This is a genomic window from Streptomyces sp. MBT53 (assembly GCF_016654115.1).
In the GTDB taxonomy this organism is placed as follows: Bacteria; Actinomycetota; Actinomycetes; order Streptomycetales; family Streptomycetaceae; genus Streptomyces.
Map to the genome: position 1 here is coordinate 1 of NZ_JAEQAZ010000061.1, position 41,097 is coordinate 41,097.

Sequence of the window (41,097 nt, forward strand, 5' to 3'; positions counted from 1 at the left end):
GCTCATCCGGCGCGCGGCCTCCCGTGAGCCGAGGAAGACGCCGCGGGTGTTGACGGCGAACACCTCGTCGAAGGCATCGGCGGACAGGTCCAGCGCGGCGATGCTGGGGAAGATCCCGGCGTTGTTCACCCAGATGTCGACTGCACCCAGCTCCTGGACCGCGAGGTCGGCGACCGCCGCGACGCTGTCCGGGTCCGTGACGTCCACATGGGCGGCCAGAGCACGGCCCCGGCCCCGGGCGCCGATTTCCTCGGCGGCGGTGGTGGCGAGTCCGTCCTGGATGTCGGCGACGAGCACGTCCGCTCCGGCTTCGGCCAGCCGCTCGGCGATGGCCCGGCCGAGGCCCTGGCCCGCGCCGGTCACGACGGCACGCCGCCCGTTCAGCGAGACGAGTTCGGCCAGCGACCTGGCCGAGACGTCGGGTACGGATATCTGCACAGCGTGTCCTCCGTTTGGCGGTGTGGTCAGATCCGGCCGCGGCGGGCGGTCTCCCCGAGCCAGTAGAGAGAAGGCTTGGGGCTGCGCACGAACGTTTCGCGGTCGACCGCGACCAGGCCGAACGTCGGCGCCCAGTGGCCCCACTCGTAGTTGTCGAGCAGGCTCCAGTGGAGATAGCCGCGTACGTCCACGCCGTCGGAGATCGCCTTGCCGAGGTGCTCAAGGGCTTCGTCCGTGTAGGCGATGCGGCGGGTGTCGTCGCCGGTGGCGATGCCGTTCTCGGTGACCAGGATCGGCAGGCCGTCGGTGACCTCGGCGGTGTGCCGTACCGCGATGCTCAGCGCGTCGGGCCGGTAGGCGGTGCCCACCAGCGTGTTGTCCGGGTGCGGCGGGTAGGGCTCGATGCCGTCCAGATCCACCCACTGGCTGGAGTACGACTGCACGCCCACGAAGTCGTCGCCGCGTGATCCGGCCAGGTAGAGGTCCTCCCAGACGTATTCCAGATCCCGCTTGTTGTTCTCCGCTCCGGGACGGGCCACGAAGGCGCGGTTGGCAACCGTCCAGCCGACCTTGGCCTCGGTCCGCTCGTGCAGCACCTTCCGCGCGGCCTGGTGTGCCTCGACGAGGCGCTCGCCGATCACCACGTCGGGGGCGGGCAGTTGCGGGCGCGGGCCCTCGTTGTCGAGTGTGGGACTCTGCCATTCCCCGTCGGCCTGCGCGTTCTGGAAGGCCCGCGCCATGCCGACCATGATGGCCAGCATGTTCGGCTCGTTCATGGTGACGACCCACTCGACGCCGTCCAGGATCGGCGCGACCGTCTCGACGTAGGTCCGGAACCGGTCCACCGCACGGTCGCCCAGCCAGCCGCCTTCCTCCGCGAACCAGAGCGGGCCGGTGAAGTGGTGCAGGGTGACGACCGGCGTCAGGCCGAGTTCGAAGGCCGTGTCGATCATGCGGCGGTAGTGGGCGAGTTCGGCGCGCGAGACCAGGCCGGGGAGCGGTTCGATCCGTGCCCATTCGATGCCGAAGCGGTAGGCGTTCAGCCCGGCGTCCGCGAGCAACTGCATGTCCTCGCGGTAGCGGTGGTAGCTGTCGCAGGCGTCGCCGCTGCGCTCCATGCCCGGGATGCGCCCCTCGTTCGCCCAGAAGTCGCTGTTGAGGTTGTTGCCCTCGATCTGGTGCGGTGCCGTGGATGCGCCCCAGAGGAACGCGGGCGGGAATTCGGTCATCGTCGACTGCTTTCCTGAGTGTCGGTGGTTCGGATCTCGTGGCACCTGGGCCACGGTCCGGCCGTTCGGGCGCGGTGGGCAACGGCCTGAGCACGGAGGGGCGTTGAGGGTTGGCGAGCTCTCCGGCAGGGCGGGGTGCGGCCTTGCCGGTTCGTCGGTTCGTGAGTGCGAGGTGCGCGACGAACGAACTCTTACCGTATGGTTAGTTTTCGTTGGGACGGTAGACCGGGATCGCAGGGGTGGGAAGGCCGCCGCTCGGCTTCGTGATCGGAACGTTACGTGGCGACGCCTCGATCGGTGAGGGCTCGGCGTGCGGTGGGCGAGGCCGGTGAGGTCTGCCGCCGACCTGGGTGGGATGGACGGAAGCGGTACACGTCCAACCCGGCGCGGCACCGCCGCTCCCGCGAGGGGCGCGGTTCGTGGCCGCCGGTCGTGAGTGAGGTCCCTCGGGCCGCCCGCTCGGTCGTGCGCGGGCGTGCCTTCAGAGGGTGGGGGATGCGTTGCTCGGCGACACGCTCACTGGTCGGCGCGGTCGCTCGTGAAGAGCAGGCGTACGAAGTCGGTGACAGGCCCGGCGATGTCGAGGTCCTGGTCCAGCACCCACTGCAGCTGGAGCCCATTGAGCACGGCGTGGAAGAGGACCGCCGCGCTCTCCGGAGTGACGCCTTCGCGCAGTCTGCTGTGCGCGGCCTCGCTGTCGAGTCCCTCGGCGAACTGGGTGCGCCCGCGTTCGTAGCGTTCGACGAAGTAGGCGTGGGCGGGATGGTCCGGCCGTGCGGCTGCGGCGGCGAGCTCGATCCACAGGCGCATCAGTTCGGGGGCCTTCTGGTGATGGCGGACGAGCTGGCTGAGATAAGGGGCGAGCTGGTCCGGGCTGTCCACTGCTTCCAGGCCCTGCTGCCATTCCTCCGCGTCGCGTTCGGCGAGCACCTCGGCGAGGAGTTCGTCCTTGTTCCGGAAGTGGTGCAGGAGGCCGGCGTGGGTGATGCCGGCTCGTTCCGCGATGTCGCGCAGGGAGGCCTTGGCGTAGCCGTTCTCGGCGAAGCTGTCGCGTGCCGCTCGTACGATCTCCGTCCTGCGGGCAGGGGTCTTGGCGTACGGTCCACGCGCTTTGGCCTGGCCCACGGTGCGTTCACTCTCCTCGACGAAGCCCGGTGCGGGACGGTCCTGCGCAGCTGCTGAGAACTCAAAGCTTCCCACATGGTCAAGATTCGCGTCTGCGCACCCTTCCCTGTCTGCCGCGCGGGTCTAACGTCTCAACAGAAACCAACCGTGCGGTAGGAGTTGGCCGCCGGCCCGGTCGGTGGGTCGGCCGCGCCCTTCAGCCGTCGGCGGGGGTGTTTTCGTGGCGTCGGAGGAACTGTTCCACGAAATCGAGGGCCTCGGCGTGCCGGGTGGTCATGCCCATCGTGTTCTCCATCATGAGGATCCGGCCGAGGGCGTTGGCCAGCATGAGCAGCACGGTGGGGGACACCCCCGGCGGCAGTTCGACGCCTGTCTCCGCGAGCCGTCGCGTCAGTGCCTCCAGCTGTACCTCGCGGTAGTGCTCGGCGCGGGCGGAGAGTTCGGCGCGGATCGCCTTGCGGTGATTGGCCAGCGCGGTGAACTCCGTGGTCAGCGCGTTCCCCGGATGGCTGGCGACCTGCCACAGGGCGCGTATCGGCTGGGGGCCGTCCAGTCGGCGGGCCGCCCGTTCCAACTCCTCGTCGCCCCGTCGTCGCAGCACCGCGAGGAACAGGTCGTCGAGGGTGCGGAAGTAGTACAGCACCAGCGCCGGGGCGACCTCGGCCTCGCGGGCCACCCGGCGCACGCCGACGGAGGCATACCCCTCCTTGAGCATCAGCCGCTCGGTGACGTCGAGCAGGACCTGGCGCGTCTTCGAGTTCTCGGTGCCCATACGGCGAGGCGCAGTCATGCCGCTCATTGTCCTTGACGGCTCCGCGAGGCGCTGTTAAACAGTTGTTCAGCGCTCGTGTTAAACACTCGTTCAACATGAACGGAGGGCACGGCTGATGGCTCGTACGGGCACCCGCACTCTGCGCGTCGAGGATCCGCGGCTGCTGACCGGCACCGGCACCTACGTCGACGACGTCGTACGGCCCGGAATGCCGCACGCCTGTTTCGTCCGCAGACCCGTCACACGGGCCCGCATCGCCGCGATCGACGCGTCGGAGGCGCTCCGACTGGACGGCGTACACGCCGTGTTCGTCCGGCACGTCCCTCCGATCCCGCCGTCGCCGAACCCATCGACCTCATCGACGCAGCCGGCATGAGCGCCCTCAGGCGCATCGCACCGCCGGCCGCTGCGCTCGCCGTGCTGCTCCTTCTCGCACTCCTGGAACGCGCCCGCCGACGCACCGACCGGTGATCAGGCCTCCCGGCTGTTGCCACCCCGTCCCGACCCATCCCATCTGTCACGCAGGAAACGAGGTCACTCATGCCCGGAAGAGTGGAAGGCAAGGTCGCCTTCGTCACCGGCGCCGCCCGAGGCCAGGGCCGCAGTCATGCCGTACGGCTGGCGGAGGAAGGCGCCGACATCATCGCCGTCGATGTGTGCAAGCAGCTCGACGGCGTCACGTTCCCGATGTCGACCCCCGAAGATCTGGAGGAGACGGTCGACCAGGTCCAGAAGCTGGGCCGCCGTATCCACGCCGTACAGGCCGACGTCCGCGACCACGACGCGCTCAAGGCCGCCGTGGACGACGGCGTCGCCGAATTCGGCCGGCTGGACATCGTCGCGGCCAACGCCGGCCTCGGCAGCGACGGCGCCACGCTCGACGCCATGGAGGAGAAGACCTGGCGCGACATGATCGACGTCAACCTGACCGGCGTCTGGTTGTCCGCCAAGGTCTCCATCCCGCACATCGTCGCGGGCGGACGGGGCGGCTCCATCATCCTGACCAGCTCCGTCGGCGGCCTCAAGGGCTACGCGAACATCGGCCACTACATCGCCGCCAAGCACGGCGTGGTGGGTCTGATGCGCACGATGGCAGGAGAGCTGGGGGCACACAGCATCCGCGTCAACACCGTGCACCCCACCCAGGTGAACACCCCGATGGTGATGCACGAGGGCACCTACCGGATGTTCCGCCCCGACCTGGAGAACCCCACCGCCGACGACTTCGCGGCGGTGTCCCAGGGCATGCACACGCTCCCGACGCCCTGGGTGGAGGCGGTGGACATCAGCAACGCCGTCCTCTTCCTCGCCTCCGACGAAGCCCGCTTCGTCACCGGCGTCACCCTGCCGATCGACGCCGGCGCCCTGCTCAAGTGAGCCGCACGGCAAAGGAGTTGTGCCCATGACCACCACCGAAACGATCTACTGGGACCCCTACGACCCGGCCTTGGCCCGCGACCCCTACCCCCTGTACGCACGACTGCGCGAGGAGGCGCCGCTCTACTACAACGACCAGCACAAGTTCTACGCCGTCAGCCGCCACGCCGATGTCCAGCGCGGCCTCGCGGACTGGCAGACCTACTCCTCGTCCCGCGGCGACATCCTCGAAATCATCCAGGCGGACATCGAACTCCCGCCCGGCACCCTCATCTTCGAGGACCCGCCCGTCCACGACATCCACCGCAAGCTCCTCGCCCGGGTGTTCACACCCCGCCGGATCGCGACCCTGGAGCCGCGCGTACGGGCCTTCTGCCGGCGTGCCCTCGAACCGGTGGCGGGCGCCGAGCGGTTCGACCTCGTCGAGGCCGTCGGCGCCGAGATGCCGATGCGGGTGATCGGGATGCTCCTGGGCATCCCGGAGGCGGACCAGCCCGCCATCCGCGACCTCACCGACGAGACGCTGGGCACCGAGGGCGGCGGAAAGATCAATCACGAGGACATCCTCAGTACGGATGCCTTCAAGGACTACATCGAGTGGCGCAAGCGGCATCCCTCCGACGACCTCATGACCGAGCTGATGACCGCCGAGTTCGAGGACGAGAACGGCGTCACGCGCACCCTCACGGACGAGGAGGTCCTGACCTACTGCTCCGTGGTCGCCGGCGCGGGCAACGAGACCACGGGCCGGCTCATCGGCTGGTTCGGCGCGCTGATGGCCCGATACCCGCAAGCCCGCCGGGAGTTGGCGGCCGACCCCTCCCTCATCCCCAACGCCATCGAGGAGATCCTGCGCTTCGAGCCGACCGGTCCGTTCACCGGGCGGTACGTCACCAAGGACGTGGAGCTGTACGACCGCACGGTGCCGGCCGGCAGCGCCATCCTCTTCATCCAGGCCGCCGCCAACCGCGACCCCCGCCGCTTCGAGGACCCCGACCGCTTCGACATCCACCGCGTCACCCAGCACATGAGCTTCGGCGTCGGCGCCCACTACTGCCTGGGCGCCGCCCTGGCCCGGCTGGAGGGCCGGATCGCGGCGGAGGAGATCCTCGAGCGGTTCCCCGGCTGGGACGTCGACTGGGACCACGCCGAGCTGGCGCAGACCTCGACCGTGCGCGGCTGGAAGACCCTGCCGCTGGTCGTCGAAGGAGCCCGATGACGACCGAGCCGTGGAACGTCGCCGTCGACACACGGATGTGCGTCCGCACGGGGCTGTGCGCCGCCTCCGCGCCCGAGCACTTCGAACTCGACGAGAACGGCCAGGGGCGTGCGAGGTCCGCCACCCTTCCGGCATCCGAAGAGGTGCTGGAGGTGGCCGAGTCGTGCCCGATCGAGGCCATCGGTATCAGGGGCGCGGACACCGGTGAACGGGTCTTCCCGCCGCCGGGCTCCTGAACATCTCTCCAACTGACTGACTGCTAAGGCAGTTGACTTCACGCCATGACGAAACTAGATTCCTGTCATACGGAAATGATGTTCTCGAATCTGCGCAACACTGCTCTTCAAGGGGTCTGGTGTCGTGGTTCAACCGTCCGTGAAGGAACAGATCGTCCTGGCCGCCGAGCGGCTCTTCGCCGAGCACGGCCTCGACGGGGTGTCTCTGCGTCAGATCAGCGCGGCGGCCGGGAACGGCAACAACACGGCGGTGCAGTACCACTTCGGCACGAAGGAACACCTCGTCCAGGAGATCTTCGAGTACCGGCTGCCGGAGCTGAACGAACGGCGCAGGCTGCTGGTCGCGCGTCGGCGCCCGGACGATCTCAGGACCTGGGTGGAGTGCCACCTGCTGCCCGTCCTGGAACAGGGCGAACAGGAGGGCAGCCACTACCTCAGCTTCGTCGCGATGCTCCAGCAGCACGGCCGCCGGGACGTCTTCGAACGCCTTCCGGCCGAACTGAGCAAGCCCACCGACGACTTCGTCGAGCGGATCGGCACCCTGCTGCCGCACCTCCCCGAGCCGTTGCGCGGCCACCGCATCTCGCAGGCCCTGGCCTTCGGCGTACATGCCGCCTCCGAACGTGAACGCACCCGCGCCCGCGGCGGGCACGTGCTGTCCTTCGCCGTCCATGTCGGGGACCTGCTGGACGGCCTGGTCGGCTTCCTCCAGGCCCCGGTGTCCTCGACGACCTCGTCCGCGCTCGGCGAGACCGAGACCGAGACCGAGACTGCGACTGCGACCGGAGCGAGTGAACCGGTCCTGCCGCATCATCCCTGAACAGCCGCCCTCCCACCCACGAGCGGAGGAACGACGTCCCGATGAGTATCGATCTGCGCAACGCCGTGGCGGTGATCACCGGCGCCGGCAGCGGGATCGGCCGTGCCGCCGCCCACGCCTTCGTCCGGCGCGGCGCACGTGTCGTGGTCACCGACCTCGTCGGCGAGCGGGCGCACACCGTGGCCGGTGAACTCGGAGACCGGGGCGCCGCCCTGGAGTGCGACGTCACCAGCCTCGACGACCTGCGAGCGGTACGGAAACTGGCCGTCGACCGCTTCGGCCGCATCGACCTGGTCATGAACAACGCCGGCATCCTGGCCGTCGGCCCCGTCGAGGACATTCCCCTGGACGCGTGGCAACGCGTCGTGGACGTCAACCTGTTGGGCGTCGTCCGCAGCAACCTCGTGTTCCTGCCCGTGTTGTTGGAGCAGGGATCCGGTCACGTCGTCAACACCGCTTCCACGGCAGGCCTGTTGCCCTACGGCTTCGACCGCCTGCCGTACACCGCGACCAAGCACGCGGTGGTCGGCCTGTCGGAGGCACTCGCGCTCTACCTGCGCCCGCGCGGCATCGGCGTCTCCTGCCTGTGCCCGGCCGGCGTCGCCACCAACATCGTCGAGCAGATCAGTTTCTACGGCGAACCGGCACCGCCCCAAGGCCCCGACTTCCCGGTCCTGGACGCCGACTCGGTCGGCGAACTCGTCGCCGAGGGCGTCACCCACGACCGCTTCCTCATCCTCACGGCACCGCAGGCCGCCGACGAACTGCGCGAGCACGGTGCCGATGTCGACGCCTACCTGTCCCGTCTGACGAAGGAAGCCCCATGAGCAGCACACTCGACCGGCTCCGCCTGGACGGCAAGGTCGCCGTCGTCACCGGGGGCGCCGGCGCCATCGGCCAGATCTACGGCCGGGCACTCGCGGAGGCCGGTGCCGCCGTCGTCCTCGCGGACCTCAACGGCGAAGGCGCCGAGCAGGCCGCCAAGACACTGGCCGCCGACGGACCGCGTGCGCTCGGCGTACAGGTCGACATCACCGACCGTGCCTCCGCGGCCGACCTGGCAGCGAAGACCACCGACGCCTTCGGCGGCATCGACATCCTGGTGAACAACGCCGCGTTGATGGCCGAGATCCCCCAGGTCGACATCCTGGACCTGCCCACGGACTGGTTCGACCGCGTCATGCGCGTCAACGTCCTCGGCGCCGTCATCTGCGCGGGCGCTGTGAAGGCCTCCATGGTCGAGCGAGGCGGCGGACGCATCATCAACCAGGTCTCCGCGGGCGCCTTCATGGGCGGCGGCATCTACGGCGTCAGCAAACTCGCCCTGGTCAACATCACCGTCGGCCTCGCCCGCTCACTCGGCCCGCTCGGCATCAACGTCAACGCCATCGCCCCCGGCCTGGTCGAGAACGAACCGGGCCTGCGCAGCCTGCCCGCCGACCACCCCGCACGCGCCGCGCTCACGGCCGCCATCCCGGGCAAGAAGTCCGCACCCGCCGAAGACCTGCTCGGCACGCTGCTGCTGCTCGCCTCCCCGGCCGGCGAGTGGATCAACGGCCAGGCCATCAGCGTCGACGGCGGCTGGGTCACCCGGCTGTGACCGGCACTGGTACCCCCGGGACACGGGTCGGTTTCATCGGACTGGGCAGCCAGGGCGCGCCGATGGCCCGCCGCATCGCCGAGGAGTCGTTCCCCCTGACGCTGTGGGCGCGGCGAAGCGCGTCGACGGACACGTTCGCCGACACGGCTGCCACCGTGGCGGCCACACCGGCGGACCTGGGAGCGGCGAGCGACATCGTCTGCCTGTGTGTCGTGGCGGACGCCGACGTCGAGGACGTGCTGTTACGGCCCGACGGCGTGCTGAACGGCATGGCTCCCGGCGGAGTGGTCGCCATCCACTCCACCATCCATCCGGACACCTGCCGACGTGTCGCCGACCAGGCCGCCGAGCGGGAGGTCACGGTGGTCGACGCTCCGGTCAGCGGCGGAGGCGCCGCAGCGGCACAACGCAGGCTCCTCGTCATGGCCGGCGGACGACTGACGGATGTCGCCCGCTGCTCCCCGGTGTTCGACACCTTCGCCGATCCGGTGATCCACCTCGGACCACTGGGCAGCGGCCAACTCGCCAAACTGCTCAACAACTTCGTCTTCACCGCCCAGGTCGGCCTGGCCCTGGACACCTACGCCCTCGCCGACGGACTCGGCATGGACCGCGCGGCGGTCGCACAGGTACTGGCGCACGGCACCGGTGGCAGCCGAGCGGCGGCCGTCCTCGCCATCTCCGGCTTCGACACCACCGGGCTGCGCCGGGCGGTGCCGCTGCTGCGCAAGGACGTCGGCCACCTGCTCGACGTAACGGACACGGCCCAGGTTCCACGGCCCCGCACCCTCGTGGACCTCACCTCGTACACCCTGTCGACGCTGGGCCAGGTTCCGGCTTCCTGACACCGCCCCACCCGGACGACCCCAAGGCGGCACCGACATGACCACGTCCCTGTCCCACGACCTCGGCACGACCGGCCCCCTCGTCGACGGCACCTGGCTCGACACCACGTCCGCCGGCCGACAGGACCACATCAACCCCGCGACCGCCCGCGCCAACGGCACCGTCCTGCTCGCCGGACCGCAGGAGGTCGACGCGGCCGTCGCCTCGGCGAAGAACGCCTTCCCCGAGTGGCGGGCGATGTCCCCGGATCGGCGCCGCCGCATCCTCCAGCGCGTCGAGGAGCTGATGCTGGAGCGCGTGCCCGAACTCGGCCGGCTCAACACCCTCGAACTCGGCGTGCCCTTCCGTACGTCGGCGGGGCTGGCCCATCTGTCCGCCGGCTGGTTCGGCTATTACGCCGGCTGGGCCGACAAGCTGGAGGGCGCCACCATCCCGCCCAGCCCGCGCATGGTGCCGGGCCTCGACTACACCGTCCCCGAGCCGTACGGCGTCATCGGCGTCATCCTGACCTGGAACGGTCCGATCATGTCGGTCGGCATGAAGATCGCCCCCGCACTCGCCGCCGGTAACTGCGTCGTCGTCAAGTCCCCCGACCTCGCGCCGTTCACCGTGGCCCGGTTCGCCGAGATCACCCTGGAGGCCGGGCTGCCCGCGGGCGTGCTGCACGTCCTGCCCGGCGGCCTGGAGGCCGGCGAGCGGCTGGTCCGCCACCCCGACGTCGCGAAGATCTCCTTCACCGGCGGCATCCCGACCGCGAAGAAGATCCTCGACGCGGCCCGCCACACCCTCAAGCCCGTCCTGCTCGAACTCGGCGGCAAGACAGCCGACATCGTCTTCCCCGACGCCGACCTCGACGAGGCCGTCGCCGAGACCGTCCGGTCCTGCTTCACCCTCTCCGGACAGGGCTGCAACCTCACCACCCGCATGCTGGTACACCGTCAGATCTACGACCAGGTGGTCACCGCCGCCGCAGAGGCGGCCGCCGCGCTGCGCGTCGGAGACCCCTTCGACCAGTCGACCGCCCTCGGCCCGGTCGTCGGCAAGGCGGCCCACGAACGCATCCTCGGCATGATCGAACGCGCCGCCAAGGACAGCCGTGTCATCGCCGGCGGCCACGCCACCGACCCGTCCACGCTGCCCCCGGACAACCGCGACGGCTACTTCATCGACCCGACGGTCCTCGCCGACGTCGACCCGCACAGCGAGGTAGGCCAACACGAGGTCTTCGGCCCGGTGCTGTCGCTGATCCCCTTCGAGACCGAGGACGAGGCGGTCGAACTGGCCAACTCCACGCCCTACGGCCTGGGCACCGCCGTACACACCCACGACGTGTCCCGCGTCCAGCGCATCGTCCCGCACCTCCAGTCGGGCACCGTCCTCGTCAACGGCGCCTCGGGCCAGCCGCCGGGCGCCCCGTTCGGGGGCTACAAGCAGAGCGGCTACGGGCGTGAAGGCGGCAAGGAGGGCCTCTACGAGTTCCTCCAGACCAAGAACGTCTTCATCCGCGCGTAAGGCGGCGCACCATTCGGCCGCAGGAGGCCGGGATCGCCGACTCGCCGTTCCGGCAACGGCCTCTCAGCGACGCGCTCGCCCCTCCTCGTTCCGCACAGCGTGCCGTGTTCCCGGGGACCAGCCCCGGACGGTCGCCGAAGGCAGGATCCCGTCAGCCACTCCCGGAGCCGCATCCGGTCCGCCAGGGCCACCTCACAACCCACGGAGGCCTCATGGACGACACCCAGGCGGACCGCACCCTGGCAGAGATCCTGCCTACCCACGAACCATCCTCGGCTGCCACCCCGTTCGCCCGCGCCGCACGGGACTTCCTCTATGGCGAGGTCTGGTCACGCCCCGGCCTGAGCCGCCGGGACCGCCGCTGGGTCACCCTCACGTGCGTCGCCGCCGCCGACTCGCCCCAGCCCATCGAGGACCACGTCCACGCGGCACTCGCGAGCGGCGACATCGGCCTCGAGGCCATGCTGGAGTTCGTCCTGCACTTCGCGGTGTACTGCGGCTGGCCCAAGGCGTCCCACGTGGAGGGGGCCATCGCCCGGCAGTGGGACCGCATCCACCGCGAACGCGGCGAACAGACCCCTCCCTGGCCGCAGTTGGGCGACGACACCCTCGGCCCCGCCGCCTGGGACGAACGGCTCGCCCGCGGCGTGGAGGAGTTCATCGACGTCAACCTCACGCCCGCGCCGCCCCCGAACTCGCCGTACCGGCACGCCGGCATTCTCAATTTCGTGTTCGGGCACGTCTGGCAGCGCCCCGGGCTGACCCGGCGCGAGCGCCGGATCGTCACGGTCGCCAGTGTCGCCCTCGACGACTCGCCCGTCCCCCTCCAGACGCATGTCAGGGCCGCGCTCCACTCCGGAGACCTCGGCAAGGAGGAGATGGACGAGATCGTGCTGCAGTTCGCCGCGTACTACGGCTTCGCCAAGGGGGAGGCCCTCGCGGACGCGGTGGAGACGGCGTGGGCGTCCAAGGCCGAGGCCGACATGGCCCGGCAGACGCTCTGACGGGCTTCCGCGCCGTGAGCCGTCGCTCCAGACCATTGTGTTTTGTCCGAACCTGTTCGTAAGCTTTCCACATGGAAGGTATTGAAACGTTTCAATGCCTTCGGGGGAGGGACACCCCTGCTTCCAGCGCTGTGTGCTTACGAAGGGAATCTGAGCCGTGACCGAGGAGAACAGACGCGCGCTGAGCCGCCGACACATGCTCGGCATCATGACGGCCGCGGCGGCCGGGGCCTCGCTCCCGCTTGCCGCCGCGCCCGACGCCGAGGCGGCGAGCACGGCGGCGGCCCGCGGGCACCGTGCCGCACCGGCGGACTTGCAGGTCAACTCGCGGGTCGCCCCCGTGGGAACGGAGACCCCACCGGCGTTCAGCTGGCTGCCTCCGGTGGCCGGGCAATCGGCGTACGAGATCCAGGTCGGTACCGGGCCGGGCAGGGCCGACGTCTGGCGCAGCGGCAAGGTGGCGAGTTCGAACAGCGTCGAGGTGGCCTACCAGGGGGGCCCGCTGCACTCGGGGCGGGCCTACTTCTGGCGGGTGCGGGCCTGGGACGAGAAGGGCGCCGCCGGCCCGTGGAGTGAGCCGGCGCAGTGGGAGACCGGCCTGCTGAACGGCGAGAAGGACTGGTCCGGCGCGCGATGGATCGGCGGACGCGAGACACAGGACAACGACTGGACGGACCTCGCGGCGACCGTCGTCTTCCGCGGCGGCCCCGACACCGCAGGCGGGCTGGCCCTGCTCCTGCGCGCCGAACCCATCGGCAAGACCTGGGGCGAGGGCCTCAACTGGACCGTCCGGCAGAGCGGCGACGACATGCAGCTGGTCATGAGGACCAGCCACTACGCCGGCAACACCTGGGTGGACGACGGCACCTCCGAGCCCAACTGGGGCGTGGACCACTACGACCCGCAGAGCGAGACCAACCCCACCACCGCGGGCACCCGCACTGTCCCGGTCGGCACGGTCGCCCTCCCCGCCTCCACCGGACTGACCAAGGACACCTGGGCCACGCGTGACCACACGGTGGTGGTCGCCGTGACCGGCCTCACCGTGACCACCACCGTGAACGGCGTCGAGGTCGACAGCCGGACCCTCACCGGCGACCAGATCCGCCGTCACGGAAGCTTCGGCTTCGCCGGCGGCACCAGCGCCACCGTCCGCAGCGTCGAGGTGACCGGTACCGGAGCCGCCGACCTCTCCGTCGATCTCACCACGGGCGCGAACCCGTTCGAGAACGGCATCGGCACTCTCGCCGGCCTCACCTTCCCCCCGAAGAACCCGTACATCCCGTCCAAGAACAGCGTGCTGCCCATCGCCAACCCGGCACCCGTCCTGCGCCGGGCGTTCGCCCTTCCCCAAGGCCGCCGCATAGCCAAGGCCCGTCTGCACCTGAGCGCGGCGGGCAACGTCACGTTCACCGTCAACGGCGACCCGATCACCGTCGACGGCGAGCGGGCGACCACGGGCCGGACCAACGTGCCCAGACTGCTCACCGACCAGAGCACCTACGACCGCACGGTCCTCTACGACACCTTCGACGTGACCCAACTGCTCCACGCCGGACGGGAGAACGTCGTCGCCGCGGAACTCGGGCGCGGCTGGTACGGCGTGACGACGCCACAGGAGTGGTACTGGCAGCTCGCCCCCTACGCCGGCCAGCCGCGCCTGCGCGCGAAGCTCGTCGTGACCTACACCGACGGTTCCGCCACCACGCTGATCACGGACAAGGACTGGCTCGGCACGGACGGGCCCACGACGTACGACTCCGTCTACTCGGGCGAGAAGTACGACGCCCGGCGCGCGGAGGAACTGGGGGAGTGGCGCTCGGCCGGCCACCGCACCGGCCGCGAGTGGCGCCCGGCCACCGTGCTGATCCCGCCGGGCAGTTGCTCGGGCCCCTCGCCCAAGTACCACGGCGCGCTGCCCGCCACGACGATCCCCGACGGCTTCAGACCCGCCGTCGTGAGGGCGCACGAGGCGGAGCCGGTGCTGGTCGGCCAGACGCTGCACCCGGTCTCCCTCACCGAGACGGCCCCCGGATCGGGGACCTGGGTCCTGGACTACGGCCAGATCCTCACCGGCCTCGTCCGTCTCCGGCTCACTGGCATACGCCAGGACAAGGAGGGCCTCACCCTGCGCATCCGCGGCGGCAACCGGATCAGCGCGGGCGACGGCACGGCCGCCTCCCCGCTCTCCGTCGAGGAGGAGAACTTCCAGCACGACGCCAACCTCCAGACGCACTACTACACCCTCGGCAAGCGGCCGACGCAGACCTGGGAGCAGCAGTTCAGCCACTTCGGCTTCCGCTACCTGGAAGTGATGAACCTGGAGGCGGTCCTCGGACGGGTCCCCGACCTGAAGCGGGACGCGGACCTGCTGACCGTAGGCGTCGCCCGTACCGGTTTCGCCCGCACCGGCACCTTCACCACGGACAACGCGCTGCTCAACCGCCTTCAGCGCAACCTGGAGTGGGCCGAGCAGAACAACCTCGTCCAGAAGCCCACCGACACCCCGTCCCGTGAGAAGAACGGCTGGACCGGCGACGCCATGGCCAGCTCCGAGTCCGAGTCCCTCACCTGGGACGTCAACGCCGTCCTCACCAACTACCTGCGCCACTTCCCCGACACACAGATCTCCACCGGCCAGCTGCCCATGTTCGTCCCCGTCGCCAAGGGCGGCTACGGCTACGACCACACCCCCGGCTGGAACGCAGCGTGGAAGGCGGTGCCCGCCTGGGACTCGGCCTACTTCGTCATCCCGAGGGAGCTGTACACGTACTACGGCAACAGCAGCCTCTTCGCCGAGCTGTACGACCACCAGGACACGCTCCTGACGTACTACGAGACGCTGTTCACCGCCGCCAACGACTACAAGTTCGAGGCCTCGCTCGGCGCCTACTCGGGTGCCGAGGCCCCCGGTAGCAACGCCGTCATCAGCCTCGCCTTCTACATCCACTTCTGCGACTACATGGACGAGGTGGGCCGCAGGCTCGGCCGCACCGAACGCGCCACGTACTACGCGAAGTTGGCGCGCACACTCCGCAAGGCGTTCATCGCCAACTACTGGGACCCGTCGCTGGGTTGCTTCACCCAGGGCAGCATCTCCAGCGAGAACGCGCTGGCCATAGCCTTCGACCTGGTCCCCGGTTCGGACCTGGACCTGGACGACCCCCGCCGCCTTGCGGGAGCGAAGACGCTCGCCGAGAACAAGAAGGCCCTCGCCAAGCTGCTCGCCGACCGCATCGTGGCGGCGAACCAGCACATCCAGAACGACATGTACGGCTCGCGCTACGAGTTCAACATCCTCAGCGAGTACGGCTACACGGACGTGGCGTTGAAGGCGGTCACCCAGACCGGCATTCCCGGCTACGTCTACCAGATAGCCAAGGGCGCCACCTCGCTGTGGGAACAGTGGACCGACCGGCTCTCGGTCGACCACCACTACCGCTCCAACGTGGCCACCTGGTTCTACCAGAGCCTGGCCGGCATCCAGCCGACCGCGACCGCCTACGAGACGTTGCGCATCCGCCCGTACATCCCCACGGCCACGGTCAACAGCCGGGTCCCGGCAGACGTACAGGACACCGATCTGGCCCCGGCGACGCTCGACCATGTCAGTGCCTCGATCGACACCGTGCGCGGCAAGGTGTCCTCACAGTGGTACCGCCGCCCGGACGGCAGGATCGACCTGACGGTCACCGTCCCGTACAACACCGGGGCCGAGATATGGGTCCCCACACAGGGCAAGCCCGTCAGCGCGCCCGGGGGCACCGCCTTCGTCCGTGACGACACCTCGGGCGGCGCGCCCTACAAGGTCTACCGGGTCCGGGCGGGCTCGTACCGTTTCAACGCCGTGTGAGTTGTCTGCGGACCGCCGCACCGTGCCGAGTCGTCACCTCGGCACGGTGCGGCTCCACGCGGTGGGAGCCGCCTCCCTGAGGACAGCCGACTTCTCGGAGTCCACGGCCGTACGGCGAATCGAGGGCGGGAAGGACAGGACACGGTCCGAACGCATCCGGCCCACAGCTCAACAGGCAGGCCCGCGAGCAGAAAGGCCGGCTCCGACCGAATCAGCCCTGCCGCCGAACCGGACATGACGGTCGCGTATCGCCTCGTACACGCGGACAGAGAGGATCAGGCCGGGCCCACGCCAGTATTGGCGGGTCGGCCAGGGTGGGGCGGCGTCAGCTCCGTGGCGTGACCGCCGGAGGCACGCGGCAGGGTGAGCACGGTCAGTCGTGTGCGCTCAGTGGTCTCGGGTCGAGTCTGACGACCTGCCTGTTGAGTTCCCGGGGGAGCCTGGCGGGGAGCGTCTCGTGACGCGGGGCTCTGGCGGTCACGGCGGGTCACGGCCAGGGTGACGGGGGCGTGCACGGGACGGCGTACGAGGTGGTCGGGCAGCTCCGGTGATGCCGGGTCGTCGAGGTCAGGAGCGGTTCGCCTGCCGGCCGACCGTTGGCAGCCATGTGTCGATGACGGCCGCGAGTTCTTCCTGGCCGTCGAAGACGTGACCGTTCATGCCGGCGGCCTGCGCCGCGCGGACGTTCTCCTCGCGGTCGTCGACGAAGAGGAAGTCGGCGGGTGCGGCGTGCAGAGCGATGACGCAGTGCCGGAAGGCGGCCGGGTCGGGCTTGGCGGCACCGATCTTTCCGGAGAAGGCGATGTCGTCGAGGTCGTGCAGCCAGGGCTGGGCGGCGAGGAAGGCGTCCGCGTGGTCCGCGGGGATGTTGGACAGCAGGGCGACCCGGGCGCGCTCCCGCAGGGTCTGGACGTAGGTGACCATGCTGTTGTCGACGCGCGACCAGCTGTCGATGTCGGTGAGCCGCAGCTCTTCGATCGTGTCGGCGTCGGCGTCGCGGAACAGCGTGTGCAGTACGTCCGTCCAGTACACGGACGCGGTGTGCCGGCCGGCGTCGTAGGGGGGCCGGTGGGCCCAGTAGGCCGCGCTGAAGGCGTCGGGGGAGGTGCCGCAGAGGGCGGCCATCTTCTCCAGGGCGCCCGGGTGTTGGTGGCGGGCGATGACCCCGAAGAGGTCGAAGAGCACGACGGGGCGGCGGTCGGTGGGCATGGGGATCCTTTCCTCAGGGTCCGGGAGTGTTCGGTTCAGTGCCGGTCGGGCAGGGCGCGGGCGAGTGAGTCGAGTGCGGCCAGCGGGTCGGGGCCCGCCGGGGCGAGGACGACGCTGGTCGCGCCGGCCGCGTGGCGGGCGTCGATCGCCGCGCGGGCCTGGGCGGGGGTCCCGGAGATGCTCATCCCGCGGACCCATTCGGCGGGCATCGTCCGCGCGAAGTGCCGGGCGTCCGTGCTGGCGGCGCGGTGTGCGCGCAGTGCGGCGGCGAAGGGCAGGGGGTCGATGTGCGCGGCCCACTGCGGCTCGCCGACCGATTCCAGGACGGTGCGGACGCGGTCCAGGGCGGCTTCCTCGTCGTCGTCCACGGCGGCGGCGTCGTAGACGACGATCTCCGGAGAGTTCGCGGCGGCGGCGCCCAGGTTGCGCAGGGAGGCGGTGATGTAGCCGGGTGCGGCGGGCTCGGCCAGCAGGAGTCCGTCGGCCACCTCGCCCGCGACCGCCTGTGACTTGGGGCCGCGGACACCCAGGACCACCGGGGGGACGATCTCCGGGACCTCGGTGATGATCACGCCTTCGCAGCGTACGTACCGGCCGTTCGCCGGGCCCGGCTTACCGGCGACGAGCAGACGCAGCGCTGCCGCGTACTCCTTGATCAGCGTCAGGGGGCTGGCGGGCCAGGACCCGGCCTGGCGCATCCAGCCGGGCATGCCGTGGCCGACGCCCGCGATGAGCCGGCCGGGGTGGAGCTGGGCGAGGGTGGCCAGTTCCATCGCGGCGAAGCACACGTTGCGGGCGCCGGCGGGCATGATCCCGATCCCGACGGTGAGGCTCGTGGTGGAGGCCAGCACGGTGGCGGCCTGGGCGACACCACCGCGCCAGCCGAGATCCTCGACCACCCAGACCTGGTCGAACCCCAGCTCCTCGGCGCGCCGGACGTAGGGCAGCACCTCGCCGACGGGGAGATCGAGCGGCAGCATGACACCGACGCGGCCCTGGGCGGGCAGTGCGGGGGACTCGGACATCGGGGGCTCCTTCGGTCGGCTGGGGGCTTGCCTCCCCGGCCCTGGTGACCGGGGGAGAGGTGAGCTTGCACGGCACGGTTGTCAGGGACCGTGCCGCACAAGCGGTCAGTGGCTGCTGTCGGCCATCTCGCGCCGGAGGACGCGGTCGGGGGTGGTGCGCAGGACTCCGGCGCCCACGGCGGTGGTCACACACAGCAGGATCAGCAGGACGAAGGCGTGGCTGAGGGCGACGACATGGGTCAGCCAGCCGATCACGGCGGGACCGGCGAGCATGCCGACGTAGCCGAGTCCGGCGACGCGGGAGACGTTGGCCCCGGCGGCGGACGGGTCGGCGTGCCCGGCCGCGCTGAACAGCTGCGGGACACTGCCGGACAGGCCCAGGCCGAACAGCGCCCAGCCGGCGAACACGGCCCACATCCAGGGGCTGACGGTCACGAGGGTGATGCCGACGGCGGCCAGGGCCGCGCCGTGGCGCAGGATCGCCAGGGACCCGAACCGGGTGGCGAAGCGGTCGGCGAGCAGTCGGCCGACGGTCATGGCCGCGGCGAAGGTGCCGTATGCGAAGGCCGCCGTGCCGGCGGACGCGCCCATGACGTCCTTCAGGTGCAGGGCGCTCCAGTCGTTGGCGGCGCCCTCGCAGAGCATCACCATCAGCGCCAGGACGGCCAGCACCCAGACCCGGCGCGTGGCGCGGTCGTGCTCTCCGACCGGTGACGTACCGGTCTTCTTTGTGGGGCCGGGGCTCTCCTGGGTGGGAGCGGCGGAAGGGGCCGGGGCGGCGGGCAGCAGGGCGCGTGCCGAGGCCAGGGCGATCACCACGCCCACGGCTCCCACGGCGGCCATGGCCACGGCCGGGTGCAGGCCGGCGCTCGCCGCGCCCGCTCCGGCGAGCGCGGCGAGGACACCGCCGACGGAGAACGTGGCGTGGAAGCCGGACATGACGGGGCGACCGTAGGCCTTCTCCACGTGCACGGCGTGGGCGTTCATGCTCACGTCCAGGCAGCCGTTGCAGAGCCCGAAGACCAGTAGCGCGGCGGCCAGCGTCCACGGATCGTGGGCGAGGCCGGGCAGGAACAGGGTCGCGCCGCAGAGCACGCCGCCGACGGGTACCACGGTGCGGGTGCCGAGGCGGTCGGTCAGGGGACCCGCCACCTGCATGCCTACGAAGGCCCCGAGGCCGAGCACCACCAGCAGGCCGCCGAGCGTGGCGTGGCTGATGCCCACGCGTTCCTCGATCGCGGGGATGTGCACCACCCAGGTGCCCAGCAAGGTGCCGTACAGGACGAAGTAGACGTAGGTCGCCACGCGGGCGGCTCGCAGGGGACTTTCCATACCGGCCACCATAACGAACATTTCTACTGTTCGAAAGTCGAAGTAACGAACAGAGTTGTTGTTCATTTCCTGTTGGTGTTCAATCGCGGTATGAGTAACGCAGACCGGCACGGGGTGATCGCGAAGGCAGTCCGGGACTCCGGGGGTGCCACGGTCCAGGAACTCGCGGAGCTGACCGGGGCCTCGGAGATGACCATCCGGCGCGACCTCGACGCACTCGCCACCCAGGGCGTCCTCGAACGTGTCCGCGGCGGGGCACGCACCCTGCTGCTCCGGGGCGAGGAACCCCCGTTCGCGCTGCGCGCACGCGAGGCAGTCGACGCCAAACGCCGGATCGCCGCCGAGGTCTCCGCACTGATCGCTGACGGCGAGAGCGTCCTGCTGGACAGCGGCACCACCTGCCTGGAGGTCGCCCGCCTCCTGCGCGAGCGGCCCGTCACCGTGATGCCTCTCTCCCTTCAGGCCATTCACCTGTTCGCCGCGACGCCCGGCCCGGCCACACTGGTCGTGCCCGGCGGACAGCCCCGCGCGGCCGAAGGAGCCCTCACCGGCCCCCTCGCCCTCGCCTCCCTGGCCGCCCTGCGGTTCGACACCGCCGTCATCGGCTGCTGCGGGCTCACCGCGGCCGACGGCCTGACCGCCTACGACCTCGACGACGCCTCGGTGAAGAAGGCGGGCATCGCCTCCTCCCGCCGGGTCGTCGCCGCGGCCGACGGCAGCAAACTCGGCCACACCGCCTACGCCTACGTGGGCCCCGCCGTCCTCCTGCACACCCTCGTGACCGACTCCACCGCGGCGGCCGAGGAGGTCACCGCGCTCGAAGACGGTGGCACGGTCGTCCGTACGGTCTGACAGACCGGCTCGGTACCGGCGTCCACCGGCGTCACGCTGCCGATGCCCGGATGAGCGAGGCGGCCTTCTCGCCGATCATGATGGCGGGGGCGTTCGTGTTCCCGGTGACGAGGGTCGGCATGATCGACGTGTCCGCCACCCGGACGTTCTCCAGCCCGCGCACGCGCAGTTCATGGTCGACGACCTTGCCCATCATGCAGGTGCCTGACGGGTGGTAGAAGGAGAACGACTGCGTGCGGATGAAGTCGTCGATGTCCTGGTCGTTGTCCGACAGGGGGGCGAGTCCGGCGTCGGCGGCCCCGCGCAGGTCGGACTGCAGCAGGGACGTCAGCCGCTGCTCACGGGCGATGCGCATGCACAGCCGGACGCCCTCGCGCAGCCGTCGGCGGTCGTCGGGGTCGGCGAGGTAGTTGTGGAAGATGCGCGGCTTGGCGTACGGGTGGGAGTGCCGCAGCCGTACCGAACCGCGGCTCGCGGGCCGTGCGACATAGGGACCGAACGACATTCCGGGTTCGAGGGGTGCGGCGAGACCCTCGTCGCGGACGATGCCCAGCGCGGCGTGGACCTGGATGTCCGGGGCGGGGACGTCGTCGCTGGAGCTGAAGAATCCGCCGACCTCGTTCCAGGCCATCGGGCCGGTGCCCCGCTCGCGCAGGAGCCGTTCCTCCGCCGACGTGTCCGGTCCCAGGAGCGGTTCGGTGTCGCTGAAGAAGCTGATGAAGCACCCGGTGTGGTCCTGCATGTTCCGGCCGACGTCAGGCAGGTCGTGCAGCGGCGTGATCCCTCCGGCGGTGAGTTCGTCGGCCGGTCCGACGCCGGACTGGAGGAGCAGATGGGGCGAGTTGTAGGCCCCGAGGGACAGCACGATCTCACGGTCGACATGGATCGTCCGGACGGTTCCGAGGTGGTCGACCTCCAGGCCGGCGGCCCGCGAGCCCTCGAAGCTCAGGCGCAGCGCGGTCGTCGAGGGCAGCACGGTGAGGTTCGGACGGCCCGCGGCCGGCTCCAGGAACGCGATCGCGCTGCTGCACCGCAGGCCGCCCCGCTGGGTGACCTGGTGATAGCCCACGCCCTCCTGCTCGGATCCGTTGAAGTCCGGGTTGTGCTTGTGGCCGGCGTCCTGGGCGGCCTCGACCCATGCCGTCAGCAGCGGATGGACGGAGCGGGGGTCGCTGACGGTGAGGGGGCCGCCGACGCCGTGGAAATCATCGGCTCCGCGCTCGTTGTCCTCGGACCTCTTGAAGAAGGGCAGGACATCGTCGTACCCCCAGCCCGGGTTTCCGAGCCGCTCCCAGGTGTCGTAGTCGTAGCGGTGCCCCCGGACGTACAGCATCGTGTTCATCGAGCTGGTGCCGCCGATCACCCGGCCGCGAGGCAGGTAGGCGCGGCGCCCCCCGAGTCCCGGCTCGGGTTCCGACCCGAAGTCCCAGTCGAACTGTGTCTTGAGCTGCTCCGAGAACAGGGCGGGGATCTCGAAGAGCCGGCCCCGGGCCGGCGGCCCCGCCTCGATCAGCGCGACCGTGACATCCGGATCCTCGGACAGCCGGGCCGCCACCGCACAGCCGGCCGAGCCCGCTCCGACGACGATGTAGTCATACGATTCCCTGCCCATTGCGCCTCCGTGGAACTCCGGTCGCCCTGATCGGGCGCGTGGTGCTTCCTGGAGAGGCTAGGGACGCCGTACACGCTCAGAACATGCACGAGGTGAGCAACCCAGGCGGCAGTCATTACCCGTTTCGTGCATGTGATGCGTCGGTGCCGCTGCCTAGGCTCGCCTGGAACCGCCACGGCGAGGAGTACCACTTCTCGCCTCCCGTACCCCAGAGCCCAAGGGATTCCGCCTCATGTCCGACCCGGTCCGTCAGGATTACACGCCCCCGGAGCTTCGGCCCGAGGCCCTCGTCGCACCCGGCACCGCCGACGAGATCAGCACCGATGTCCTGGTCATCGGCTCCGGCATGGGCGGATCCACGCTGGCCTGGGCACTGAAGGACTCCGGTCTCGATGTGCTCGTCGTGGAGCGGGGCCGCTTCCTTCCCCGTGAACCCGAGAACTCGCAGCCCGCCGAGATGTATCTCAAGGGCCGCTACAAGAACGCCGGCTACTGGTACGACGGTGGCAACGGCAAGCCGTTCGCGCCCGGCGTCTACTACTGGGTAGGGGGCAACACCCGTTTCTACGGCGCCATGCTGCCCCGCTTCCGGCGCAGTGACTTCACCGAGGTGCAGCACCACGAGGGCGTCTCGCACGCCTGGCCCTTCGGTTACGACGACCTGGAGCCCTTCTACACCGCCATGGAGGATCTGCTCCAGGTGCACGGGCGGACCGGCGAGGACCCGACCGAGCCGCCCCGCTCCAAGCCCTACCCGTATCCGGCGCTCCAGCACGAGCCGGAGATCGAGCGGTTCGCCGGGTCGCTGCGCAGGCAGGGCCTGCACCCGTTCCACACACCGAACGCCCTGAACATCGAGACGCAGGCCGACCGCGCCGCCGTGACGACGGCCGACGGCTGTCCGGACGAGACGGGAATGAAGTCCGACGCCGAGAACCGGCTCCTTCTCCCCGCCCTGCACGACGGCGTGCGAATCCTCACAGGTGCGGAGATCACCCGTCTGATCACCTCGCCAGACGGCCGGAAGATCGTCGCCGCCGAGGCACGACACGAGGGCCGTGTCCTGCGTATCAACGCCAAGTCCTTCGCCCTCGCCGGAGGAGCCGTCAACTCGGCCGCGCTGCTGCTCCGTTCGGCCGACGAGACACACCCTCGGGGACTCGCCAACTCCTCAGGGCTGCTCGGCCGCAACTACATGGTGCACAACAGCACGTTCTTCGTCGGGGTGAACCCCCTGCGGACCAACCCCACGAAGTGGCAGAAGACGCTAGGTCTGAACGACTTCTACGAGGCCGGACCGGGCACGCGCTTCCCGCTCGGGAACCTCCAGATGCTGGGCAAGCTGCAGGCCCCCATGCTCAAGCCCGCCCGTTCATGGGCACCGACCTGGGCTCTGAAGTTCATGGCGGCCAGAAGCCTCGACATCTACCTGACGACCGAGGACCTCCCGTCCCGGGACAACCGGGTGCGCGTGGACGGCGACCGCATCCTCATCGACTGGACACCGAACAACCTCGCGCCCCACCACGAACTGGTGCGCCGAGTGACCCGGGCGGTCCGCAAGGCCGGCTACCCGCTGATCTTCACCCAGCGCATGGGCATCGAGACCAACTCCCACATGTGCGGAACGGCTGTGGCAGGTCACGACCCGGCGGAGAGCGTGCTCGATCCGCTGTGCCGCAGCCATGACATCGACAACCTCTGGGTGAGCGACGCGTCGTTCTTCCCGTCCTCCGCGGCGCTCAACCCGGCCCTGACGATCGGGGCGAACGCCCTGCGCATCGCCCCGTCCCTCGCCAGGGCGACGAAGGGCTGACGACAGGGCGGTCCAGGGTGCAACGTCACTCCCTGACATGATCTCCGGTACGGGAGCGATGGACGACTACCTCTCCGCGGCATCGGACGAGTCGGCCGCCGCAACCATCGACCTGCCCGGCGGGCCGGGGGCGCAGCTGCCCATGGCCGTCCCGGAGATCGGGCGGCTTCCCGGGCGCGACGGCCTTCGTGAACTCCTCAGGCCGCGGCTCCGGCTGGCCGAGACGGGGTTCCACGTCGTGGCCACCAAGGGGTTCGGGGATCGTGACCGGGGTCGACTTCGACGAGTTCCCGGCACGGCCCCGGACCTCCCACGTCGTGGCGAACGCGACGGAGTCGAGCGTCTCGTGCTCACCATCGGCTATGAGTTGCAAGGCGTCCTTGCGAGGTTGGAAGCCGCCGAGTCCACTGCGGCGGCGCGACGTCGGGTCAAGGAGCAGGGGTCTGGCGACACCGACGTACTCGGGGGGCCTGCTGCGTGAGTCGGCGGAACTCGCGCGAGCGGCTCAGCGACGCGACGAGCGGCCGTACTGCTGGACCCGGTGCGATGAGGAGTCGGCCCTCGCGGACCTGCCATTCGGCTGCCCCGTCAACTTCGTGACTCACCAGGAACAGACCTTGGACGAGGTCTCCGTCGTCGTCGGAGGCGGGGATCCGAGCGATCTCTCGGATCTGTTCGGTGAACCATGGTGGCGAGTTGAGTCTCGTCGCACTCCGGCCACCCTCTGATCGACAAGGGTGGTTGCTCTCGTCGGTCCAGCGGCGGCGATGTCGATACCGAAGGTGCGGGCGAGGACCGGGGTGGGCAGCTCGTTGGCGAACTGGAGCAGCGCCGTCGAGCGGGTCTCCGTGAGCCGGATGTCGAGCGGTTCGGCAGCGTACCGGTCAACGGCCCGGACGACCAGGAAGTTTCTCGGCGTCACATCGCAGGTCAGGTCCGCCGCAGCGTCGGCTTGCGCAGCAGATCATGCCCGCGCACGGCCAGTTGCAGCCGCTGCTGGTTGCTGACCCGCGTGAGGTCGAGGCCGAGGATCTCCGAGAGCTTGTCGAGGCGGTGGTACAGGGTGCGCCGCTGGATGAAGAGCTCCTCCGCCGCCCGCGCCTTGTTGCCACCGCAGTCGAGGAAGGTACGCAGGGTGGGCAGCAACGGATTCTTCACCAGTGCGTCGTGCTCCAGGAGCGGACCGAGTTCGTCCTCGACGTAGCGCCTGAGCTCGGGACCCTCGGAGAGCGCGACGAGGAGGCGCAGAGCGCCCAGATCGTCGAAATGCCGCACTTCCGAGGTCGAGGCCGCCGCGGCGACGGACGCCGCGCTGCGGCTCTGGCGCAGCGCCAGAGGAAGTGCCGCCGGTTCCACGATGCGGCTGATACCGGCCCGCACCCCGTGATCGGCCAACAGAGTCCGGACGTGGGTGGCGTCGGCGCGGGTGGGCAGCCCCACGACGGCCATGTCGAAGTCTCCGGTGTCGCCCACGACGGCCGGCCGGCCGGCGTCCTGCAGAAGGCGGGCGAGGAGGTGGTCCTTGGTGGGCTCCTCCTCGCCCGCCCAGGCCGTGACGACGATCAGGTCCCGCCCGCGCAGATCCTGGCCGAGCGCCAGACCGAGGGTCACGAACCGCTCACCCGTGATGTCGCCGAGCAGCAGCCGGTTGAGCAGTGCCGTCTGGCGCTGGGAGGCGCGGGCGCCGCTCTCCCGCTCGCTCAGCAGCGAGATCGCGATGGCCGCGGCGGCCCGCTCCAGCGTGCGCAGTTCGGGAGGGCTCGGCTGCTTCCCTCCGTGCAGCAGGTGGAGCCAGCCCCATGACTCTCCGCGGAGCACCACGGGCTGGCGGGCACACGGTGCGACCTCGCGAAACGATGCCGCCGAGGCGGTCGGAACCTCGGGGCCCTGCGCCAGGAGCGAGGGGTGACGTTCGTGGATCGCCCGGGAGTGCGCGCTCCACTCGTCCACGACCCGGTCGGCCTCCGGCGTCGCGCCGCCGTACGCCAGCATCTGATGGGCGACGTCCTCCAGCACCACGGGGTGCCCGGTGCGCCGGGCCAGCTCCCTGACCACCCCTACGTAGTCCTCGTCCGCCAGGAGCAGGTCCATGAACGCCTGGCTGGTGGCCTCCTCGGCGATCAGCTGCTTGACGCGCATCCCGACCAGCACCTCGTGGACCTGGGCCGAGGTCTCGACGAAGGGGATCTCGTCGGCGAGTCCCACCAGGGGCAGGCCGACGGCCTCCGCCTCCTCGATCACCGCCTCCGGCATGGAGTCGAACACGCGCCCGGCCAGTTCGATGACGAGGACCGCCGCGCGGGCGTCCGCGAGCCGTCGGATGAAGGCACGCTGCTCGAACTCCGACGCGCCCATGCCGAGGCCGGCCGTCAGCAGCATTTCCTGACCCGTGAGAAAGCGATGGATGTCCGGGATCTCTCCGGTGTGCACCCAGCGCACGGGGCGGTCCAGATTCCGCTCCCCGGCGTACACCCGCACGGTGGTGCGCGAGAACACCTCCAGCTCCAGCGCGGTACGAACCGTCAGGACTTCAGCCATGAGCCACTACCTCGGTATGTGCAGGACCGGCGGCCAATATTGCACAGGTTGTGCCTGTCGTCACACCCCCCGTTTCCCCAGACTTCAGGTCAAGCCCGCAGGCACGACCCCTGCAAGGAGTGCAGAGTGTCAGCTCAACACAAGACCATCAAGGCTCCTGTCGCCGTGAAGACGGCACGGACCAGCCGTCCGGAAATCGTCGAGACCGTCGCGGACGTGATCGCCGACGTACGCGCCAACGGCGACGCCGCCGTGCGCCGCTGGTCGCAGAAGTTCGACAGCTGGAGTCCGGAGTCCTACCGGCTCGGTCCCGACCAGATCGCCTCGGTCGTCTCCTCCGTCCCCGAGACGGTCCTCGACGACCTGCGCTTCGTCCAGAAGCAGGTCCGCGGCTTCGCGCAGGCGCAGCGGGACTCCCTCACCGACTTCGAGGTGGAAACGCTGCCCGGGGTGTTCCTGGGGCAGCGCAACATCCCCATCGGCGCGGCCGGCGCCTATGTGCCCGGCGGCCGTTATCCCCTCACCGCCTCGGCCCACATGACCGTCCTGACGGCCAAGGTCGCCGGTGTCGGACGGGTCGCCGCCACGACCCCGCCGGACCGGGGCGCCCCGCCGCCCGTCAGCATCGCCGCGATGCACCTGGCCGGGGCCGAGGAGATCTACGTCATGGGTGGGGTGCAGGCCGTGGCCGCCCTGGCGCTGGGCACCGAGACGATCGACGCGGTCGACATGCTCGCGGGGCCCGGCAACGCCTACGTGGCGGAGGCCAAGCGCCAGCTCTTCGGCGAGGTCGGCATCGATCTCTTCGCCGGACCGACGGAAGTGCTGATCGTCGCCGACGGCACCGCGGACCCGTTCGTCGTGGCCACGGACCTGCTGTCCCAGGCCGAGCACGGGCCCGACTCCCCGACGGTGCTCATCACGACGTCCGAGGAGGTGGCCACGCGGACCATCGCCTGGGTGGACAAGCTGCTGCCCGGCCTGTCCACCCGAGAGGTCGCCGGCCGTGCCTGGCGCGACCACGGCGAGGTGATCGTGGTCCCCACCCTGGACGAGGCCTACGCGCTCGCCGACGAGTACGCCAGTGAGCACGTCCAGATCCTCACCGCGGAGCCCCGCGAGGCCCTGCACCGGATGCGCAACTACGGCGCCCTGTTCCTCGGGGACAAGACGTGCGTCGCGTACGGCGACAAGGTCATCGGCACCAACCATGTGCTGCCCACCCTGGGCGCGGCCCGCTACACCGGCGGTCTCTGGGTCGGCAAGTACCTCAAGACCGTGACCTACCAGGAGATCAGGGACGCCGGGTCCAGCGCCCGGCTCGGTGAGATCTGCGGCAGGGCCTCGCGCATCGAGAACTTCGAGGGACACGCGCGCTCGGGAGACGTCCGCGCCGCGCGCTACGGATCGGCCCCCCTGGACTGGGCCGACCACACCTTCGAGCAGAGCTGATCCGCGGTGACGGATCGCGATTTATGCCGGACCGCCGAAGCGGCCCGGCAGCCGTTCGACAAGGAGCACGTCCCCCTCGACCCACGGAGATCGTCATGTCAGCCACCGACAACGAGGCGCACGCGGCGCCCCCATCCACCCCCGTAGGCGCGCCGGGCGGGGCCTGGAGCCCCGCCTCCTCGGCCGCGGACGCGGAGATGCTCGCCGTACTCGGCTACGAGCAGAAGTTCGACAGAAAGGTCAGCCTGTGGGCGAACTTCGCCCTGGGCTTCGTGTACCTCTCGCCCCTCGTGGGCGTCGTGTCCCTCTTCGCGGTCGGTCTGGCGACCGCCGGCGGCCCGGCCATCTTCTGGATCGGCATCGTCGGGGCCGGACAGTTCCTCGTCGCCCTGGTCTTCGGGGAGGTCGTCTCGCAGTTCCCCCTCGCCGGCGGCCTCTACCAATGGGTACGACGGCTCTGGAACGGCCGCTACGCCTGGTTCAACGCGTGGACGTACATCTGTTGCATCACCATCGGCATCACCAGCACCGCGCTCTTCAGCTCCGACTTCGTCGCCAGCCTCTTCGCCGGAACCGCCGACCAGCCCGGCATCAGCTCCACCCCCGCCCAGCGCCTGTGGATCGCGATCGGCATGACCGTCGTCTGTCTGATCTGCAACTGCTTCGGCACCAGGACACTGGCCCTGATCTCGAAGATCGGACTCGCCGCGGAACTCATCGGCATCGTTCTCGTCGGCCTCTACCTGCTGGTCTTCGAGCGGCACAACTCCGTCTCGATCTTCTTCCAGACCAGCAGCTCCAACCACGACAGCTACTTCATGGCCTTCATCGCCGCCTCGCTCGTCGGCCTCTTCCTCTTCTACGGCTTCGAGGCGTGCGGCGAGATCGCGGAGGAGGTCCCCAACCCGTCCCGCAGTATCCCGCGGGCCATGCAGCTGACCGTGGCCGTCGGCGGAGCGGCCGCTCTCCTCGCGTTCGTCGGGTACGCCCTCGCGGCTCCGGACCTCGGCTCGATCCTCTCGGGCAAGGACACCAACCCGATCCCCTCGATCCTGCAGAGCTCGCTCGGCATCGTGGGCACGAAGGTGGTGCTCGCCGTCACCATCACGTCCTTCATCGCGGGTGTGATGAGCCAGCAGGCAGCCGCGAGCCGCATCGTCTTCTCCTTCGCCCGCGACGACATGTTCCCGGGCTCCCGCGTCTTCTCGCAGATCACCCGCAGGCACCGGGTCCCCATGAACGCGCTGCTGGCCGTGAACGTCCTGCCGCTGCTGATCTTCGTGTTCGTCTACTACTCGCCCGACTCCCTCACCAAGATCGTGGCGTTCCAGATGCTGGCCGGATACGCGGCGTTCATGATGGTCGTACTGGCCGCGCTGCGCATGCGCCTGAAGGGCTGGCGCCCCGCCGGAGCCTGGAGCCTCGGCCGCTGGGGCTTCGCCGTCAACGTGGCGGCCCTGGTCTACGGCGTGCTCGGGATGGTTCTCCTCGCCTGGCCCACCGGTGACTCCGGAACCCCGTTCGTGGACCGGTGGATCGCGCTCATCGGGTTCCTCGTCGTCTCGGCCGTGGGCCTGGTGTACCTGTTGACCGCGAAGCCCGAGCGCAAGTCCACCGCGCCGGAAGGCGACGCCATGGAGGTGGCCGAGCGCCTGCGCAACCGCGCCGCGGCCCTTGAGAGCACGACCGGAGGGAACCCCGCATGACACGCGTCCTGTATCTGTACGGAGGCTGGCCCGGGCACAAGCCCTACCAGGTGGCCGAGGAATGGGCCCTCCCGATCTTCAAGAACCTCGGGTTCGACGTCGACGAGACCAACGACATCTTCTCACTCGACGCCGACCTCACCGGCTACGACCTCATCGCCCTCAACTGGAACAACGCCCTTCTGTCCGAGGGACTGACCGCGGCGCAGGAGTCGAACCTGCTGGGGGCGGTGGAGAACGGCACCGGGATCGCCGCCTGGCACGGCGCCGCCGCCGCGTTCCGCACCAGCCTCAAGTACCACTGGCTGCTCGGCGGCAGCTTCCTCGAACACCCCGCAGGGGAAGGCGTGAAGTACCCCTACGAGGTCACCGTCACGGACACCGGCCACCCCGTCACCGCCGGGGTGAAGGACTTCCGGGTCGCCTCGGAGCAGTACTACATGTCCGTCGACCCCAACAACCACGTCCTGGCCGAGTCCACCTTCACCGGCGAGCACCTGCCGTGGCTGGAGGGAAAGACCATCCCTCAGGCGTGGACCCGCACCTGGGGACAGGGCCGCGTCTTCTACAGCGCGGTCGGACACGACCTCGACGACCTGCAGAACCCGGACGTCACCCGCCTGTGCACCCAGGGCTTCGCCTGGGCCGCCCGTCGGAACGCCTGACCCCACCGTCCGACCCGAGCTGATCGGAAACCCACCATGCCCGTCCTCACCGGAGGCCAGATCGTCGCGCGGACCCTGCGCAACTACGGGGTCGACGTCGTCGCCGGAATCCCCGGCCACGGCATCTGGTCACTGACCGACGCCTTCCTCGACGACGAGTCCAGGATCCCGTTCATCCAGACCTTCCACGAGCAGAGCGCCGTCCACCTCGCCGACGGCTACTACCGCGTCACCGGCCGCCCGCAGGCCGCCGTCACCTCCATCGGCGCCGGCGCGAGCAACACCGTGATCGGCATGGGCACCGCGTTCACCGACTCCACCAGTGTCCTCGTCGTCACGGGCGGCCCGCCGACCCACATGCGCGGTCACGGACTACTCCAGGAACTCGACCGTTACACGGCCAACGACTTCCCCAAGGTGGCCGAGGCCGTCAGCAAACGGCACTGGGTCGTCACCCGGGTCGAGGAGCTGCCCTTCGTCCTGCACCGCTGTTTCAACTCCATGCTGACCGGCCGCCCGGGCCCCGTGCACCTCGAAGTCCCCATGGACGTACAGGCCGAGGCCGCGGACGTGCAGCTCCACGACCTGGAGCGCCGTATCCCCGTCGGCCGCCAGCACCCCGACCCGGAAGCCGTGGACCGCGCGGTCGACGTACTGCGCGCGGCCACGCGGCCGGTCATCGTGGTCGGCGGCGGTGCGATCACCTCCGAGGCGTCCGACGAGGTCCTCGCGCTCGCCGAGCGGTGGCAGATCCCGGTCGTCACCACGTGGAACGGCAAGAGCGCCTTCCCCGAGGACCATGAGCTGTTCGCCGGCAGCGTCGGCCAGACCGGCACGATGACCGGCAACGCGATCGCGAGTTCCGCCGACGTCGTGATCTCGGTCGGCTGCCGCTTCACCGACTGGTCCGCCTCCAGCTACGCGAAGGGCATCAGCTTCTCGATCCCGCCCGCGAAGCTCATCCACATCGACATCGACCCGCACGAGATCGGCAAGAACTACCCCGCCGAAGTGGGCATCGTCGCGGACGCGCAGCGCGCCGTGGCCGCCATCGTCGACTCGCTCCCCGCCAAGGGCGTCGACCGCTCCGAGTACCTCGCCGAACTCGCCCAACTCAAGCAGGACTGGGAGGAGAAGCTCGCCGGCCGCCGCGACAGCGACCGCTTCCCGTTCACCTCGCAGCGCCCGCTCGGCGCCCTGCGCAACGTGCTCCCGCGCGACGCGATCATCGTCGCCGGCTCGGGCAACACCCAGGGAGCGGTCAAGCAGACCTTCCCGGTCTACTCGCCGCGCACTCACCTCACCTCCGGCGGCTTCTCCTCCATGGGCTGGGCGATCCCGGCCGCCGTGGGCGCCAAGCTCGCCCGGCCGGACAGCCCGGTCGTGTGCGTCCTCGGCGACGGCGACTTCCTCATGACCTCCCAGGAGATCGCCCTGAGCGTCACCGCCGACGCACCGGTGATCTTCGTGGTCCAGAACAACGCGGGCTACATGTCGATCCGCGGCGGCCAGCGCAAGCAGACCTCGCGCCACATCGGCACCGAGTTCTCGCACCCCGACGGCTCGCCGTACAGCCCCGACTTCGCGGCCATGGGCCGGGCGTTCGGGATCGAGTCGTGGAAGGTCAACGACGCCGCGTCCCTGGAGCCGACCCTGCGCAAGGCCGTCCAGTCCGGGGCGCCTGCCGTGATCGAGGTTCCCACGGACCGCGATGCCGCGGGCCCCTGGGTGCCTGGCTGGTGGGACTTCCCGATCCCGGCGTACATCACGGACGAGCGACAGGAGGAGTACCACCGTACGCGGGCCACCGAGCAGCACCTCTGACGGTTGGGCCGCCGGCCGCTCGATATGCGGATGGTGTGCGGTGTCCGCGCAGGTAGCGGCGGTTGCATCGGGACGAGTGGCGGCCCTGCCGGGGCATGGCTCCGGCAGGAGGTGGCCCATGCCCGGTCCGGGTGAACGAACTCGTTCGCGCGAGCTCGTCTCTCGACGTCAGGGATGATGCTCTGCCCAGGGGCAAGCGGTGGAGCATCATCCCGTCGGTAGGGCACTCTGACGCGAGATCGGCGTGAATCGGCGCTGATCGGCAAGGACCGCCAAGATCCTCGAAGGACTCATAATCCGTCGGCCGTGGGTTCGAGTCCCACCCGCCCCACCTTCGCTACGCGGCAGAAACCTTCTGACCTGCGAGAACGCGGTTTTCCGAGGGTGTGCGGCGTGCAGCGAACGCTGCACGTGGTGCAGCGGATCCTGCTTCGCGTACGTCCAGGACGACACTTTCGTGGCTGTGATCTGAGGGTCTCCCATCCATGTGCTGAGGGAGCGTTATGGCGCCGTCCCACGGGCTGAAGAGTGACTCGCCGCCAACTGGTGCAGCCGCCGTTCAGGCAGGTGCTTGAGTCGAGCGGCGCACGGGTCTCGATGGTCGGTGCGCTGTTGCGCCTTGCCGTTCCTGGCCATGTGGCTGCCGCTATGGGCTTGCTGAGCTGCGATCAGTTCCGAACCCCGGCTGTCTATGGGACGACTGCCGTATCTCAAGGATGCTGTCGGCGAGCTCGAACTCGGGTTCCCGTCGCGACCCGCGACGTCGGCGGCTCGGCAAGCCGCATGGCGACAAGGGCTACGACTACCACCACCTGCGGCGATGGCTCCGTCCTGCTCGCTCACTTCTTCGCCCCGTCCCGGGCGGGTCTGTGATGGTCCGTCCGAGGAAATTTCACGCAGGGGTGGGTCGGCTCGGTGTTCAGTCGACGGTCAAGACCACGGAGTGCCATCCGCTTGCGCCGTCGGGGATCGTGCGGGCGCGCTTTTCGGTCTGGAGCGCGCCGGTGCGGTCGGTGGCGCGCACGGTGAGGGTGTGGCCGCCCTTCGTCGCCCGCCACGGGAAGGACCACTGGCGCCAGGTGTCACGGGTGTCCTCGGCGGCGAGCCGGGCCTCCTGCCAGGGGCCGTCGTCGACCCGGACCTCGACCTTCCCGATGCCCCGGTGCTGGGCCCACGCGACCCCTGCGACCATCACCGTCCCGGTCCCCGGCCGCGCGAACGGCTTCGGGGTGTCGATCCGCGACTCCGTCTTGATGGGCGCGCGGCGCGCCCAGCCGCGCTTGACCCAGTACGGGTCGTACGCGTCGAAGGTCGTCAGCTCGATCTCCTTGATCCACTTGCAGGCGGAGACGAAGCCGTACAGTCCGGGCACCACCATGCGCACAGGGAAGCCGTGCGAGAAGGGCAGCGGTTCGCCGTTCATACCGAGGGCGAGCAGTGCGTCGCGGCCGTCCATGACGTCCTCGACCGGGCTGCCGATCGTCATCCCGTCGACGGAGCGGGCCACCAGCTGGTCGGCGGGGCCGCCCTTCGCGGGCGGCTTCACCCCGCACTCGGCCAGCAGGTCCGCCAGTCGTACGCCGATCCAGCGGGCGTTGCCGACGTAGGGGCCACCGACCTCGTTCGACACACAGGTGAGGGTGATGTCCCGCTCGATCAGCTCGCGGCGCAACAGGTCGTCGTAGGAGAAGACGTGTGGCCGGGTGACGCCCTTGCCGTGGATGCGCAGCCGCCAGGTCGTGGCGTTCACCTTGGGTACCACCAGCGCGGTGTCGACGCGGTAGAAGTCGCCGTTGGGGGTGATGAAGGGGCTCACTCCGGGGATCCGCAGCCCGGCGCCCCTGGGCACGGGCCTGGCCGGGGAGCCGGGCTGGGGCAGTACCACGTTCCTGCGGGAGGCGACCGCGTCCTGGCCGCCGGCCGAGCTGAGGGAGCGGCCGAGGAGGCCCGCTCCCGCCGACGCCACGGCCGCGGCGCCCGCCGCGATCACGAAGCCGCGCCGGTCCCATCCTTCCTCGGAGGGTGGTCCGTCGGGCGCGGGGGTTCGGGGCGTGAGCCGGCCGGCGAGGACGTACAGCAGTACGGCTCCGGCGGCGGCGCCCGCCACGGAGGGCAGGGCGTCGGTGGCGCTGGTCGAGTCGGGCCTGCTGGTCGCCGCGAGCGCGCCGACGACTCCGAACAGCAGGACACCGGCCGCGCCGGTGCGCCGGAAGCGCAGAGCGACGATTCCCAGCGCCAGGGCGAAGAGCGCGAGGACGGCGAGAATGCCGAGCTGGAGGAACAGCTTGTCGTTCGTGCCGAAATGGCGGATCGCCCAGTCCTTCACGGCGGCGGGCGTGCGGTCGATCGCCGCGCCGCCGACCGCGACGACCGGACCGGCCTGCGGACGCACCGCTCCCGCCACCGCCTCGGCGACCGCGAGCGCGGCGAAACCCGCCAGGGCGCCGCTGAGGGCACCCAGCAGAAAGAGTACTTTCGTTGCTTTCGCCGCTTTGGCCTGCTTCGCGGGTTTTTTCTCGTTCTCGGTCACGCGGGGAATCCGGTTCCGAAAGCCTGACGGATTGGTCCCGCCCGCGATCGGTCCCGCATCCGCAGCGTGCCCCGTCTCCCGAAGTTCTCCGCAACGCGGACGCCCCGGTGCTGTCCAGCCGTCGGAAGACCGCACGCGACGATCGCGAGCGCACACCGGACGAGAGGAACCGCCCCGGGTCGGACACCCGGGCCGACGCGGACCACGTCCTGCTGATGGTCGAGGGGCCGGCGGTTCCGCCGTGAAGCCAGGCCCGAAGGCGTTCGGCGGGGACGCGGCACGTGGAAGCCCGCACCAAGCCGGGGCCGGATGCGTGAGGTGCCGGTGGCCAGGATGCTCTCGGGGATCGGGATGGCCGCCGCGATTCCCCGCCCCAGACCCTCGCAGCCGCCGGCGAACTCCAGCGCAGCAACTCCTCGAACTGCCCCCGTAGTCGCAGAGGGCCTCGGCTGCTACGACAAACTCACCACCCGGCTCCGCTCACAGCTCACACTCGTTGTACGGACACGGATCGTGTGTCGTCATAACCTGTAACAACCAGCTTGAAATGCCGCAAGAAACACCGCTCACGATGCTGCTACAAGCTCTCAGCCATTCGGCGAGGTCGAGCTGGGAGCTGACCCTGCGCCACCTCAGGTGATTGCATCGATGTCTACCGGAGTGGAAGTGGCGTTTTGCGGCGGTGTGAGGACTGTCATCGGCTGCCCAAGGGTCGGAGGCGGCGGAGTCAGGTCGGAAGAAGGCAAATCGGGCGGAGTGGTCTGCCGCAAGAGGGTCTGGTCGAAGTTGACCAGGCCCGTCTTTTCCATAACTGTGATGTGATCAAGTACGGTATCGTTGGCTTGGTCGGCCAAGGCGCGAACAAGTGTATTCTTTGTCGTGGAGCGGATTTTCGCCACCGTGTTGAAGATCGATCCGTGTGTCATTCGCAAGATGTTGGCAAAGTCGAAATTGAACTGCTCGCGAGTATCTGTCGTTAGCGCGGAAACAAAGCCTTGCTGCTGAGGGCTCGCAACATTGGGCAGCATGATGTTCAACAGTGGTGCTATCTTGCGGCAGGTAGCGTCCAGTGCGGCGTGCCCATCTATGAGATGCCGACTCGCAGTGACAACAGCCTCTGTAGTGCCTTTCTGTAGGCCGAGCTGGCCGACTGGGTATTCCCACAACCCGGCCGCGCGGACCTTCACGACGAAGTCTCGGTCAGCCTCGGTCAGAGGGCCCCACGGTGTTGCGGCAATGATGTTGTCATGCGAGGCGGGGGCGGCACTTGCACCCGGCGTGCTCGGATAGACGAATGCCGCGACCGCAAGACTCATGGCCCCGCCGATAATGAAGGCTCCGGTCATGTTCCATGAGAAACGCACTGTATCTCCTGCAGGGTCGTGGATCCGTCCGTCACTAGGTGCAATCAGCGGTACGTAGGCAACACGTCCGTCACTCGATGGCTTCGGTAAAGACTTGGCAGATTCTGGCTGAAGTTGGTGATGTCCTCTGGCGGCGTGTGTCTGCTGCCCGGATTCAGTTGCCGGGCTGTGTCGGCGCTGCATGCGGCGACGCGCTCGGCCGTCTGGTTCGCCTCGGCTTGCCGAAGGTCGCAGAGCGACTTCCTCTACTTCGACCCGTCGCGGTGTGAGATCGGGGTGTGCAACGGACAGGGCTCCCGTGCCGTTGGGGGAGGTGTTCGGCGTCTCAACTCCGCAGCACAGGAGCCCTGTTGGTTCCGTACTCTGCCGTACTCGACCTGCCACACGCCTGGGTCGAGACCCGGACTTCGTCCTCCTGGACGGCACGCTCACCGCGTGCGACCGCGTCGGCGACGGCAGGGCCGATTACTCCTCGAAAGACAAGCGGCGCGGGGTGAACATGCAGGTCGTCACGGACCCGGCCGGTGAGATTCTGTGGTCGTCGCCGTCGTTGCCGGGCCGGACCCACGATCTGACGGCCGCCCGCACCCACAAGATCCTCCAGATCCGCGCCCGCCAGGCGGTGAACTCACCCTCGCCGAGCGGACCGAGAACCGGGCCCTGTCCGCGGCCCGGGCACCTGCCGAACGAGGCATCGCACGCCTGGAGTCCTGGCAGACCTTCCGCAGATCCTGCATCAGTCCCAACCACATGAGCGTGCTCACCAAGGCCGTCCTCACCTCTGGAGAAGCAACACTGAAACGCTCAGTGACTCAAGGTGACCGCATACGCCATTGGTTCGATGAATCCGCGTCACCTGAACATGCGAGCCCACCAGTACCGAGGCCGGACCACGCCTGCCAGGCGCTTTGGAGGTCGGTGTGCCAGTGCAGGCGTCCGTCGTCGGCGACGCGGGAGCGCAGTGGGTCCGGCGCGAGGAGATGCGCAATGTGGGGCCCGTCCGGCCACGGTGGATCCGGCAGGAACTCGGCAACAGGAAGCCGGAGTTGGCGTAGATCCAGCCCGGCCACGGTCACCCCGGCGCAGCGGTCGGTCAGTTCGGCGTGCAGGGCGCGGCCGGTGCCGGGGGTCAGGATACCCGCCACCGCGCACCACAGTCGGGTGCCCGAGACGGCGAGGACGCGGACGCGGAAGAGTGTCGACATGCGGTGTGCTCCGTCCTCTGCCATGCCTTGTCGGGCACAGCGGTTCGGCGGTACGGCGGTGAGGGGGCACAGCGGTGAGGGGCGGGGCATGTGCCCCGCCCCTCAGCGTCTCCCCGCCACAGGAGTCGTACGGACGGGCACCGTCAAGTCGGCTGCCCGGCCTTGCTCGTGATGGTCCGTCAGCTGGTGGGCATCAGGACGGTGTCGATGATGTAGACGTTGGCGTTGGCGGTCTTCACGTTGCCGCACACCACCTTCGCGGAGTCGTTGACCATGTAGTTCTCGCCGGAGCCCGAGGTGGTGAGCTTGGACTTCTCCAGGGTGTCGAAGGAGCCCTTCTCCAGGTCCTTGGGCGTGAGCTGCTGTCCTACGACGTGGTAGGTGAGGATCTTCGTCAGTTGGGCCTTGTCGGCGAGGACCTTGTCCAGGGTGGCCTTCGGGATCTTCGCGAAGGCGTCGTTGGTCGGCGCGAACACCGTGATGCCCTGGGCGTTGTTGAGGGTGTCGACCAGGCCGGCCTTCTTCACCGCGGCGACCAGGGTGGACAGGGCCGGGTTGTTGGAGGCGGCGGTGGCGACGGGGTCCTTGGCCATGCCGTCGAAGGAGCCGGCCCCGCTCTTCGGGACACCGGAACAGGCCGTACCGAAGGGCTGGTCGGCGGCCGTGGCGCCGGCGTTGTTCATGCTGTCGCTCGACGCGGACGCGGCTGCGGATGCCTTGGTGGAGGCGTCGGACTTCGCGGAGTCGCTGTCGCCGCTGCCGCAGGCGCTGAGGGCGAACGGGAGTACGGCCGTGGCGGCGAGGACGACTGCGGTACGGCGGACACGGGTATTCATGATGTTTCTCCTGTTGCTCATACGGCGGGTGTCGCCTGTAGACGGGGAAGAGAAAGAGCGTTCGAGACCAGTCGACCGACCGCGGGGAATCGCCGAACGCCGGGAGAATTCCGGGTGGTTCGCGTTTTCCTTCTCGTTGTCGGTCACGTGGGGAATCCGGTTCCGAAAGCCCGGCGGATTGGCCGTATGCCCGATCGGATGAATCTTTTTCTCAGACCAATCCACGGCCCGATCTGCTACGGATACTTGGGGCACCGAGATTCAGGCATGCCGCCAATTCCCGTTTCAACACCCGTCCACGTCGGTGTCCGCGACGGATTACCCGTGCGAGTGGAAGGGTCTGATTGCCGTGGAAAGCTCATACGTGAACTTCGCTCTCGCACCGGAGAACGGCCTGTGCTCCGTGCGCGGCGACGTACGCGGACAACTGGCACGGTGGGGCCGCAGCGAACTGGCCGAGGACGCCGTGCTCGTCGTCAGCGAGTTGCTCGGCAATGCCTTCGGCCACGGCACGGGGCCGGTCCGCCTGTCGCTGGCTCTGCACGGGCGGGCGGGGCGTCAGTCGTTGACGATCCAGGTCAGCGACACGAGCCCGGGTTTCGACACGCAGGCGATCCGGGCGAGGTGGGCCCGCCCGTCCTCCGCCCTGAGCGGCAGTGGGCGTGGGCTCCTGCTGGTCGAGGCGCTGTCCCGAGCATGGGGCGACCGGCACCACCGCCGAGGCCACACGGTCTGGGCCGACCTGCCGCGAGGCATCGCCTGACGGCGGACACAGCCCCGCCTGACCGCGGGGCTGTGTCCGCTCAGGCGGGGAATCGGGTCAGGGCGAGCGGCGCGGTCGTGGGCTGTTTCGAGCCGCCCGCGGGTTCGACGGTGATCCCCATGCCAGAGGCCCCGTCCACGGCACCCCGCAGCAGGATGGTCTGGTCGGCGCGGTCGGGGTTCATCAGGTCGGCCGAGCGCATGGTGCCGTTGTCGTCGAACCAGAGTTGGTAGACCTTCCCGGCCGGTGCCTGAGCCATTCCGGAGACCACGAACACCGCCTGGTCCTTGCCGTGGGAGACAACCACGGTGCCGGTGGCGCCTTCGGGCAGCGTCACGGTCTGTGTTCGGGCGTCGGGTGCGGCGAGCACGGCGCTGATCTGTGTCGCTTCCTGTTCGGCTCGGTGAGTCTGGGCGAGCGCGGTCTCGGCCTGCTGGTGCTGCCATACGACGGTCCCGCCGAGCGCGGCCGCGGCGGCGAGGCACGCGGCCAGCGCCCACCGCGACACCAGCCGGGTCCGCAGCGCCGCCCGACCGGAACGTGGTGCGGGGCGCTCGCCCGGCGTCTCCTGGCGGACGGTGGTGATCCGGCGCAGTACCCGCCCGCGCATGTCCCGGTCGGGCTCCACGGACACGGCGAGGCCCAACCGGGCTGCTGTGGCGGACAGTTCGGCGGCCTCCTCGATGCACGCCTCGCAGTCGGCCGGATGCCGCTCGAAGGACGCGTTCTCCTCGTCGGACAGGGCATGCAAAGCGTAGGCGCCGGTGAGCCGGTGCAGGTCGTCGGTGATCACGCGGTCACTCCCAGGCAATCGCGGAGCCGGGTGAGGCCGTCCCTCAGCCGGGTCTTGACGGTTCCGAGCGGCAGCGCGAGCGCCTCGGCGACCTCGCGGTGGGTCAGTCCCCGGTAGTAGGCAAGGGTGACGGACTGGCGCCGGAGATCGGTCAGCGTGCGCAGACAGCGCCGCACCTGTTCACGCTCCAGCCGTGCCTCAACCTCCGGGTCAGTCGTGATCATTGCGCCTGCTAGCCGTGCGACTGTGACGGGGGAGCGGAGCGAAACTGCTGGTACACCACTGGTCGGTGACTGTCAGCATCCCGAGTCGTCGTGGTCGCTCACGATGGTGTTCACGCAGAGTCACGTCCTGGAGATGGCGATAAGCCCACCTCCGGGCTGCAAGGTTCGGGATCAGAGGCGGGCGAGTCGCCGTCGTCATGGGTCACGCACGGTGAGCATCGAAGCCCTGCTCGTGTTCGTGTGAGCGCGGTCGGGTGGTGCGGCGAACGCTGCACCACCCTGGATCGAGCAGGATCGAGTAGAGCTCAACAGGATCAAATCCGGGGTGTAAATCGGGTACTTCGGTAAAGCTGCAGGTGAGAAGCGTCACCTGGATGGGTTCGAGTCCCACCCGCCCCACTTGTGTAGGCTCTGACCTGCGGAAACGTTCATTTTTGGGTGTCGGATCGTCAACTTCGCCTCAACGGACTGGATCCGCTGCGCCTGAGTTCGGCTCCGTGGCGGCCGGTGCCAGGTCGCATCGCTCTGAACTGCGCAGATGTCGTGGTCCGGCGATGGAGCAGGTTTCCGAGGCCGACGAGAAGGGGGTGAACAGAAGTGTCACCTGATGACCACCGGGTGACCGTTGTCCGCTCGGCGATTCGCCGGAGTCCAGGGAATGCTTGGAGAGCGTCACCGCGAGCGATCAGCCGCCGACACGCCGCGCGAAAACCCCGACCTCACCGGAAGGAATCCCACGCCATGACCGCGAACGCGCCCAAGGCTCCGACCCCACCAGGGGTGCGGTCCTGGTGGGGAATCCCGTACGCCACCGCCGAGCGGTACCGCCGCCCGGTGGTCGCGGACTTCGACCCGGACCGCCCCTACGACCGCAAGGGCGTCGCCCCCGTCCAGCCCGACAGCGGCGACTGGCTCGAAGCGGACAGCGGAACGGGCGAGGACTGCCTGAACCTGAACGTGTGGGCCCCCGAGCCGCCGGCCGGGAAGACGCTGCCGGTGGCCGTGTACATCCATGGCGGCGGATTCGAGTTCGGCGCGAACACGCAGACCACCTCGAACGCCGCCGGTCTCGCCGCGTCGGGACGCGTGGTGGGTGTGTCGCTCAACTACCGACTCGGCGCACTGGGCGCGCTCTCGCTCTCGCAGTACGGCGGGCGGCTCGCCGAGGCCAGCAACCTGGGCCTGCAGGACGTCATCGCCGCCCTCACCTGGATCAGGCAGAACATCGCCCACTTCGGTGGCGACCCCGATGACGTCACCGTCTTCGGCCACAGCGCCGGCGCCTACTCCACCCTCGGGCTGCTCGGGGCCTCCTCCGCG

Annotated in this window: 34 protein-coding genes and 2 pseudogenes; 21 read left to right on the forward strand and 15 right to left on the reverse strand. The window is 69.5% G+C overall.

The genetic code is table 11. The features are described 5' to 3' along the window. From JHN45_RS22790 to JHN45_RS22805, 4 genes are all read right to left on the reverse strand, one after another. On the reverse strand, positions 1–438 hold a 438-nt coding region (locus tag JHN45_RS22790), incomplete at its 3' end, for an SDR family NAD(P)-dependent oxidoreductase (protein ID WP_201050376.1). Between the two features lie 26 nt (positions 439–464). After that, the gene (locus JHN45_RS22795) at positions 465–1,667 is read right to left on the reverse strand and encodes a glycoside hydrolase family 1 protein (protein ID WP_201050378.1); all 1,203 of its coding nucleotides are present in this window, start codon (positions 1,665–1,667) and stop codon (positions 465–467) included. A gap of 516 nt (positions 1,668–2,183) precedes the next feature. Beyond that, a complete protein-coding gene (locus tag JHN45_RS22800; RefSeq protein ID WP_201050385.1) occupies positions 2,184–2,792 on the reverse strand; it encodes a TetR/AcrR family transcriptional regulator in 609 nt (202 codons plus the stop codon). 196 nt (positions 2,793–2,988) lie between these two features. Further along, complete coding sequence (locus tag JHN45_RS22805; RefSeq protein WP_236583966.1) at positions 2,989–3,582, reverse strand: TetR/AcrR family transcriptional regulator; 594 nt, start codon at positions 3,580–3,582, stop codon at positions 2,989–2,991. A 97-nt stretch (positions 3,583–3,679) separates the two neighbouring features. Here JHN45_RS22805 and JHN45_RS22810 point away from each other — a divergent pair, with 97 nt between their 5' ends. The 11 genes from JHN45_RS22810 to JHN45_RS22860 all read left to right on the forward strand — a co-directional run bounded on the left by JHN45_RS22810 (position 3,680) and on the right by JHN45_RS22860 (position 16,031). Continuing rightward, the gene (locus tag JHN45_RS22810) at positions 3,680–3,940 is read left to right on the forward strand and encodes a hypothetical protein (RefSeq protein ID WP_236583967.1); all 261 of its coding nucleotides are present in this window, start codon (positions 3,680–3,682) and stop codon (positions 3,938–3,940) included. A 164-nt stretch (positions 3,941–4,104) separates the two neighbouring features. Then, positions 4,105–4,941 (forward strand): mycofactocin-coupled SDR family oxidoreductase, encoded by an 837-nt coding sequence (locus JHN45_RS22815; protein WP_201050387.1) that lies wholly within the window; start codon positions 4,105–4,107, stop codon positions 4,939–4,941. A gap of 25 nt (positions 4,942–4,966) precedes the next feature. Beyond that, positions 4,967–6,160, forward strand: coding sequence for a cytochrome P450 (locus JHN45_RS22820; protein ID WP_201050389.1), 1,194 nt, complete (start codon positions 4,967–4,969; stop codon positions 6,158–6,160). After that, complete coding sequence (locus tag JHN45_RS22825) at positions 6,157–6,396, forward strand: ferredoxin (RefSeq protein ID WP_201050391.1); 240 nt, start codon at positions 6,157–6,159, stop codon at positions 6,394–6,396. Before JHN45_RS22820 ends, JHN45_RS22825 begins: the two co-directional genes overlap by 4 nt. Positions 6,397–6,520: 124 nt before the next feature. Then, on the forward strand, positions 6,521–7,216 hold the full coding sequence (locus JHN45_RS22830) for a TetR/AcrR family transcriptional regulator (RefSeq protein ID WP_201050393.1): 696 nt from the start codon (positions 6,521–6,523) through the stop codon (positions 7,214–7,216). Positions 7,217–7,257: 41 nt separating this feature from the next. After that, positions 7,258–8,043, forward strand: coding sequence for an SDR family oxidoreductase (locus tag JHN45_RS22835; RefSeq protein ID WP_201050394.1), 786 nt, complete (start codon positions 7,258–7,260; stop codon positions 8,041–8,043). Next, entirely contained in the window at positions 8,040–8,816 is a 777-nt protein-coding gene (locus tag JHN45_RS22840) for an SDR family oxidoreductase (protein ID WP_201050395.1), read from the forward strand. The genes JHN45_RS22835 and JHN45_RS22840 overlap by 4 nt, the downstream gene beginning before the upstream one ends. Continuing rightward, the gene (locus tag JHN45_RS22845; RefSeq protein ID WP_307783165.1) at positions 8,813–9,661 is read left to right on the forward strand and encodes an NAD(P)-dependent oxidoreductase; all 849 of its coding nucleotides are present in this window, start codon (positions 8,813–8,815) and stop codon (positions 9,659–9,661) included. The genes JHN45_RS22840 and JHN45_RS22845 overlap by 4 nt, the downstream gene beginning before the upstream one ends. Positions 9,662–9,698: 37 nt before the next feature. Further along, a complete protein-coding gene (locus JHN45_RS22850; protein WP_201050396.1) occupies positions 9,699–11,174 on the forward strand; it encodes an aldehyde dehydrogenase in 1,476 nt (491 codons plus the stop codon). Between the two features lie 212 nt (positions 11,175–11,386). Further along, complete coding sequence (locus JHN45_RS22855) at positions 11,387–12,178, forward strand: carboxymuconolactone decarboxylase family protein (protein ID WP_201050401.1); 792 nt, start codon at positions 11,387–11,389, stop codon at positions 12,176–12,178. 157 nt (positions 12,179–12,335) lie between these two features. After that, positions 12,336–16,031 (forward strand): family 78 glycoside hydrolase catalytic domain, encoded by a 3,696-nt coding sequence (locus JHN45_RS22860; protein ID WP_307783166.1) that lies wholly within the window; start codon positions 12,336–12,338, stop codon positions 16,029–16,031. Between the two features lie 567 nt (positions 16,032–16,598). On the opposite strand, the gene JHN45_RS22865 is transcribed toward JHN45_RS22860, so the two are convergent. The 3 genes from JHN45_RS22865 to JHN45_RS22875 form a co-directional block, all read right to left on the reverse strand. After that, on the reverse strand, positions 16,599–17,240 hold the full coding sequence (locus tag JHN45_RS22865) for an HAD family phosphatase (protein WP_201050403.1): 642 nt from the start codon (positions 17,238–17,240) through the stop codon (positions 16,599–16,601). A 35-nt stretch (positions 17,241–17,275) separates the two neighbouring features. After that, complete coding sequence (locus JHN45_RS22870) at positions 17,276–18,265, reverse strand: LLM class flavin-dependent oxidoreductase (RefSeq protein WP_201050405.1); 990 nt, start codon at positions 18,263–18,265, stop codon at positions 17,276–17,278. A 105-nt stretch (positions 18,266–18,370) separates the two neighbouring features. Next, the gene (locus JHN45_RS22875) at positions 18,371–19,597 is read right to left on the reverse strand and encodes an MFS transporter (RefSeq protein WP_236583968.1); all 1,227 of its coding nucleotides are present in this window, start codon (positions 19,595–19,597) and stop codon (positions 18,371–18,373) included. Between the two features lie 90 nt (positions 19,598–19,687). On the opposite strand from JHN45_RS22875, the gene JHN45_RS22880 reads away from it, so the two are divergent. Continuing rightward, positions 19,688–20,449 carry a DeoR/GlpR family DNA-binding transcription regulator gene (locus JHN45_RS22880; protein ID WP_201050407.1) on the forward strand — a complete coding sequence of 254 codons (762 nt, stop codon included), beginning with the start codon at positions 19,688–19,690 and terminating at the stop codon, positions 20,447–20,449. A 31-nt stretch (positions 20,450–20,480) separates the two neighbouring features. Here JHN45_RS22880 and JHN45_RS22885 read toward each other — a convergent pair whose 3' ends face one another. Beyond that, positions 20,481–22,061 (reverse strand): GMC family oxidoreductase, encoded by a 1,581-nt coding sequence (locus JHN45_RS22885; RefSeq protein WP_201050408.1) that lies wholly within the window; start codon positions 22,059–22,061, stop codon positions 20,481–20,483. Between the two features lie 232 nt (positions 22,062–22,293). Here JHN45_RS22885 and JHN45_RS22890 point away from each other — a divergent pair, with 232 nt between their 5' ends. Both JHN45_RS22890 and JHN45_RS22895 read left to right on the forward strand, forming a co-directional pair. Then, positions 22,294–23,877: a GMC oxidoreductase gene (locus JHN45_RS22890; RefSeq protein ID WP_201050409.1), complete on the forward strand. Its 1,584-nt coding sequence runs from the start codon at positions 22,294–22,296 to the stop codon at positions 23,875–23,877. A 58-nt stretch (positions 23,878–23,935) separates the two neighbouring features. Next, positions 23,936–24,358, forward strand: a complete 423-nt coding sequence (locus tag JHN45_RS22895; RefSeq protein ID WP_201050410.1) for a hypothetical protein — start codon at positions 23,936–23,938, stop codon at positions 24,356–24,358. A gap of 449 nt (positions 24,359–24,807) precedes the next feature. On the opposite strand, the gene JHN45_RS22900 is transcribed toward JHN45_RS22895, so the two are convergent. Then, positions 24,808–26,415: a PucR family transcriptional regulator gene (locus JHN45_RS22900; protein WP_201050411.1), complete on the reverse strand. Its 1,608-nt coding sequence runs from the start codon at positions 26,413–26,415 to the stop codon at positions 24,808–24,810. Between the two features lie 126 nt (positions 26,416–26,541). Between JHN45_RS22900 and hisD the strand changes: the two genes are divergently transcribed. The 4 genes from hisD (at position 26,542) to JHN45_RS22920 (ending at position 32,062) form a co-directional block, all read left to right on the forward strand. After that, positions 26,542–27,867: a histidinol dehydrogenase gene (gene hisD / locus JHN45_RS22905; protein ID WP_201050412.1), complete on the forward strand. Its 1,326-nt coding sequence runs from the start codon at positions 26,542–26,544 to the stop codon at positions 27,865–27,867. A gap of 95 nt (positions 27,868–27,962) precedes the next feature. Further along, positions 27,963–29,573 carry an APC family permease gene (locus tag JHN45_RS22910; protein WP_201050413.1) on the forward strand — a complete coding sequence of 537 codons (1,611 nt, stop codon included), beginning with the start codon at positions 27,963–27,965 and terminating at the stop codon, positions 29,571–29,573. After that, complete coding sequence (locus JHN45_RS22915; RefSeq protein WP_201050415.1) at positions 29,570–30,238, forward strand: ThuA domain-containing protein; 669 nt, start codon at positions 29,570–29,572, stop codon at positions 30,236–30,238. Before JHN45_RS22910 ends, JHN45_RS22915 begins: the two co-directional genes overlap by 4 nt. Positions 30,239–30,274: 36 nt before the next feature. Beyond that, complete coding sequence (locus JHN45_RS22920; RefSeq protein WP_201050417.1) at positions 30,275–32,062, forward strand: thiamine pyrophosphate-binding protein; 1,788 nt, start codon at positions 30,275–30,277, stop codon at positions 32,060–32,062. A 919-nt stretch (positions 32,063–32,981) separates the two neighbouring features. Here JHN45_RS22920 and JHN45_RS22930 read toward each other — a convergent pair. Both JHN45_RS22930 and JHN45_RS22935 read right to left on the reverse strand, forming a co-directional pair. Further along, positions 32,982–34,523: a molybdopterin-dependent oxidoreductase gene (locus tag JHN45_RS22930; RefSeq protein WP_374195635.1), complete on the reverse strand. Its 1,542-nt coding sequence runs from the start codon at positions 34,521–34,523 to the stop codon at positions 32,982–32,984. Positions 34,524–35,224: 701 nt separating this feature from the next. Further along, positions 35,225–35,938 carry a DUF4142 domain-containing protein gene (locus JHN45_RS22935; protein WP_236583970.1) on the reverse strand — a complete coding sequence of 238 codons (714 nt, stop codon included), beginning with the start codon at positions 35,936–35,938 and terminating at the stop codon, positions 35,225–35,227. A gap of 412 nt (positions 35,939–36,350) precedes the next feature. Here JHN45_RS22935 and JHN45_RS22940 point away from each other — a divergent pair. Next, positions 36,351–36,733: pseudogene (locus JHN45_RS22940) on the forward strand (transposase family protein); the annotation flags it as partial. A gap of 35 nt (positions 36,734–36,768) precedes the next feature. On the opposite strand, the gene JHN45_RS22945 reads toward JHN45_RS22940, so the two are convergent. Both JHN45_RS22945 and JHN45_RS22950 read right to left on the reverse strand, forming a co-directional pair. Further along, on the reverse strand, positions 36,769–37,161 hold the full coding sequence (locus JHN45_RS22945) for a hypothetical protein (protein ID WP_201050438.1): 393 nt from the start codon (positions 37,159–37,161) through the stop codon (positions 36,769–36,771). A gap of 179 nt (positions 37,162–37,340) precedes the next feature. Next, positions 37,341–37,997: a fasciclin domain-containing protein gene (locus JHN45_RS22950; RefSeq protein ID WP_201050421.1), complete on the reverse strand. Its 657-nt coding sequence runs from the start codon at positions 37,995–37,997 to the stop codon at positions 37,341–37,343. A 364-nt stretch (positions 37,998–38,361) separates the two neighbouring features. Here JHN45_RS22950 and JHN45_RS22955 point away from each other — a divergent pair, with 364 nt between their 5' ends. Next, the gene (locus JHN45_RS22955; protein ID WP_307783167.1) at positions 38,362–38,760 is read left to right on the forward strand and encodes an ATP-binding protein; all 399 of its coding nucleotides are present in this window, start codon (positions 38,362–38,364) and stop codon (positions 38,758–38,760) included. A 40-nt stretch (positions 38,761–38,800) separates the two neighbouring features. Here JHN45_RS22955 and JHN45_RS22960 read toward each other — a convergent pair whose 3' ends face one another. Beyond that, on the reverse strand, positions 38,801–39,553 hold the full coding sequence (locus JHN45_RS22960; protein WP_201050424.1) for an anti-sigma factor domain-containing protein: 753 nt from the start codon (positions 39,551–39,553) through the stop codon (positions 38,801–38,803). Beyond that, positions 39,550–39,759 (reverse strand): annotated as a pseudogene (locus tag JHN45_RS22965) (sigma factor-like helix-turn-helix DNA-binding protein); the annotation flags it as partial. The pseudogene JHN45_RS22965 and the gene JHN45_RS22960, both read right to left, overlap by 4 nt. A 759-nt stretch (positions 39,760–40,518) precedes the next feature. Here JHN45_RS22965 and JHN45_RS22970 point away from each other — a divergent pair. Further along, on the forward strand, positions 40,519–41,097 hold a 579-nt coding region (locus JHN45_RS22970; protein WP_201050426.1), incomplete at its 3' end, for a carboxylesterase family protein.

Excerpts from the sequence above, each read along its gene's own strand:
- JHN45_RS22795 (WP_201050378.1), bottom strand. The coding sequence starts at position 1,667 with ATGACCGAATTCCCGCCCGCGTTCCTCTGGGGCGCATCCACGGCACCG.
- JHN45_RS22805 (WP_236583966.1), bottom strand. The coding sequence starts at position 3,582 with ATGACTGCGCCTCGCCGTATGGGCACCGAGAACTCGAAGACGCGCCAG.
- JHN45_RS22810 (WP_236583967.1), top strand. The coding sequence starts at position 3,680 with ATGGCTCGTACGGGCACCCGCACTCTGCGCGTCGAGGATCCGCGGCTG.
- JHN45_RS22815 (WP_201050387.1), top strand. The coding sequence starts at position 4,105 with ATGCCCGGAAGAGTGGAAGGCAAGGTCGCCTTCGTCACCGGCGCCGCC.
- JHN45_RS22820 (WP_201050389.1), top strand. The coding sequence starts at position 4,967 with ATGACCACCACCGAAACGATCTACTGGGACCCCTACGACCCGGCCTTG.
- JHN45_RS22825 (WP_201050391.1), top strand. The coding sequence starts at position 6,157 with ATGACGACCGAGCCGTGGAACGTCGCCGTCGACACACGGATGTGCGTC.
- JHN45_RS22835 (WP_201050394.1), top strand. The coding sequence starts at position 7,258 with ATGAGTATCGATCTGCGCAACGCCGTGGCGGTGATCACCGGCGCCGGC.
- JHN45_RS22840 (WP_201050395.1), top strand. The coding sequence starts at position 8,040 with ATGAGCAGCACACTCGACCGGCTCCGCCTGGACGGCAAGGTCGCCGTC.
- JHN45_RS22850 (WP_201050396.1), top strand. The coding sequence starts at position 9,699 with ATGACCACGTCCCTGTCCCACGACCTCGGCACGACCGGCCCCCTCGTC.
- JHN45_RS22855 (WP_201050401.1), top strand. The coding sequence starts at position 11,387 with ATGGACGACACCCAGGCGGACCGCACCCTGGCAGAGATCCTGCCTACC.
- JHN45_RS22865 (WP_201050403.1), bottom strand. The coding sequence starts at position 17,240 with ATGCCCACCGACCGCCGCCCCGTCGTGCTCTTCGACCTCTTCGGGGTC.
- JHN45_RS22870 (WP_201050405.1), bottom strand. The coding sequence starts at position 18,265 with ATGTCCGAGTCCCCCGCACTGCCCGCCCAGGGCCGCGTCGGTGTCATG.
- JHN45_RS22875 (WP_236583968.1), bottom strand. The coding sequence starts at position 19,597 with ATGGAAAGTCCCCTGCGAGCCGCCCGCGTGGCGACCTACGTCTACTTC.
- JHN45_RS22880 (WP_201050407.1), top strand. The coding sequence starts at position 19,688 with ATGAGTAACGCAGACCGGCACGGGGTGATCGCGAAGGCAGTCCGGGAC.
- JHN45_RS22885 (WP_201050408.1), bottom strand. The coding sequence starts at position 22,061 with ATGGGCAGGGAATCGTATGACTACATCGTCGTCGGAGCGGGCTCGGCC.
- JHN45_RS22890 (WP_201050409.1), top strand. The coding sequence starts at position 22,294 with ATGTCCGACCCGGTCCGTCAGGATTACACGCCCCCGGAGCTTCGGCCC.
- JHN45_RS22895 (WP_201050410.1), top strand. The coding sequence starts at position 23,936 with ATGGACGACTACCTCTCCGCGGCATCGGACGAGTCGGCCGCCGCAACC.
- JHN45_RS22900 (WP_201050411.1), bottom strand. The coding sequence starts at position 26,415 with ATGGCTGAAGTCCTGACGGTTCGTACCGCGCTGGAGCTGGAGGTGTTC.
- JHN45_RS22910 (WP_201050413.1), top strand. The coding sequence starts at position 27,963 with ATGTCAGCCACCGACAACGAGGCGCACGCGGCGCCCCCATCCACCCCC.
- JHN45_RS22915 (WP_201050415.1), top strand. The coding sequence starts at position 29,570 with ATGACACGCGTCCTGTATCTGTACGGAGGCTGGCCCGGGCACAAGCCC.
- JHN45_RS22920 (WP_201050417.1), top strand. The coding sequence starts at position 30,275 with ATGCCCGTCCTCACCGGAGGCCAGATCGTCGCGCGGACCCTGCGCAAC.
- JHN45_RS22935 (WP_236583970.1), bottom strand. The coding sequence starts at position 35,938 with ATGACCGGAGCCTTCATTATCGGCGGGGCCATGAGTCTTGCGGTCGCG.
- JHN45_RS22945 (WP_201050438.1), bottom strand. The coding sequence starts at position 37,161 with ATGTCGACACTCTTCCGCGTCCGCGTCCTCGCCGTCTCGGGCACCCGA.
- JHN45_RS22950 (WP_201050421.1), bottom strand. The coding sequence starts at position 37,997 with ATGAATACCCGTGTCCGCCGTACCGCAGTCGTCCTCGCCGCCACGGCC.